General features: G+C 66.8%; 52 protein-coding genes and 2 tRNA genes (1 of these 54 cut by a window edge). 24 read left to right on the top strand and 30 right to left on the bottom strand.

Going from position 1 to position 54,150, the window contains the following annotated elements; genetic code table 11:
• Positions 1 to 21: 21 nt before the first annotated feature.
• Genes GL279_RS00625 through hisA form a run of 3 tightly spaced genes read right to left on the bottom strand, consistent with a single transcriptional unit; the run spans position 22 to position 1,821 of the window.
• Positions 22 to 336: a phosphoribosyl-ATP diphosphatase gene (locus GL279_RS00625; protein WP_155062667.1), complete on the bottom strand. Its 315-nt coding sequence runs from the start codon at positions 334 to 336 to the stop codon at positions 22 to 24.
• Complete coding sequence (gene hisF, locus GL279_RS00630) at positions 333 to 1,094, bottom strand: imidazole glycerol phosphate synthase subunit HisF (RefSeq protein WP_155062668.1); 762 nt, start codon at positions 1,092 to 1,094, stop codon at positions 333 to 335. Before hisF ends, GL279_RS00625 begins: the two co-directional genes overlap by 4 nt.
• Before the next feature lie 10 nt (positions 1,095 to 1,104).
• Complete coding sequence (gene hisA, locus GL279_RS00635; protein ID WP_155062669.1) at positions 1,105 to 1,821, bottom strand: 1-(5-phosphoribosyl)-5-[(5-phosphoribosylamino)methylideneamino]imidazole-4-carboxamide isomerase; 717 nt, start codon at positions 1,819 to 1,821, stop codon at positions 1,105 to 1,107.
• A 123-nt stretch (positions 1,822 to 1,944) separates the two neighbouring features.
• Between hisA and GL279_RS00640 the strand changes: the two genes are divergently transcribed.
• Positions 1,945 to 2,331 carry a DUF2147 domain-containing protein gene (locus GL279_RS00640; RefSeq protein WP_155062670.1) on the top strand — a complete coding sequence of 129 codons (387 nt, stop codon included), beginning with the start codon at positions 1,945 to 1,947 and terminating at the stop codon, positions 2,329 to 2,331.
• A gap of 57 nt (positions 2,332 to 2,388) precedes the next feature.
• Here GL279_RS00640 and hisH read toward each other — a convergent pair whose 3' ends face one another.
• Positions 2,389 to 3,018, bottom strand: coding sequence for an imidazole glycerol phosphate synthase subunit HisH (gene hisH / locus GL279_RS00645; RefSeq protein WP_155062671.1), 630 nt, complete (start codon positions 3,016 to 3,018; stop codon positions 2,389 to 2,391).
• Positions 3,018 to 3,605, bottom strand: coding sequence for an imidazoleglycerol-phosphate dehydratase HisB (gene hisB / locus GL279_RS00650; protein WP_155062672.1), 588 nt, complete (start codon positions 3,603 to 3,605; stop codon positions 3,018 to 3,020). The genes hisH and hisB overlap by 1 nt, the downstream gene beginning before the upstream one ends.
• Before the next feature lie 179 nt (positions 3,606 to 3,784).
• Between hisB and GL279_RS00655 the strand changes: the two genes are divergently transcribed.
• Both GL279_RS00655 and GL279_RS00660 read left to right on the top strand, forming a co-directional pair.
• Positions 3,785 to 4,387 carry a hypothetical protein gene (locus GL279_RS00655; protein WP_155062673.1) on the top strand — a complete coding sequence of 201 codons (603 nt, stop codon included), beginning with the start codon at positions 3,785 to 3,787 and terminating at the stop codon, positions 4,385 to 4,387.
• A 2-nt stretch (positions 4,388 to 4,389) separates the two neighbouring features.
• Complete coding sequence (locus GL279_RS00660; RefSeq protein WP_155062674.1) at positions 4,390 to 4,752, top strand: cell division protein ZapA; 363 nt, start codon at positions 4,390 to 4,392, stop codon at positions 4,750 to 4,752.
• Between the two features lie 9 nt (positions 4,753 to 4,761).
• On the opposite strand, the gene GL279_RS00665 is transcribed toward GL279_RS00660, so the two are convergent.
• Entirely contained in the window at positions 4,762 to 5,595 is an 834-nt protein-coding gene (locus GL279_RS00665; RefSeq protein ID WP_155062675.1) for an EamA family transporter, read from the bottom strand.
• A gap of 324 nt (positions 5,596 to 5,919) precedes the next feature.
• Here GL279_RS00665 and GL279_RS00670 point away from each other — a divergent pair, with 324 nt between their 5' ends.
• The 5 genes from GL279_RS00670 to GL279_RS00690 all read left to right on the top strand — a co-directional run bounded on the left by GL279_RS00670 (position 5,920) and on the right by GL279_RS00690 (position 10,653).
• Positions 5,920 to 7,065, top strand: coding sequence for a sulfate ABC transporter substrate-binding protein (locus GL279_RS00670; protein ID WP_281348935.1), 1,146 nt, complete (start codon positions 5,920 to 5,922; stop codon positions 7,063 to 7,065).
• A 3-nt stretch (positions 7,066 to 7,068) separates the two neighbouring features.
• Complete coding sequence (gene cysT, locus GL279_RS00675; protein WP_155062676.1) at positions 7,069 to 7,908, top strand: sulfate ABC transporter permease subunit CysT; 840 nt, start codon at positions 7,069 to 7,071, stop codon at positions 7,906 to 7,908.
• Positions 7,901 to 8,800, top strand: coding sequence for a sulfate ABC transporter permease subunit CysW (cysW, locus tag GL279_RS00680; RefSeq protein WP_155062677.1), 900 nt, complete (start codon positions 7,901 to 7,903; stop codon positions 8,798 to 8,800). Before cysT ends, cysW begins: the two co-directional genes overlap by 8 nt.
• Positions 8,801 to 8,816: 16 nt before the next feature.
• Positions 8,817 to 9,536: a sulfate/molybdate ABC transporter ATP-binding protein gene (locus GL279_RS00685; RefSeq protein WP_155062678.1), complete on the top strand. Its 720-nt coding sequence runs from the start codon at positions 8,817 to 8,819 to the stop codon at positions 9,534 to 9,536.
• Between the two features lie 202 nt (positions 9,537 to 9,738).
• Complete coding sequence (locus GL279_RS00690) at positions 9,739 to 10,653, top strand: calcium-binding protein (RefSeq protein ID WP_155062679.1); 915 nt, start codon at positions 9,739 to 9,741, stop codon at positions 10,651 to 10,653.
• A 42-nt stretch (positions 10,654 to 10,695) separates the two neighbouring features.
• Here the strand turns inward: GL279_RS00690 and GL279_RS00695 are convergent, their stop codons facing one another.
• The gene (locus GL279_RS00695) at positions 10,696 to 11,040 is read right to left on the bottom strand and encodes a carboxymuconolactone decarboxylase family protein (RefSeq protein ID WP_155062680.1); all 345 of its coding nucleotides are present in this window, start codon (positions 11,038 to 11,040) and stop codon (positions 10,696 to 10,698) included.
• Positions 11,041 to 11,343: 303 nt separating this feature from the next.
• Between GL279_RS00695 and carB the strand changes: the two genes are divergently transcribed.
• The gene (carB, locus tag GL279_RS00700; RefSeq protein ID WP_155062681.1) at positions 11,344 to 14,676 is read left to right on the top strand and encodes a carbamoyl-phosphate synthase large subunit; all 3,333 of its coding nucleotides are present in this window, start codon (positions 11,344 to 11,346) and stop codon (positions 14,674 to 14,676) included.
• A 76-nt stretch (positions 14,677 to 14,752) separates the two neighbouring features.
• Here the strand turns inward: carB and GL279_RS00705 are convergent, their stop codons facing one another.
• Positions 14,753 to 15,826, bottom strand: a complete 1,074-nt coding sequence (locus tag GL279_RS00705) for a hypothetical protein (protein WP_155062682.1) — start codon at positions 15,824 to 15,826, stop codon at positions 14,753 to 14,755.
• A 182-nt stretch (positions 15,827 to 16,008) separates the two neighbouring features.
• Between GL279_RS00705 and GL279_RS00710 the strand changes: the two genes are divergently transcribed.
• A complete protein-coding gene (locus GL279_RS00710) occupies positions 16,009 to 16,983 on the top strand; it encodes a hypothetical protein (RefSeq protein WP_155062683.1) in 975 nt (324 codons plus the stop codon).
• Positions 16,984 to 17,125: 142 nt separating this feature from the next.
• Here GL279_RS00710 and GL279_RS00715 read toward each other — a convergent pair whose 3' ends face one another.
• From GL279_RS00715 to GL279_RS00740, 6 genes are all read right to left on the bottom strand, one after another.
• On the bottom strand, positions 17,126 to 17,617 hold the full coding sequence (locus GL279_RS00715; protein ID WP_155062684.1) for a BrnA antitoxin family protein: 492 nt from the start codon (positions 17,615 to 17,617) through the stop codon (positions 17,126 to 17,128).
• A 144-nt stretch (positions 17,618 to 17,761) separates the two neighbouring features.
• The gene (locus GL279_RS00720) at positions 17,762 to 18,535 is read right to left on the bottom strand and encodes a pyrroline-5-carboxylate reductase family protein (RefSeq protein ID WP_155062685.1); all 774 of its coding nucleotides are present in this window, start codon (positions 18,533 to 18,535) and stop codon (positions 17,762 to 17,764) included.
• Positions 18,535 to 19,569 (bottom strand): quaternary amine ABC transporter ATP-binding protein, encoded by a 1,035-nt coding sequence (locus GL279_RS00725; RefSeq protein WP_155062686.1) that lies wholly within the window; start codon positions 19,567 to 19,569, stop codon positions 18,535 to 18,537. The genes GL279_RS00720 and GL279_RS00725 overlap by 1 nt, the downstream gene beginning before the upstream one ends.
• Positions 19,562 to 20,449 (bottom strand): ABC transporter permease, encoded by an 888-nt coding sequence (locus GL279_RS00730; RefSeq protein ID WP_155062687.1) that lies wholly within the window; start codon positions 20,447 to 20,449, stop codon positions 19,562 to 19,564. The genes GL279_RS00725 and GL279_RS00730 overlap by 8 nt, the downstream gene beginning before the upstream one ends.
• Before the next feature lie 81 nt (positions 20,450 to 20,530).
• Positions 20,531 to 21,526, bottom strand: coding sequence for an ABC transporter substrate-binding protein (locus GL279_RS00735; RefSeq protein ID WP_155062688.1), 996 nt, complete (start codon positions 21,524 to 21,526; stop codon positions 20,531 to 20,533).
• A 120-nt stretch (positions 21,527 to 21,646) separates the two neighbouring features.
• Entirely contained in the window at positions 21,647 to 22,270 is a 624-nt protein-coding gene (locus tag GL279_RS00740; RefSeq protein WP_155062689.1) for a TetR/AcrR family transcriptional regulator, read from the bottom strand.
• A 143-nt stretch (positions 22,271 to 22,413) separates the two neighbouring features.
• Between GL279_RS00740 and hpbA the strand changes: the two genes are divergently transcribed.
• Together hpbA and GL279_RS00750 are read left to right on the top strand one after the other, a co-directional pair.
• Positions 22,414 to 24,450, top strand: coding sequence for an N-methyl-L-proline N-demethylase HpbA (gene hpbA / locus GL279_RS00745; protein WP_155062690.1), 2,037 nt, complete (start codon positions 22,414 to 22,416; stop codon positions 24,448 to 24,450).
• Between the two features lie 2 nt (positions 24,451 to 24,452).
• Positions 24,453 to 25,058, top strand: a complete 606-nt coding sequence (locus GL279_RS00750; protein WP_211371231.1) for a dimethylsulfonioproprionate lyase family protein — start codon at positions 24,453 to 24,455, stop codon at positions 25,056 to 25,058.
• Between the two features lie 106 nt (positions 25,059 to 25,164).
• Here the strand turns inward: GL279_RS00750 and GL279_RS00755 are convergent.
• Positions 25,165 to 25,239: transfer RNA gene (locus GL279_RS00755), tRNA-Gly, on the bottom strand.
• 43 nt (positions 25,240 to 25,282) lie between these two features.
• A tRNA-Gly gene (locus GL279_RS00760) sits at positions 25,283 to 25,357 on the bottom strand.
• Between the two features lie 188 nt (positions 25,358 to 25,545).
• Between GL279_RS00760 and GL279_RS00765 the strand changes: the two genes are divergently transcribed.
• Both GL279_RS00765 and GL279_RS00770 read left to right on the top strand, forming a co-directional pair.
• Positions 25,546 to 26,160: a DUF5671 domain-containing protein gene (locus tag GL279_RS00765; RefSeq protein WP_155062691.1), complete on the top strand. Its 615-nt coding sequence runs from the start codon at positions 25,546 to 25,548 to the stop codon at positions 26,158 to 26,160.
• Entirely contained in the window at positions 26,153 to 26,551 is a 399-nt protein-coding gene (locus GL279_RS00770; RefSeq protein ID WP_155062692.1) for a hypothetical protein, read from the top strand. The genes GL279_RS00765 and GL279_RS00770 overlap by 8 nt, the downstream gene beginning before the upstream one ends.
• On the opposite strand, the gene GL279_RS00775 is transcribed toward GL279_RS00770, so the two are convergent.
• On the bottom strand, positions 26,548 to 27,930 hold the full coding sequence (locus GL279_RS00775; protein WP_246175060.1) for a condensation domain-containing protein: 1,383 nt from the start codon (positions 27,928 to 27,930) through the stop codon (positions 26,548 to 26,550). The genes GL279_RS00770 and GL279_RS00775 overlap by 4 nt on opposite strands.
• 170 nt (positions 27,931 to 28,100) lie before the next feature.
• Here GL279_RS00775 and GL279_RS00780 point away from each other — a divergent pair, with 170 nt between their 5' ends.
• Both GL279_RS00780 and GL279_RS00785 read left to right on the top strand, forming a co-directional pair.
• A complete protein-coding gene (locus GL279_RS00780) occupies positions 28,101 to 29,720 on the top strand; it encodes a (2,3-dihydroxybenzoyl)adenylate synthase (RefSeq protein WP_155062693.1) in 1,620 nt (539 codons plus the stop codon).
• Between the two features lie 10 nt (positions 29,721 to 29,730).
• Positions 29,731 to 29,967 carry a phosphopantetheine-binding protein gene (locus GL279_RS00785; RefSeq protein ID WP_155062694.1) on the top strand — a complete coding sequence of 79 codons (237 nt, stop codon included), beginning with the start codon at positions 29,731 to 29,733 and terminating at the stop codon, positions 29,965 to 29,967.
• A 33-nt stretch (positions 29,968 to 30,000) separates the two neighbouring features.
• Here GL279_RS00785 and GL279_RS00790 read toward each other — a convergent pair whose 3' ends face one another.
• From GL279_RS00790 to GL279_RS00800, 3 genes are read right to left on the bottom strand one after another with little or no spacing between them, the layout of a single operon-like run.
• Positions 30,001 to 30,771 carry an SDR family oxidoreductase gene (locus GL279_RS00790; RefSeq protein WP_155062695.1) on the bottom strand — a complete coding sequence of 257 codons (771 nt, stop codon included), beginning with the start codon at positions 30,769 to 30,771 and terminating at the stop codon, positions 30,001 to 30,003.
• Positions 30,762 to 31,412, bottom strand: coding sequence for an isochorismatase family protein (locus tag GL279_RS00795; RefSeq protein WP_246175062.1), 651 nt, complete (start codon positions 31,410 to 31,412; stop codon positions 30,762 to 30,764). The genes GL279_RS00790 and GL279_RS00795 overlap by 10 nt, the downstream gene beginning before the upstream one ends.
• Positions 31,409 to 32,608: an isochorismate synthase gene (locus tag GL279_RS00800; RefSeq protein WP_246175064.1), complete on the bottom strand. Its 1,200-nt coding sequence runs from the start codon at positions 32,606 to 32,608 to the stop codon at positions 31,409 to 31,411. Before GL279_RS00800 ends, GL279_RS00795 begins: the two co-directional genes overlap by 4 nt.
• Positions 32,609 to 32,921: 313 nt before the next feature.
• Between GL279_RS00800 and GL279_RS00805 the strand changes: the two genes are divergently transcribed.
• Together GL279_RS00805 and GL279_RS00810 are read left to right on the top strand one after the other, a co-directional pair.
• Positions 32,922 to 33,893, top strand: a complete 972-nt coding sequence (locus GL279_RS00805) for a diacylglycerol/lipid kinase family protein (RefSeq protein WP_155062697.1) — start codon at positions 32,922 to 32,924, stop codon at positions 33,891 to 33,893.
• A complete protein-coding gene (locus GL279_RS00810; protein WP_155062698.1) occupies positions 33,890 to 34,678 on the top strand; it encodes a metallophosphoesterase family protein in 789 nt (262 codons plus the stop codon). Before GL279_RS00805 ends, GL279_RS00810 begins: the two co-directional genes overlap by 4 nt.
• Before the next feature lie 94 nt (positions 34,679 to 34,772).
• Here the strand turns inward: GL279_RS00810 and GL279_RS00815 are convergent, their stop codons facing one another.
• Positions 34,773 to 35,564: a VOC family protein gene (locus tag GL279_RS00815; RefSeq protein ID WP_155062699.1), complete on the bottom strand. Its 792-nt coding sequence runs from the start codon at positions 35,562 to 35,564 to the stop codon at positions 34,773 to 34,775.
• A 196-nt stretch (positions 35,565 to 35,760) separates the two neighbouring features.
• Here GL279_RS00815 and GL279_RS00820 point away from each other — a divergent pair, with 196 nt between their 5' ends.
• On the top strand, positions 35,761 to 36,996 hold the full coding sequence (locus GL279_RS00820; RefSeq protein ID WP_211371232.1) for a THUMP domain-containing class I SAM-dependent RNA methyltransferase: 1,236 nt from the start codon (positions 35,761 to 35,763) through the stop codon (positions 36,994 to 36,996).
• 29 nt (positions 36,997 to 37,025) lie between these two features.
• On the opposite strand, the gene GL279_RS00825 is transcribed toward GL279_RS00820, so the two are convergent.
• Positions 37,026 to 37,562, bottom strand: coding sequence for a L,D-transpeptidase family protein (locus GL279_RS00825; protein ID WP_155062700.1), 537 nt, complete (start codon positions 37,560 to 37,562; stop codon positions 37,026 to 37,028).
• Positions 37,562 to 38,623, bottom strand: a complete 1,062-nt coding sequence (gene ribA, locus GL279_RS00830) for a GTP cyclohydrolase II (protein ID WP_155062701.1) — start codon at positions 38,621 to 38,623, stop codon at positions 37,562 to 37,564. Before ribA ends, GL279_RS00825 begins: the two co-directional genes overlap by 1 nt.
• A gap of 133 nt (positions 38,624 to 38,756) precedes the next feature.
• Here ribA and GL279_RS00835 point away from each other — a divergent pair, with 133 nt between their 5' ends.
• From GL279_RS00835 to GL279_RS00855, 5 genes are all read left to right on the top strand, one after another.
• A complete protein-coding gene (locus GL279_RS00835; RefSeq protein ID WP_155062702.1) occupies positions 38,757 to 39,443 on the top strand; it encodes a response regulator transcription factor in 687 nt (228 codons plus the stop codon).
• Between the two features lie 238 nt (positions 39,444 to 39,681).
• On the top strand, positions 39,682 to 40,467 hold the full coding sequence (locus GL279_RS00840; protein ID WP_155062703.1) for an exodeoxyribonuclease III: 786 nt from the start codon (positions 39,682 to 39,684) through the stop codon (positions 40,465 to 40,467).
• Between the two features lie 66 nt (positions 40,468 to 40,533).
• Complete coding sequence (gene trxA, locus GL279_RS00845; RefSeq protein ID WP_155062704.1) at positions 40,534 to 41,442, top strand: thioredoxin; 909 nt, start codon at positions 40,534 to 40,536, stop codon at positions 41,440 to 41,442.
• 2 nt (positions 41,443 to 41,444) lie between these two features.
• A complete protein-coding gene (locus GL279_RS00850) occupies positions 41,445 to 42,086 on the top strand; it encodes an LON peptidase substrate-binding domain-containing protein (protein WP_155062880.1) in 642 nt (213 codons plus the stop codon).
• Positions 42,083 to 42,283, top strand: a complete 201-nt coding sequence (locus tag GL279_RS00855; protein ID WP_155062705.1) for a Trm112 family protein — start codon at positions 42,083 to 42,085, stop codon at positions 42,281 to 42,283. Before GL279_RS00850 ends, GL279_RS00855 begins: the two co-directional genes overlap by 4 nt.
• Before the next feature lie 18 nt (positions 42,284 to 42,301).
• On the opposite strand, the gene argC is transcribed toward GL279_RS00855, so the two are convergent.
• From argC to GL279_RS00890, 7 genes are all read right to left on the bottom strand, one after another.
• Complete coding sequence (gene argC / locus GL279_RS00860) at positions 42,302 to 43,207, bottom strand: N-acetyl-gamma-glutamyl-phosphate reductase (protein WP_155062706.1); 906 nt, start codon at positions 43,205 to 43,207, stop codon at positions 42,302 to 42,304.
• Between the two features lie 147 nt (positions 43,208 to 43,354).
• The gene (locus tag GL279_RS00865; protein WP_155062707.1) at positions 43,355 to 43,699 is read right to left on the bottom strand and encodes a DUF779 domain-containing protein; all 345 of its coding nucleotides are present in this window, start codon (positions 43,697 to 43,699) and stop codon (positions 43,355 to 43,357) included.
• The gene (adhP, locus tag GL279_RS00870; RefSeq protein ID WP_155062708.1) at positions 43,699 to 44,730 is read right to left on the bottom strand and encodes an alcohol dehydrogenase AdhP; all 1,032 of its coding nucleotides are present in this window, start codon (positions 44,728 to 44,730) and stop codon (positions 43,699 to 43,701) included. Before adhP ends, GL279_RS00865 begins: the two co-directional genes overlap by 1 nt.
• A gap of 84 nt (positions 44,731 to 44,814) precedes the next feature.
• Positions 44,815 to 46,341: an aldehyde dehydrogenase gene (adh, locus tag GL279_RS00875; RefSeq protein WP_155062709.1), complete on the bottom strand. Its 1,527-nt coding sequence runs from the start codon at positions 46,339 to 46,341 to the stop codon at positions 44,815 to 44,817.
• Positions 46,342 to 46,447: 106 nt separating this feature from the next.
• Positions 46,448 to 47,419 carry a helix-turn-helix domain-containing protein gene (locus GL279_RS00880; protein ID WP_155062710.1) on the bottom strand — a complete coding sequence of 324 codons (972 nt, stop codon included), beginning with the start codon at positions 47,417 to 47,419 and terminating at the stop codon, positions 46,448 to 46,450.
• Positions 47,420 to 47,544: 125 nt separating this feature from the next.
• A complete protein-coding gene (locus GL279_RS19535; RefSeq protein WP_155062711.1) occupies positions 47,545 to 53,064 on the bottom strand; it encodes an alpha-2-macroglobulin family protein in 5,520 nt (1,839 codons plus the stop codon).
• Positions 53,065 to 53,125: 61 nt separating this feature from the next.
• A protein-coding gene (locus tag GL279_RS00890; RefSeq protein ID WP_155062712.1) for a quinoprotein relay system zinc metallohydrolase 2 crosses the window boundary here: on the bottom strand, positions 53,126 to 54,150 show its 3' portion. It continues 34 nt past the right edge of the window; 1,025 of the gene's 1,059 nt are visible here — the last part of the coding sequence; its start codon lies beyond the right edge, outside the window; the stop codon is at positions 53,126 to 53,128.

Here is a 54,150-nt window from a genome sequence, read left to right on the forward strand (position 1 = left end):
CCCGGCGCCGCGCCCGCTGCCCTATTTCCGCGCGGCCTTCTCGGCGATGCCCGACACACCTTCGCGGCGGTCGAGTTCCGCCTCGACGTCGGCCAGTGTTACCCCACGCGCGGCCAGCATGACCAGCAGATGGTAAAGCGCATCCGCCGCCTCGCTGATCAGCTTGGCGCGGTCGCCCTTGACCGCCTCGATGATCGCCTCGACGGCCTCTTCCCCGAATTTCTCGGCGCATTTCTCGGGGCCCTTGGCCAGCAGCTTGGCGGTCCAGCTGCTGTCGGGATCGGCAAATTTGCGGTCCTCGATGGTCGCGGCCAGTCGGTGCAGTCCAGTGCTCATATCAGCCTCACGGGGATGCCGGCGGCCGCCATATGTTCCTTGGCCTCGCGCACCGAAAAGGTTCCAAAGTGAAAGATCGAGGCCGCCAGCACCGCGCTCGCATGGCCTTCCAGCACACCCTCGGCCAGATGCTCCAGCGCACCGACCCCGCCCGAGGCGATGACCGGCACATTGACCGCATCGGCCACGGCCCGGGTCAGCGGGATATTGAAGCCGGATTTGGTGCCGTCGCGGTCCATGCTGGTCAGCAGGATCTCGCCCGCCCCCTTGGCGGCGACGGTGCGGGCGAATTCCACCGCGTCGATGCCGGTGGGCTTGCGCCCGCCATGGGTAAAGATCTCCCACTTGCCCGGCGCCACGGTCTTGGCGTCGATGGCGCAGACGATGCACTGGCTGCCAAAGCGGTCGGCGGCCTCGGCGATCACATCGGGATTGGCCAAGGCGGCGGAATTGAAGCTGACCTTGTCGGCCCCGGCCAGCAGCAGCGCGCGCACATCGTGATGGCTGCGCACGCCGCCGCCCACGGTCAGCGGCACGAAACAGGCCTCGGCGGTGCGGGTGACCAGATCGAACATGGTGCCGCGGTTTTCATGCGTGGCATGGATGTCCAGAAAACAGATCTCGTCGGCCCCCGCCGCATCATAGGCGCGCGCGGCCTGAACCGGATCACCGGCATCGACCAGATCGACAAAATTCACGCCCTTGACCACGCGGCCGTCGGCCACGTCAAGGCAGGGGATCACGCGGGTCTTCAGCATCCTCGGCCTCTCATGCCAGCGCGCGCAGCGCCTCGCCCAGATTGATCGCGCCATCATAAAGCGCCCGGCCCGAAATCGCCCCCGCGATCACATGCGTGTCGCGCAGTGCCAGCAGGTCCTGCATCGCGCTGACCCCGCCCGAGGCGATGACCGGAATCGTCACCGCCCGCGCCAAGGCCTCGGTCGCGGGGATGTTCGGCCCCTGCATGGCGCCGTCGCGGTCGATGTCGGTATAGATGATCGCGGCCACGCCCACATCCTCGAACTGCCGCGCCAGATCGGTCGCCATCACGTCGGTTTCCTCGGCCCAGCCGCGCGTGGCGACCCGGCCGGCGCGGGCGTCGATGCCGACGGCGATCTTGCCGGGGAAGGCCAGCGCCGCCTCGCGCACCAGCGCGGGGTTCTCGACCGCGACCGTGCCCAGGATGACGCGGGCCAGCCCCCGCTCCAGCCATGTCTCGATGGTGGCCATGTCGCGGATGCCGCCGCCCAGCTGCGCCGGAACCGAGACCGAGGCCAGGATCGCCTCGACCGCCGCGCCATTGACCGGCTTGCCGGCAAAGGCGCCGTTCAGATCGACCAGATGCAACCATTGCGCACCCGCCTCCTGAAAAGCCAGCGCCTGCGCCGCCGGGTCAGAGCCGAACACCGTCGCCGCCTCCATGTCGCCACGCAGCAGCCGCACGCAATTGCCGTCCTTGAGGTCGATGGCGGGATAAAGGATCATCGTCTCACTCCTGATCGTTGGCGCCCCTTTGCCACAGTCGCGGCCGATCCGCAAACGCCACGTCGGGCTTGATCAGCGGGCACGCGCCCGGCCATTCTCTGCCGTGACAAGCGGAGGAATCACATGAAATCACCGGCACTGGCGGCGGCATTCGCGCTGATCGCAGGCGCGGCCATGGCGGATGGCATCTCGGGCACCTTCCGCACCCAGCCCAATGATCAGGGTCAGGCGGGGCTGGTCGAATTCTATGACTGCGGCGGCAAATATTGCGGCAAGCTGATCAAAAGCTTCGACAAGGCCGGCGCCGAGCTGAAGACCAAAAACACCGGCAAGAACATCGTCGCGAATATGACCGACAATGGCGGCGGCAGCTTCTCGGGTGGCACGATCTGGGATCCCGGTGCCGACCGGACCTATCGCTCCAAGATGGTGCTCAGCGGCAATACGCTCAAGGTCTCGGGCTGCATCGCGGTCTTTTGCCGAACCCAGACTTGGACCCGCGCCAGGTAGCTTCTTTCGTGCGCAAATATCCCGGGGTCCGGGGCAGAGCCCCGGTCCCAAGGCCGCTCAGGGACGCCAGCGCAGGAAATTGCCGATGATGCGCAGCCCGACTGCCTGCGATTTCTCGGGATGGAACTGGGTGCCGATGATATTGTCGCGCCCGACCACCGCCGTCACCGGCCCGCCGTAATCGGCGACCGCCAGCAAATGCGCGGGGTCGGTGACCCGGAACTGCCAGCTGTGCACGAAATAGGCGTGATCGCCGGTCGCGATGCCCTCCAGCACCGGATGCGGCGCCAGCACGGCCAGATCGTTCCAGCCCATATGCGGCACCTTCAGCCCCGGCGCGGTGATGGCGTCGATCTCGCCACCGATCCAGCCAAGGCCGGCCGTGTCGCGATATTCATGGCCCAGATCGGCCAGCATCTGCATGCCGACGCAGATCCCCATGAAAGGCACACCGCGCGCCAGCACCGCCTCGCGCAGCGCCTCGACCATGCCCGGCACCGCATCCAGCGCCGCCTTGCAGGCCGGAAATGCCCCGTCACCCGGCAGCACGATGCGTTCGGCCCGCGCCACCACCTCGGGATCCGAGGTCACCACCACCTCGGCCCCGGTCTCGCGCCCCATCAGGGCAAAGGCCTTTTCCGCCGAATGCAGGTTGCCGCTGTCGTAATCGACCAGCGCGACGCGCATCACAGCGCCCCCTTGGTCGAGGGCAGCACGCCCGCCATGCGCGGATCGGGCTCGACCGCCTCGCGCAGCGCACGGGCCACGGCCTTGAAGGCCGCCTCGGCGATGTGATGGCTGTTGAAGCCGTGGATGCGGTCCACATGCAGCGTCACCCCGCCATGGGTGCTGATCGCCTGAAAGAACTCGCGCACCAGTTGGGTGTCGAATGTGCCGATCTTTTCGGTCGGGAAATCGACGTTCCAGACCAGATAGGCACGCCCCGACAGATCCAGCGCCGCCGCGACCTGCGCATCATCCATCGCCAGATGAAAGCGGCCATAGCGGCGGATGCCCTTCTTGTCGCCCAAAGCCTGCACCAGCGCCTGACCGATGGCGATGCCGGTGTCCTCGACGGTGTGGTGATCGTCCACATGCAGATCGCCTGTGGCGCGGATGGTCAGGTCGATCAGCGAATGCCGCGACAGCTGGTCCAGCATATGGTCGAAAAACCCGACCCCGGTCTGGTTGTCGTAACGACCGCTGCCGTCCAGATCCAGGGTGACCTCGATCTGCGTCTCGGCGGTCTTGCGGCTGATGGTGGCGCGGCGCATCTCGTCTCCTCATGCAGGCTCGGCCCGCTTATAGGCGGGCGCGGCGCGGCTGAAAAGCCGGGCGTGATCCCGGCCGTCGCTGCCCTATCGCTGCGGAAAGCCGCCGCCGTTCTTGTCATATGGCCGCCGCGATGCCAGAAAGTCAGGAAACCCCGAGCGCCCGAAAGGAACTCCGGCTGATGAAAGACGACCTCAACGCCAGCGAAAAGCGGCTGATCGCCGCGCTCGACCGGATCGACCAGATCATAGATCGCGCCGCCCGGCCAGAAGCCGCGCCCGTCGCCGCACCCGATGCGGATGCCCTGCGGGACGCTCTGGAGGAAACCCGTCGCCTGTCGGACGCCCTGACCGGGCAAGAGGCCGCGCGGCTCGACGCCGAGGTGCGTCTGGCCGAGGCCAACAGCCGTCTGGACGAGGCCGGGGCCGAGGCTTCCCGGCTGGCCGCCGCCAATGCCGCTCTGGCCGAGGCCAATGCCGCCCTGCTGGCCGGCACCCCCGGTGCTGCCGAGATCCGGCAGGCCTTCGAGGCCGAACTGGACGCCCTGCGCGCCGCCCGTGCCGCCGAAATGGGGCAGGTGGGCGATATCCTTGGCACGCTCGACCGCCTGCTGGCGACCGATATCGCGCCCGAAGCCCCCGCCGCGCCCCGCCGCGAACCGGCGCAACCGGCCATGGTGGAAACCCCCATGCCGATCGAAACCGCGTCGATCGAAACCGCATCCGGCGAGCCGGCCCCGACCACGGGCGCGCCGGCCGACCGCACATCCGCCAGCGAGGACTGATCATGGCACAGGTGGATTTCTTCATCGGCAACAAGAACTACAGCCTGACCTGCCAAGAGGGCGAGGAACGCCTGCTGAAACGCGCCGCATCGCTTTTCGATGCCGAGGCGCAGGCGATTCTGGAACAGGCCGGCCGCATGCCCGAACCGCGGCTGCTGCTGCTGGCCGGGCTGATGCTGGGCGAACGCGCCGCCGCGCTCGAAGACCGGCTGTCCTCGCTGGAACGCGAGCTGAACCGCATCAAGACCAACCCGCCGCGGGTCGAGGTGCCGGTGGTGCCGCCCAGCCTCTCCGAGGCCATGGCGGAACTGGCCGCCCGCGCCGAGGCCCTGGCGCAAAAGGCCGAAGACCAGCTTTCCGCCTGAGACCCCCGCTCAGCCCAGCCGCAGCACCATCGCGCCCATGGCGATGATCGCGGCTGCGGCGATCCGCTGCGCGCCGACGCGTTCATGCAGCACCAGCCCCGAAATCAGCGTGCCGAACAGGATCGAGGTCTCGCGCAGCGCCGAAACCGTGGCCACCGGCGCCAGCGTCATCGCCCAAAGCGCCAGCCCATATGAGGCCGAGGTGCCGATGCCGCCGATCAGCCCGGTCGCGGCATGGCGGCGCAGATCGGCGCGAAAGGCCGCGCGGCGAAACAGCAGCGCCCAGCCCAGAAAGGGCAGGCCGGTCAGCAGAAAGATCCAGAACGCATAGCCCGCCGGCGCCCCCGACAGCCGCACGCCGATGCCATCGACCAGCGTATAGCCGGCGATCACCCCGGCATTGGCCAAGGCCAGCCCGATGCCGCGCCGCCCCGTGCCCCGCCCGGCCAGCGCCATGCCCAGCACCCCCGCGCAGATGATGGCCACGCCCAGCGCGGCATGCAGGCCCAGCCGCTCGTGCAGCAGCACCAGACTGGCCAGCGCCACCAACAGCGGCGCTGCCCCGCGCATGACCGGATAGGCCAGGCTCATCTCGGCGACATGATAGATGCGGGCCACCATCAGGAAATAGACGCCCTGCAGCAGCACCGAGATCAGGATATAGGGCCAGCTTGCCTGCGCCGGCTGGGCGACAAAGGGCAGCACCACCGCCGCGATGGCCGAGGCGAAACAGGCGATCAGCGTCGTCGACATCAGCTTGTCGCGCCCGCTCTTGACCAGCGCGTTCCAGCCTGCGTGCAGGGCGGCGGCAAAGAGCACCGTGGCAAAGGCAGGCAGGCTCATCGGGGCAGGTGCATCGCGGGCGGGCGCATGGGGGACGGGTCTTTCGGCAGGGGCAACCGGCCGGCAAGCTGCGGCAAAGCCCGTCCGGCGGCAAGACCGATCCGCAGCGGCAAAACCCCGCGATTCTGCCCGTCACGCGGCTGTATGCGCCCCATCATGCCCGCCGGCTTCGCGCAGGAACCCGGTCTAGCGCCTTGAATTGTAATGACAATAAAAACGACAGACAAACACGCGTTTTTTCTTGAAATAAACGATAAAGGCTGTCGTAATTAGGGAATATGGACCGGCACCTGCCTGCCGGTCTGGTTACAAGGAAAGATTGTCATGATTCGCACGATTCGCGTGAACGATACCCAGCTTGCGCATGGTCGCGTCACCCATCGCCATCTTGATGGGCGCCTGACCGTGCAGGACGGCACCAAGTCGATGACCGGCTATCCGCTGCGTCCGGGCCTGTTGCAACGTTGCCTGGGTTTCGCGGTCCGGCGCAATCTGGCGGTGGCGCTGATGCTGGGCGGTCTGGCGCTCGGGGGCACGCAGGCCCGCGCCGACAACAGCCTGCTGAACGTCAGCTATGACCCGACGCGCGAGCTCTATCGTGACGTGAACGCGGCCTTTGCCAAGGAATGGGAGGCGGCGGGCCACAAGGCACCCAGCATCGAAAGCTCGCATGGTGGCTCGGGCGCGCAGGCGCGGGCGGTGATCGACGGGCTCAAGGCGCAGGTGGTGACACTGGCGCTGGCCTCGGACATCGACAAGATCGCCGAAAAGGGCCTTCTGCCCGAGGATTGGCAGTCGCGCCTGCCGCATAACTCCTCGCCCTATACCTCGACCATCGTGTTCCTCGTGCGCGAGGGCAATCCCAAGGGCATCAAGGACTGGGACGATCTGGTCAAGGACGGCGTCGAAGTCGTCACCCCGAACCCCAAGACCTCGGGCGGGGCGCGCTGGAACTATCTGGCCGCCTGGGCCTGGGCGCAAAAGAACGGCAAGGACCCCAAGGAATTCGTGCACGAGCTGTATCAGCACGTTCCGGTGCTTGACAGCGGCGCGCGCGGCTCGACCACGACCTTCACCCAGCGCGAGATCGGCGACGTGCTGCTGGCCTGGGAAAACGAGGCCTATCTGGCGCTGAACGAACTTGGCGATGACCAGTTCGACATCGTGGTGCCCTCGGTCTCGGTCCTGGCCGAGCCGCCGGTGGCGCTGGTCGACAAGAACATCGCCGATGACGAACAAAAACAGCTCGCCACCGCCTATCTGGACTATCTCTACTCGCCCGCAGGGCAGGCGCTGGCCTTCAAGCATTACTACCGCGCATGGGATGCCAGCGCCGCCGACCCGGCCGATGTGGCGCGCTTTCCCAAGCTGGATCTGGTGACCATCGCCGATTTCGGCGGCTGGAAAAAAGCACAGCCCGAGCATTTCGGCGATGGCGGCATCTTCGACCAGATCTATTCGGGGAAATAGGCGATGGCCCTATCGCTGAGGATCCAGAAATCCCCCATGCCCGGCTTTCGCCTGGGCATGGGCATTACGCTGGCCATGCTGTCGCTGATCGTCATCCTGCCGGTCGGCGCGCTTTTGGCCAAGGGCGCCAGCTACGGTCTTTCGGGCATCTGGGGCACGGTGAACACGCCCCGCGTCTGGGCCGCGCTTTACCTGTCGTTCCGGCTGTCCTTCTTTGCCGCGCTCTTCAACCTCGTGTTCGGGACGCTGCTGGCCTGGGTGCTGGCGCGCTATGAATTTCCCGGCCGCCGGCTGATCGACGCGCTGGTTGACCTGCCCTTTGCCCTGCCGACGGCCGTGGCGGGCATCGCGCTGACCACGCTTTACGCCCCGAACGGCGTCTTTGGCAGCGTCTTCAAATCACTGGGCATCAAGATCGCCTATACCGAATGGGGCATCCTGATCGCGCTGATCTTCGTGGGCCTGCCCTTTGTCACCCGCACCGTGCAGCCCGTCATTGACGAGATCGAGCGCGAGGTCGAGGAAGCCTCGGCCACGCTGGGCGCCGGGCGGCTTTATACCATGCGCCGCGTCATCCTGCCGGCGCTGGCGCCGGCGGCGCTCACCGGCTTTGCGCTGTCTTTGGCGCGCGCGGTCGGCGAATACGGCTCGGTCATCTTCATCGCCGGCAACCTGCCGCTGAAGACCGAAATCGCGCCCCTCTTGATCGTCATCAAGCTGGAAGAATTCGACTATAACGGCGCGGCGGCCATCGGCCTTGCGATGCTGCTGATCTCGTTCACGATGCTTCTGGTCATCAACCTCATCCAGATCTGGTCTCGGCGGAGGATCGGCCATGTTTGACAGCAGCTTTCAGGAGCCCCTGCTGACCCCGACCGAGGGCAACCGCCACCCATGGCGCCCGGCGACCGAGGAAAGCCCGCTGGTCCGTCGCATCCTGATCGCCGTGGCCGTGCTGGGTCTGGCGGTTCTGGTGGTGGCCCCCCTGGGCGTCGTCTTTGCCGAGGCGCTGGCCAAGGGCGCCGGCGCCGCCATCGCCTCGCTCGCCAGCCCCGACGCGCTGTCGGCGATCAAGCTGACGCTCTTGGTCGCGGGCATCTCGGTGCCGGTCAACGCCGTCTTTGGCGTCGCCGCCGCCTGGACCATCACCAAGTTCGATTTTCGCGGCAAGGCCTTCCTGATCACGCTGATCGACCTGCCGTTCTCGATCTCGCCGGTGGTGGCGGGTCTGGCGCTGGTGCTGCTCTTCGGCGCCAACAGCCTGATCGGCGGCTGGCTGGTGGCGCAGGGCTTTCCGATCATCTTTGCGCTGCCGGGCATCGTGCTGGCCTCGGTCTTTGTCACCTTCCCCTTTGTGGCGCGCGAGCTGATCCCGGTGATGATCGAACAGGGCCGCACCGAGGAAGAGGCGGCGCTGACGCTGGGCGCCTCGGGCTGGCGGGTGTTTCGCACCGTGACGCTGCCCAATATCAAATGGGCGCTGCTTTACGGCGTGCTTCTGTGCAATGCCCGCGCCATGGGCGAATTCGGCGCCGTCGCCGTCGTCTCGGGCAAGATCCGCGGCCAGACCGCCACCATGCCGATCACCATCGAGATGATGTATAACGAATATCTCTCGGTCGCGGCCTTTACCCTGGCTGCGGTGCTGGCGCTGCTTGGGCTGCTGACCCTCGCCCTCAAGACCCTTCTGGAGTGGCGTCATGCCGACCAGCTTTCCGCCATCCGTCGCCACTAAGTATCCGAGGTTTCCCATGCATATCGAAATCGACGAGATCGCCAAGGAATTCGGCGCCACCACCGCGCTGAAACCCGTCAGCCTGGCCATCCCCTCGGGGGCGCTGGTGGCGCTGCTGGGCCCCTCGGGCTCGGGCAAGACGACGCTGCTGCGCATCCTTGGCGGGCTGGAATTCCCGACCTCGGGCCGGGTGCTCTTTGACGGGCAGGACGCCACCGGCATGACCGTGCAGGAACGCCGCGCCGGCTTCGTCTTCCAAAGCTATGCGCTCTTCAAGCACATGACGGTGTTTGAAAACATCGCTTACGGGCTGCGCGCCCGCCCGCGCGCCACCCGCCCGCCCGAGGCCGAGATCCAGCGCCGCGTGTCCAAGCTGCTGGACCTGATCCAGCTGCCCCAGATCGCCACCCGCTTTCCCAGCCAGCTCTCGGGCGGCCAGCGCCAGCGCGTGGCTTTGGCCCGCGCGCTCGCGATTGAGCCGCGCATGCTTCTGCTTGACGAACCTTTCGGCGCGCTCGACGCCCAAGTGCGCAAGGAATTGCGTCAGGGTCTGCGCGAGATCCACGACACCACCGGCCTGACCACCGTTTTCGTCACCCACGATCAGGACGAGGCGATGGAGCTGGCCGATCTGGTCGTCGTCATGTCCATGGGCCGCATCGAACAGGTCGGCCGCCCGCAGGACATCCGCGCCCGCCCGGCCACCGCCTTCGTGCGCCAGTTCATCGAGGCCTAAGCCGGCCCCCCGACCGGGCCCAGCCCCCATCCAAGGCCCCGCCCGGCAACCGGCGGGGCCTAGCCATATCGCGCGCCCCGCCGCCCCGGACCTGCCTTTTCGACAGGTTGCACTTGCATCCATTCGCGCCAAGTCTGGCCAATGCGTCTGCCGTTGCGGCGGCGCAGGGAATGGTAACGGTTTTTCAGACAGGATTTGCAACATGGCCCGGGTTCAGAGTTTTCTTCCCTTTGACCAGACGACGATCAACTTCAACGCGCTCTATTTCGGCAACGCCGATTTCTACAACAACAGCTACCTGACGCTGGGCGGCAACACCTATGAGGATGCCGGCATCGTCAGCTACACCGGCAGCGACGGGCTGGCCTATCTGAACGTGATCGGCGGGCAGGGGCTTGGCGCCAATATCTATGACGAGGTGGTGACGGGCCGCATCACCGGACTGTTTCAGGCGGTCGGCACCAGCACGGCGCAATATTATGACCATGTCTTCCTGACCGGCATCTCGATCACCGGCGCCGAATTCTACCGCGCCTCCAGCACGCGCGGCACGCAGGACGATCAGGCGCTGCTGGGCAAGGCGCTGGCCGGCAATGACCGTTTCGATCTCAGCAATTACGACGACCGCGCGCAGGGGCGCGGCGGCCATGACACGATGTTCGGCAATGGCGGCCATGACACGCTCGAGGGCGGGCTTGGCAATGACTCGCTTTACGGCGGCGGGGGCAACGACCGGCTGCTGGGCGGCATGGGCAATGACCGGCTGACCGGCGGCACCGGCGCGGATGTGTTCATCTTCAACAGCACGGCCGAGCTGGGGCTGATGGCCTCGGCCACCGATGTCATCACCGATTTCCGCCCCGGTGTGGACCGCATCAACCTGTCGGGCATCGACGCCATGACCGGCGTGGCCGGCAATCAGGCCTTTGTCTTTGTCGGGCGCAACGCCATCGGCACCTCGCCGCAGGGTGAGGTCTCGTTCCAGCTTTACGACCGGCCCGGCACCGCCGACGATGTGACGCTGGTGCGCATCGACACCGACGGCGACCGCGACGCCGAGGCGGTGATCCGCCTGACCGGGCTGCATCTGCTCAGCGCCTCGGATTTCATCCTGTAGTCCTGCGGTCGCGGGGCAGGGGGCCTGCCCCGCAATCCAAGGCTATTTCCCGCTCGCGCCGAATTGCTCGGCCGCCTCGAAGGCGCGCGAGGAATAGACCAGCGCCGCGCCCATGTTCATCGACATGGCGACGCCAAGGGCCTCGGCGATTTCCTCCTTGGTGGCGCCGGCGCTGACCGCCTCGCGGGCATGGACCGAAATGCAGCCGTCGCAACGCGTGGTGACCGCCACCGCCAGCGAGATCAGCTGCCGGGTCTTTTCGTCCAGATGCCCGCTTTTGCGGCCCGCGCCGCTGGCCTGCATATAGGCGCCGACCGAATCCGGTGCATAGCCGTTCAAGGTGCCGATCCGGCCCAACAGATCCTCGCGGAAGTCCTTCCAGTCCATCTTGCCTTCTCCCCATGCTGCATGGCCCGGCCCGGATGGGCGGGCAGGGGTGATTCCGACGCCGATCCCGGCCCCTGTCGAGTCATCCCTTGGTCCCGTGCGGACACCCCACGACCCGCGCAGGCGCTTTGCCCCGGGGGCGCGCCAAGGCGGCAAACCGGGGGCAGGACCGGCCCCCGCCCCATGGCATCGGCAGGGGCGCACGCATTTTGTCCGGGGCCGGCAACGCGCGGACCCTTGCGCCTTGGCCTGCCACGGCTATAACCCCGGACGATTTATCTGCCGCAAGCCCGAGGGACCGTCATGCCGAAAAGAACCGATATCAAATCCATCCTGATCATCGGCGCCGGTCCCATCGTGATCGGGCAGGCCTGCGAGTTCGACTATTCGGGCGCTCAGGCCTGCAAGGCGCTGCGCGAAGAGGGCTACCGGGTCATTCTGGTGAACTCGAACCCGGCGACGATCATGACCGACCCGGAAATGGCCGATGCCACCTATATCGAGCCGATTACCCCCGAGATGGTCGAAAAGATCATCGCCAAGGAACGCCCCGACGCGCTGTTGCCGACCATGGGCGGGCAGACCGGGCTGAACACCGCGCTGGCCTTGGCAGATGCCGGCGTGCTGAACCGCTACGGGGTCGAGCTGATCGGCGCGCAGCGCGCCGCCATCGAGATGGCCGAGGACCGCAAGCTGTTCCGCGAGGCGATGGACCGCATCGGGCTGGAAAACCCGCGCGCGACCATCGTGGCCGCACCGAAGCTGCCGAACGGCAAATATGACATCGCCTCGGGCATCGCCCAGGCCATGACCGATCTGGAAGAGATCGGCCTGCCCGCGATCATCCGTCCCGCTTTCACGCTGGGCGGCACCGGCGGCGGCGTGGCCTATAACCGCGACGATTACGAACGCATCGTGCGCTCGGGGCTGGAGGCCTCGCCGGTGGCGCAGGTGCTGGTCGATGAATCGCTGCTGGGTTGGAAGGAATACGAATTCGAGGTGGTGCGCGACCGCGCCGACAACGCGATCATCGTCTGCTCCATCGAGAACGTCGATCCGATGGGCGTGCATACCGGCGATTCGATCACCGTCGCCCCGGCGCTGACCCTGACCGACCGCGAATATCAGCGCATGAGGAACGGCTCGATTGCCGTCCTGCGCGAGATCGGCGTCGAAACCGGCGGCTCGAACGTGCAATGGGCGGTGAACCCGAAAGACGGCCGCATGGTCGTGATCGAGATGAACCCGCGCGTCTCGCGGTCCTCGGCGCTGGCGTCGAAGGCCACCGGCTTCCCCATTGCCAAGGTCGCGGCCAAGCTTGCCGTGGGTTACACGCTGGACGAACTCGACAACGACATCACCAAGGTGACGCCGGCCTCGTTCGAGCCCTCGATCGACTATGTCGTGACCAAGATCCCGCGCTTTGCGTTTGAGAAATTCCCGGGCTCCAAACCCGAGCTGACCACGGCGATGAAATCCGTGGGCGAAGTGATGGCGATTGGCCGCAGCTTCCACGAATCGCTGCAAAAGGCGCTTTCCTCGATGGAAAACGGCCTGACCGGGCTGGACGAGATCGAGATCCCCGGCGCGCCCGAGAAATCGGCCGTGGTCAAGGCGATCAGCGCCCAAACCCCCGACCGGCTGCGCCTGATCGCGCAGGCCATGCGCCACGGCCTGAGCGATGACGAAATCCGGCACGCCACCGCCTTCGACCCGTGGTTCCTGTCGCGCCTGCGCGAGATCGTGGACGCCGAGAATGCCGTGCGCGACAGCGGCCTGCCCAAGGATCTGGACGGTCTGCGCAAGCTGAAGATGATGGGCTTTACCGATGCGCGTCTGGCGACCCTGACCCGCCTGACCGAAAAGGCCGTGCGCGACGCCCGCCGCGCCCATGACCTGCACCCGGTCTTCAAGCGCATCGACACCTGCGCCGCAGAATTCGAGGCGCAGACCCCCTATATGTATTCGACCTACGAAGCCCCGGCGATGGGCGACGTGGAAAACGAAGCCCGCCCCAGCGACCGCAAGAAGGTCGTCATCCTGGGCGGCGGCCCGAACCGGATCGGCCAGGGCATCGAGTTCGACTATTGCTGCTGCCACGCCTGCTTCGCGCTGACCAAGGCCGGCTATGAAACGATCATGGTCAACTGCAACCCGGAAACCGTCTCGACCGATTACGACACCTCGGACCGGCTGTATTTTGAACCGCTGACGCTGGAGCATGTGCTTGAAATCCTGCGCATCGAGCAGGAAAACGGCACGCTGCACGGGGTGATCGTGCAATTCGGCGGCCAGACGCCGCTGAAACTGGCCAATGCGCTGGAATCCGAAGGCATCCCGATCCTGGGCACCACGCCGGACGCCATCGACCTGGCCGAGGACCGCGAGCGCTTCCAGAAGCTGCTGAACGATCTGAACCTCAAGCAGCCGATCAACGGCATCGCCTCGACCGACGCGCAGGCCATCGCCATCGCCGAGCGCATCGGCTTCCCGCTGGTCATCCGCCCCTCTTACGTGCTGGGCGGCCGCGCGATGGAGATCGTGCGCGACATGGACCAGCTCAACCGCTACATCCGCGAGGCGGTGAACGTCTCGGGCGACAGCCCGGTCCTGCTCGACAGCTACCTCTCCGGCGCGATCGAGGTTGACGTGGACGCCCTCAGCGACGGCGGCAACGTCCATGTCGCAGGCATCATGGAGCATATCGAGGAAGCCGGCGTCCACTCGGGCGACAGCGCCTGCTCGCTCCCCCCGCACACGCTCGACGCCGCCACCATCGCCGAGCTGAAAGTCCAGACCACTGCCATGGCCCGCGCCCTGAACGTCGTCGGCCTGATGAACGTGCAATTCGCGCTCAAAGACGGCGAGATCTACGTGCTCGAGGTCAACCCGCGCGCCTCGCGCACCGTGCCCTTCGTCGCCAAGGCCACCGACAGCGCCATCGCCTCGATCGCCGCACGCCTGATGGCGGGCGAGCCGCTGGCGAACTTCCCGACCCGCGCCGCCTATCCCGAAGGCGTCGGCCCCGAGGACAGCTTCCCCTTCGCCGATCCCCTGACGCTCGCTGACCCGAACACGCCCTGGTTCTCGGTCAAAGAGGCCGTGCTGCCCTTCGCCCGCTTCCCCGGCGTCGACACGCTGCTCGGCCCGGAAATGCGCTCGACCGGCGAGGTCATGGGCTGGGACCGCAGCTTCGCCCGCGCCTTCCTGAAATCGCAGATGGGCGCCGGCACCAACCTGCCGTCCGAGGGGCTGGTCTTCGTCTCCGTCCGCGACGCCGACAAGACCGAGGCTTTGGCTCAGGCCGCCCGCGACCTGACAGAGATGGGTTTCAAGCTGGTCGCCACCGGCGGCACCGCCCGCTTCCTGCGCGAGCAGGGCGTTGAAACCGAGCTGGTCAACAAGGTCTACGAAGGCCGCCCGAACATCGTCGACCGCCTGAAAAACGGCGAGATCGTCATGGTCCTGAACACCACCGAAGGCGCCCAGGCCATCGCTGACTCCCGCGACATCCGCGCCGTCGCCCTGAACGACAAGATCCCGTATTATACGACGGCAGCGGGAAGCATCGCTGCCGTGGCCGCGATTAAGTCGCGCGGGGAAGGCGAGGTCGGGGTCAGGGCGTTGCAGGCTTGATCGCACCAAGATGCACTAGGCGGTCGCTCGTAAGAGCGGCCAAATAAGGCTTGCGATTGGTCAACGTATGAGCTGGCTAAAGCGGATGTTCCGTGAACTTGGCTAGTGCAAGACCAAGAGCGCCCTTTGGTGTGTCGTGATCTAGGCCGCGCTGGAAGCAGGCTTTCCAGTCTTCTTTTGCGCGTTCGTATCTATTTCCGGTTAAGCCGCCGATGAAACCCGCCATCACCAACAGCTGTTCTATTTGAGCATCGCTGAAGTCTATGGATTTTCCAACGAGATATTTTATGTCTGCATCGTTTCCGCTGTTGGCGCAGGATATAAGGATATCATAGAGAAATGGGTTTTCTGGCATTCTGTGTGTAGTCTTAAGGGCATCCGCATAGATCTGATACACTTCAAATTTGCTAAGCCATTCTTGTCTCTCGGTGGAGTCGGATAGGTTTCCAATGATTCCTGCTGGAACGGCTGCGAGATCCCTGCCAAGCACGTCCACCATCATGATGGATGTATCGACATTTGATGTCATTGCCTCTCTGAGCTTCTCTTCGAATTCAAGTACGAGGTCCAGCCTGTCAGCGGAAGTGTAGGAGTTTACGACCTTCGTCAAGGCGTTGGAGAAAAACTCGTGATTGCGGAAGCGATTTTTTTCCGCAAATCTGAGAAGGAGTCTATTTATTTCTTTGGCGTCGCTGTTGGAAAAGGATTCTGCGTCATCTAGCATCAATGTTCTAATCTGGATGGTCATCACATCCATTGATTCTTGGCCTGTGTCATCAACCTTTTTCAGTCCGGCTTGGATATGTGATTCGATGAGGGTGTTTACTTCTTCACGAAGTTGGTTTTCAACTTCCGCCAGACGTTTCGGAACCTCCTCCGTCGCGGCCGACCTGGCGGTCATTTCGGTCGACTCGTCAATTAGCTTCCATAGGGTGCTCACGCCTGAAGAAAGGCCTAGGAAGAGGAGGCCGGTTACGGAGCTGGCAATGATTGCAAATCTATTTCTAGATCTGGTGTTTTGCTTGTCGACTTTCTCGTATACGTTATCTGCGATATGGTTAACTAGCAGATTGAAATACTGATCGCTGTCCTGGGATCTCGCCGATATTTTTTCCCTTAGCTCTTTTGGTATCTCCGCATCTTCTGTCATTTTTCACCTATAAAAATGATACATAGATATAAGGTCATGGTGCTGGAAAGTTAAAATTTATCAACGATTCGCTGTAGGCGCAGTGATGGGTCGCCGCTTGGTTCTCGTGCAATCAACCATTTCTTCTTAACCTTTGAAGAATTTTATATATTTTAGTTTTTACTACGCCCTGATAGTGGCTAATGTTTTCGAAGGAATTTCTTGGGGTATTTGTGATGCAGCTTTCATCCTCTGCGGTTGCACTGACGCTTCTGCGCGGAACGTCGACGGACGATGCCGCCGTTGCCGCCAAGACTGCGACGGCCAAGACATCGGCCGATACGAGATCCGCAACCAGTGCAGTGACAGATGATGTCAGCGATTCGTCGGGCGTTACCTATGCCCTTAGCGCAGACGAGAAAGAGCAGCTCCGGGCCAACGACGATCTGTTCAAGATGGTGCAAGCGTTGGCTGCGCCCTTTAACGAAGCACGGCAGAAACTTTTGGCCGGATCAGTTAGCCCCTTCGATACCGAAGTCGTCAGGGCCTCGATGGCTGAAACCACCTTCCGAGTCATGCAGCAAGATTCCCGCATGGAGTTCGAGGGCGCCTTTGCCGCCAAATTTGTCGACACCGGCATGGGCGCGACGCAGCCGCAACGGGATGCGGATTTCACCTCGCGCAGCGATGCCATGGCCTACGCCTATCACTTCGCCACCGCGCTCGCCCAGGACGCGCAGCAGGCGGTCACCGACATGGCATGGATCAACGCCAACAGTGACACCACCCGCGACGCCTCGGGCCGCATCTACGGCACCAATGCCGATGGCACCTTCAAGGGCGTCTCCGACGAAGCCTTCACGCACGGCACCTTCGATGCCCTCTGGACCTTCCAGAGCATGGAGCGCAACGCCGCCTCGCTCGCCAATCTGTTCAGCCTCGATGCGGCCAGCGTCACCACCTCCGCCTATGACGGCAGCTTTGGCGGCTTCAGCCTGTCGCACGGCACCCTCGGCAAGATCATGGACGTGACGGCTGATGGCGCCGTCACCCTCTACGATGCCGAGGGCAAGGGCTACAGCGCCGCCGAATACAGCGCCGCCAATATCGACGGCGGCATCCCCCAGCTTCGCAACGACCTGATCCGGCAGGCCGACCGCCAAAGCGCCGCAGCCTGATTACCCCGCCTGATCCCGCCGCGCTGCCCCGCCGCCTTGTCCCGCAACCGGGGCAGGGCGGCTTTCTGGCCCGGCGGCACACAGAGGGCGCAGCCTCGCCCCCCGACAGGCTGGCGCTCAGCCGCCCCGACCCGCCAAGCCCTCACTTTCCCCGCCGCCCCTCCAACTCCACCCGCAACACCGCGCTCGGCACCCGTTCCTCCCCCATCGGCACCCCGACCTCATCGAACCGGGTCGCCTCATCCCCGAACGCGTCATCCTCCATCCGCTGCACATCCCCCCAGCGCGGGCGCGGCCCGTCATGGCCTTCCTCGACCCGGCGCTTCATGTAATCCATCGTCTCCGCGCCCCGGATCATCCCCGACAGCCGCGCATGCATCCACACCGACAGCACCCGGTTCAGCCGAGGCTGCCAGTCCACCCCGGTCGAGCGAAAGAATTTCACGATCTCCTCGTCCAGCCGGATCGTCACCCGGACCTTTTTCGACTGGCCCTTTTCCCGCGCGATCTCGTGCCACTCGGCCGGGATCCGCATCTCCTCCATCAGCCGCTGATGCAGGTCCCATTCCAGCATCCGCATCGCATCGGCCATGTAGTGGTAATTCACCCGCCGCTGCTCATCCGCCCTGCTCATGCCGAAACCCCCGCATCCATGCCGGGGATCAGCCTCGTCAAAGCTGGTTAACAGGGGGTAAATCGGGCGCGCGTTGTCGGTGTACGCGCGGTGTACGCCCGGTGCACAGGCGCTGCACGCCCGGTGCGGCCCCGGTGCAGCCCGTCACAGGCGCCGCGCCGCCTCGGCCGCCGCCTTCAGCGCCGCCGCGATCGATGCAGAAAATCCCGCCGCCTCGGCCGCCTCAAGCCCCGCCGCCGTGGTCCCGCGATAGTCGCGATAGGCCGCCAGCAGCGTCTCGGCCGCCCGGATGTCAGGCATCAGCATCCGCGCCCCGCCACAGACCGCAGCCTCGCTCGCGCGCCAAGCCACATCCTCGCTAACCCCTTGGGAACGCATGAAGTCCACCATCGCCAGCGCCATCAGCGCCGGATAGGCCGCACCCGAACCGGGCAGGGCGGTCATCAGGTCGATCTGGCGCTCATCGGGCAGCTCATCCGTGGTGCCAATGGCCGAAAGAACCTGCCGCACCAAGGACTTGTCGCCCCCGGTGACGCCCGGCCCGGCCCAGAACGGCGAATATGAGGCACCGATCTCCGCCGCCGCATTCGGCATGGCGCGCACAACCCGCCCGCCGCTTTCCGCAAGGCGCGAGAAATCCACCCCCGCCATGAAGGAAATCAACAGCTTACCCTCGGCCCGCAGCCTCAGCCCCGGCCAGTCCCCCGGCCGGACCGAGATCACGATCACCTCGCACTGCGCCACCAGCCCGGCCACATCGCCGGCCCAGTTGACGCCTGAATATCCATGATAATCCGCGCGCGGCCCGCTGCGGTTCAGCAGCGTCAGATCGCCGGGCGCGACGATGCCGCGCGCCAGCAGATGCTTGCCCAGCGCCGAGCCCAACCAGCCAGTAGCGCCGATGAGCCCGACCCGCATCAGGCTGCGGCTTTGTCGCTGGGCCCGGTATAGGCGTCGATCGCGGTCTGGAAGGGCAGGTGCCCCACCTCGCGCCCGGCCTCTTCGACCCGCAGCCCCTGCACCTGATGTGTGGCCATCAGATGCAGCGCATCAGCCAGCGTGGCATCGGCGGCGATGGCCACCGTGGCCGCGCCATTCGGCGGCAGCATGACCGCGCCCACCTTCAGCACCCGGCCGCGGTCGACGTGCTGAACGAAATTCGCCACATAGTCATCCGCCGGCCGCAAGACGATATCCTGGGCCGAGCCCTGCTGGATCACCGAGCCGTCGCGCAATAGCGCGATGCGGTCGCCGATGCGCAGCGCCTCGTCCAGATCGTGGGTGATGAAGACGATGGTCTTGCGGACCTCTTTTTGCAGGTCCAGCAGCACCGTCTGCATGTCATAGCGGATCAGCGGGTCCAGCGCCGAATAGGCCTCGTCCATCAGCAGGATCGGCGCATCGTTGGCCAGCGCCCGGGCCAGACCCACGCGCTGCTGCATCCCGCCGGAAAGCTGGCTGGGATAGTTCTTTTCAAAGCCCTTCAGGCCCACGCGCTCGATCCAGCGCATGGCGGTGCGGTAACGCTCGGCCTCGGCGACGCCCTGCACCTCAAGGCCATAGGCTGCGTTGTCCAGCACGGTGCGATGCGGCAGCAGCGCGAATTTCTGGAACACCATCGCCGTCTTGTGGCGACGGAATTCGCGCAGTGCCTGCGGCGACATCTCGACCACGTTCTGGCCTTCGATGACGATCTCGCCGGCGGTCGGCTCGATCAGCCGGTTGATGTGGCGGATCAGCGTCGACTTGCCCGAGCCGGACAGGCCCATGATGACCTGAATGCTGCCCGGCGGGATCGAGATGTTGATGTCGCGCAGGCCAAGGACGTGGTGGTGCTTAGACTGCAACTCGCCCTTGGTCATGCCGCGGCGGACCGCATCGACATATTGCGCGGGGTTCGGGCCAAAGATCTTGTAGAGATCGCGGATTTCGATGCCGATCGGATCAGCCATGGCTCGCCTCGCGGTGTTTTTGCAGCCGTTTGCCCCAGGACTGGCTGATGCGGTCGAACAGGATGGCGATGCCGACGATGGCAAAGCCGTTGAACAGGCCCAGCGTGAAATACTGGTTCGAGATGGCCTTCAGCACCGGTTGGCCCAGACCCTGCACGCCGATCATCGACGCGATAACAACCATGGCCAGCGCCATCATGATGGTCTGGTTGATGCCGGCCATGATGGTCGGCAGCGCCAGCGGCAGCTCGGCCTTGATCAGCTTTTGCCAGCGCGAACTGCCAAAGGCGTCGGCGGCTTCCAGCACCTCGTTATCGACCTGACGGATGCCAAGGTTGGTCAGACGGATCATCGGCGGCAGGGCATAGATCACCACGGCGATCAGCCCCGGCACCCGGCCGATGCCCAGCAGCATGACCACCGGGATCAGATAGACAAAGCTCGGCATGGTCTGCATCACGTCCAGCACCGGGTTCAGTGCCGATTGCATGCGCTGCGAACGCGACATCAGGATGCCCAGCGGCAGGCCGATCAGGATCGACAGCAGGGTCGAGGCAAGGATCATCGACACGGTCTTCATCGTATCGGTCCACATCCCGAACATGCCGATCAGCACCAGCGTGACGACGCTGCCGATGACGATGCGGATATTGCGGCTTGCGCCCCAGGCCAGCGCGGCCACGACCAGCAGGATGATGGGCCAGGGCGTGCTGGTCAGCAGCTTTTCGGACCAGCTCAGCAGGTGCTGCAACGGGCTGAAAAAGCCCTCGATCAGGTCGCCGTAGCTGCGGGTGAAATTGCGGAAACCCTCGTCGATGACCTTCTTGAGGTCGCGCAGGGTGCCGTCATTGATCTGGGGAAAGGAGGTCAGCCAACTCATCGGGATGCCTTTGCCTGGAGATTGGGAAAAGAGTCAGGGCGAGGCCCGAAGGCGGGCGCGATGCCCGCGCCCCCGCCGGGATCAGAGCGATGCCTTGATCTTTTCGGCGGCCTCGGGAGAGACCCATTTCGTCCACATGTCTTCATGCGTGCGCAGGAATTCCTTGGCGCCCTCTTCACCGGTCGCCTGATTGTCGGTCATCCAGGCCATCATCTTGTTGACGGTCTCGTTGCCCCAGCTGCGCTTGTTCAGATAGTCGATGACAGCCGGATCGGCCTTGTCGGCAAAGCCCTTGGCGACAAGGGTAAAGACGTTGTCGACGGGCCAGGAGTTCGGCTTGGGATCGGCGCAATCGGCGACCGAGGTGCAGCGTTTCCATTCCGCGCTGTCGAAGGGCACTTCGAAATCGACCGGGACCATGTCGTATTTGCCCAGCATCGAGGTCGGCGCCCAGTAGAAGCCCAGCCAAGGCTGCTTTTGCTCATAGGCTTTCGCCATCGAGCCATCGAGGCCGGCGGCCGAGCCGGTATCGACCAGCGTAAAGCCCTTGCCTTCGATGTCGAAGGCCTTGGCCATCTGCGTCGTCACCGTGGTGCCGCCCCAGCCCTGCGGGCCGTTGTAGACCGCGCCCTTGCTGCTGTCCTCGGGGGCCGGGAACAGTTCGGGATGGGCAAGGATTTCGCTGATCTTGTTCAGGCCGGGATGTTCCTCGACCATGTATTTCGGGATGAACCAGCCCTGCTGGCCGCCATCCGACAGCGAGCGCGCCAGTTCGACGATCTTGCCGTCCTTGAGCCCGCCGGCGACGATTTCGGGCAAGAGATCGACCCAGGCCTCGGGCACCACCTCGGGTTTGCCCTTTTCGACCAGCGAGGTGATCGAGGGCACGGTATCGCCGACGATGATCTCGGCCTTGCAGCCATAGCCTTCGTTCAGGATGATCTGGTCCAGATTGGCCATCAGTTCGGCGCTTTGCCAGTTCATGCTGGCGATGGTCAGATCACCGCAATCCGCCCATGCGGCGCCCGCTGCCAGCAGCGGAACGGCGATTGCGGTGCCGAGAAACAGTTTCTTCATCCTTGGTCTCCCCTGGTGCGACGAATGTTGCTGCGGCCCGGTGCGTCGCAAGAAGCCGGGCGCGGGACTGGAGGTGGCCCTCCGGGGTCGTCGGATTCCGCTCTTGAGATGGCGGATTGGTCAAGACCCGGTCAGCCGAGCGGTGAACCGCGCCAATTCGCGCGGCTCTGCCTGCAGGCCGGTGTAGATTTCGACATAGTTCGGGATGCGTTCCAGACGCGTGGACATATTCTCTTGCGCGCGCATGGAAATATACCCGATTTGCGTCAGATAGATGGTACGGGCGCGCACGTCTGCCCGGTCTGGCGCGATTCCCCAGCGCGTCAACATGTCGCGAAGTGCCGCCAGCCGGTCGGCATCGGCGGCCTCGACGCTGCGGGCGACCTTGTCATCCTGCAAGGCCCAGCTGCGCAGCGCGAATTCCAGACGCGAGTCGAAGGCATCCGACAGGAAACAGGCCAGCACGTTCAGCATCGCCTCGGTCAGGGTCTCGGCATATTCGCGGGTGGCGGCCAGCAGCGGCACGGTCGTGCGCTGGCCCCAGCCCTGGCACAGCGCATCCAGCAATGCCTCGCGGTCCTGAAAGAACCAGTAAAAGCTGGTCCGCGACAGGTTCAGCCGCTTGGCCAGAGGCTGGATCTTGACCGCATCGACGCCGCTTTCGATCAGCGCCTGATAGCCGGCCTCCAGCCAGCCCTCGCGCGATCCGCGCCATCCTGTTTCGCTCAGAGTTTCGGTTCTCATGATGCGAGGCTAGCGGCGCGATGCCCGATTCACAAGCGAACTGTGCGGGGATGATCCGATAATGTTCATGTATGAATTTGAAATTGACACAGGTGAACAATTCCCGGATCCTGCCCGCGACCCGTCAACCGATCAGGCAGATCATGTCAAACGACCCTCTCTTGCAGCCCTTCCAGCTGAAGCATCTGACGCTTCGCAACCGCATCATGATCACCAGCCATGAGCCGGCCTACCCCGAGGACGGCATGCCCAAGGACCGCTACCGTGCCTATCACGTCGAGCGCGCCAAGGCGGGGGTGGCGCTGACCATGACCGCAGGCTCGGCCTCGGTCGCAAGGGACAGCCCGCCGGTATTCAACAACATTCTCGCCTGGAAGGACGAGGTGGTCGGCTGGATGAAACGGCTGGTCGATGAATGTCACGATCATGGCGCGGCGGTGATGATCCAGCTGACGCATCTGGGCCGGCGCACCCGCTGGGACAAGGCCGACTGGCTGCCCGTCGTCGCCCCCAGCCATGAACGCGAGGCCGCGCATCGCGCCTTTCCCAAGCGGATCGAGGATTGGGACATTGCCCGCATCATCGGCGATTTCGCCGATGCCGCCGAACGCATGAAAGCCGCCGGCGTCGACGGGATCGAGCTTGAGGCCTATGGCCATCTGCTGGAACAGTTCTGGTCGCCGCTGACCAATGATCTGGAAGCACCCTACGGCGGCAGCCTCGACAACCGGCTGCGCTTCACGCTGGATGTGCTGCGCGCCATCCGCGCCCGCTGCGGCGACGATTTCATCGTCGGCCTGCGCTATACCGGCGATCAGGTCCAGCCCGGCGGCATGACCGCGGATGAGGGCATGGCGGTCTCGCACAGGCTGAAAGACAGCGGGCTGGTCGATTTCCTGAACGTGGTGCGCGGCCATATCGACACCGATCCGGGCCTGACCGACCTGATCCCGGTGCAGGGCATGCGCAACGCGCCGCATCTGGAATTTGCCGGCGCCATCCGCAAGGCCACGAATTTCCCGACCTTCCATGCCGCGAAAATCCCCGACGTGCCGACCGCGCGCCATGCCATCGCCTCTGGGCTGCTGGACATGGTCGGCATGACGCGCGCGCACATGGCCGACCCGCATCTGGTGCGCAAGGTGATCGAGGGACGCGAGGATGACATCCGCCCCTGCGTCGGCGCGAATTACTGTCTGGACCGCATCTATCAGGGCGGCATGGCCTTTTGCCTGCACAACCCCGCCACCGGGCGCGAAGAAACCATGCCGCAGACCATCCCGGCGGCGGTTACGAAGAAGCGCGTCACCATCGTCGGCGCCGGTCCCGCCGGGATCGAGGCCGCCCGCGTCGCCGCCGAGCGCGGCCACGCCGTCACCGTGTTCGAGGCTGCCGACCAGCCCGGCGGCCAGATCCGCCTGACCGCGCAGGATCCCCGCCGGCGCGAGATGATCTCGATCATCGCCTGGCGCCAGGCCATGTGCGAGAAAAAGGCCGTGGATTTCCGCTTCAACACCTATGCCGAAGCGGCCGACGTGCTGGCCACCAACCCCGATGAGGTCATCATCGCCACCGGCGGTCTGCCCCATACCGAGGTGCTGGCGGCGGGCAATGATCTGGTCTGCTCGGCCTGGGACATTCTCTCGGGCGACGTGAAGCCCGGCCAGAACGTGCTGATCTTTGACGATGCCGGCGATCACGCGGCCTTGCAGGCGGCGGATCTGATCTCGGCCACCGGCGCGCGGGTGGAAATCGTGACGCCCGACCGCAGCGTCTCGCCCGAGGTGATGGCGATGAACCTCGTGCCCTATATGCGCAACCTGCAAAAGCGCGACACGACCTTTACCGTGACATGGCGGCTGCAGTCGGTGGCGCGTGACGGCAACCAGCTGCGCGCGACCCTGGGCAGCGATTACGGCGGCGTCACCCGCGACCGGCTGGTCGATCAGGTGGTGGTCAACCACGGCACCCGACCTTTGGATGATCTCTATTTCGAGCTGAAACCGCTATCTTCGAACCTGGGCGAGGTTGATTACAAGGCGCTGACCACGGGCGGCCTGCAGGAACTTCGCAAGAATCCCGAGGGCAGTTTCCGCCTGTTCCGCATCGGCGATGCCGTTGCGGCGCGCAACACCCATGCAGCGATCTATGACGCGCTGCGCATCGTGAAGGATCTGTAGCCATGCGGGCCATATGGGATGACGGGCAGCGGCCGGCGCCGTTGCAGGATCTGCTTGATGTGGCCCTGCCGGCCATGGCGGCGCGGGCCCCTTGCCCCGAATCGGCCGACTCGCTGGTGCGGATCGCCACGGCGGCGCGGCTGACCGGGCGGCCGGGGGCGGCCCCGCAGCGGCTGCCGGTCTGCACATGGTTCGACCGGGCGCTGGACCAGCCCACCACCGCGCCCGATCTGGCGGCGCTGTTTGCGGCCCTGCGGGCGCTGTCGCCACTGATGGTCTGGCGCCAGCGTCCGGGCGATGCCACCGCCAGCGCCAATTTCCCGCAGGCCCATGCCAATGCCATGCTGCTGGGGCCGGGCGGGATCGAGGACCGGCAGGATCTTTGGCTGGGGCTCAGCATCCTTGCGCCGCAGACCAGCTATCCCGATCACAACCACAAGCCCGAGGAAACCTATCTGGTGCTGTCCCTGGGCGAGTTCAAACAAGGCACGTCGGACTGGTTCGAGCCGGGGCTGGGCGGCAGCTTCTACAATCCGCCCGACATCTGGCACGCGATGCGTTCGGGGGCAGGGCCGTTGTTTGCGCTTTGGGCGCTTTGGGCGGGCTAACTCCGGGATGGCGCGCCGGAAACGGCGCGCACCAAACCAAACGGGGCCGGCGGTGGATGATCCACCCGGCGGCCCGTCGAAGCTTTGCTGATTGTCACCGATTTTCTGGAGCGGGCGATGAGATTCGAACTCACGACCCTAACCTTGGCAAGGTTATGCTCTACCCCTGAGCTACGCCCGCACTCCACACCATCGGCTTTCGCCTTTGGTCAGCGGTGATTTTCTGGAGCGGGCGATGAGATTCGAACTCACGACCCTAACCTTGGCAAGGTTATGCTCTACCCCTGAGCTACGCCCGCACTCCATACCGTCGGCTCACCGCTTTCGGTGAGCGGTGACTTATGGGACTGCGCCGGGGCGTGCAAGAGGAAAAATCCGCGCGACGGAAAAAATCGCTGCCGCAGCGCAAAGCCGCGCCGCAAAGCCGCCGGCGGGCTTGACCCGGTCGCGCGCAGGACCGAACCTGCACCGGCAAGGGCAAGGCGGCATGAAACCTTCCGACCAGATTTCCGAATTCGTGCGCGGCGCACTGGCGCAGGGCAGCACCCCCGAGGCGATCCGCGCCGCCCTGACCCGCGCGGGCTGGTCTGCGCCCGAGATCGCCGAGGCGCTGGCCGGCTGGAGCGCCGAGCCCGGCCTGCCGCCGGTGCCGCATCCGCGCCCCTATGCCTCGGCGCAAGAGGCGCTGCTTTACGGGCTGCTGTTCCTGTCTCTGGGCGTGATCGCCTGGCATCTGTGCCAGCTGGGCATGGCGCTGATCGACATGCTGATCCCCGATCTGACGGATCGCTATCGCGGCGGCAGTTCCGAGCGCTGGTCCATCGCCTCGCTGATCGTGTTCACCCCGCTTTTCCTGCTGCTGAACCGCCGCATCGGCCGGCTAGCGCGGCGCGACGCCGGGCGCAGGCGGTCGCTGGTGCGTAAGTGGTTCGCCTCGCTGACGCTGATGGTGGCGACGGTGGTGTTCATGGCCGACGCGATCTATCTGGTCTACACCTTCCTGAACGGCGATCTGACGCTGCGCTTCATGCTGAAGGCCGGGCTGGTCGCCGGGGTGGCGGCGCTGGTGCTGGTCTATTACCGGGCCGAGATGGATGGTTAGGAACCTTGCCTCGGGGCTGATCGCGGGTCTGGCCGTGGTGGCTGTCGTGCTGGGCCTGATGCTGACGGGCGGACCGGGCTATGCCCGCAAGCAGGCCCGCGACGTGCAGCGCGAACAGGATCTGATGCAGATCGCCAACTGGGTCACCTGCCTTGCGAACGAAACCGGCAAGCTGCCGCAGGCTCTCGCCGCCACCCCGGAGTGCAACTGGCGCCTGCGCGACGGCGACGCGCAAGGGGGCACCGCTTATCGCTATGAGGTGACGGGGCCGAACGCGTTCCAGCTGTGCGCCAGCTTCGAGCTGCCGCCCGTGCGGCCCGGGGATCGCTGGGGTCGCGACGCGCAGGGCTGCATCCGCCGCGAATGGTGGCCCGAAGGCGGCCGGCGCTAGGCCGGCAGCAGCGCGGCCCCCAGCGCACCGACCGGGCGGCTGGCGGCATCGGGGGCCAGCGCCTCGGCCAGAAAGGCCGGCAGGCTCGCGGCATGGCGGGCGAAATCCGCGGCCGGGGTCAGGCTGGGGTCAGCCTCGATGCACAGATCCAGCCCCTGCGCCTGACTGTCGGCGCGGATGGTGATGTTGAAGCCGTCCCCCGGGCCGTTTGACAGCACATGGCGCTGCATCCGAAGCCCGTCGAAGGCTGCGGCGTCAAAAGGCAGCACATTGATCAGCGGCGAGAAGAAGAACCGCTCGCGGCTGGTCAGCCCGTGGTCGGCGCCGATCTGCTCGATCCGATAGCGGCCGTGCCGGCGCAGCTTGCGCAACCGCCCCGCCAGCCGGGTCAGCACCGGACCCAAAGCCTCGCTGGCCGACAGGCTGGCATCGAAGGGCAGGATATTGACCACCAGCGCAGGCACGCGGATCGCGACGCTGCCCATGCGGCTCATGTAGGGCAGCCAGATCGGCATCGAGATCCGGCCCTGACTGTCATGGACCCGCACCGCCGAGCGGTCGCGCAGGTTCAGCACCGCCCAGGCCGAGCAGAGCAGCGTCAGCATGTCGGGCCAGCCGATGCCCGTCTCGGCCGCGCGGGCCAGCAGGGCCGGGCGCAGCGCGTCCAGCGGGCAGGCGTGGCGCAGGGCGCTGATCGGATAGTCCTCCGAACCCTTTGCCAGCACGCCGGGGGCGAGTGGTGCAGACAGCACCTCGGCCCAGTGCAGCGCGTCGGCGGCGTGGCGCGGGCCGGCGCGATAGGCGGCTTCCTCTTGCAGATAGGCGTTGAAGCGGCCCAGCGGCGGGCTTGGTGGTTGCTCCACGCGCGCCTCGGCATAGGCTTCAGCACAGCGGCGCTCGATCAGCCCCATGGCATAACCGTCCAGCACAATGTGATGACCGCGATGATGCCAGATCACATGTTCCGGCCCCAGCCTGACCAGCCATTGCGCGGCCAGCGGCTGATGCAGCAGGTCCAGCGGCGCCGCGACATCGGCCTGCATCAGCGCCATGGCCCGGTCGCGCGCGTGGGCGTGCTGCGACAGGTCGAGAAGTCGCAGTTCCGGGCGCCGCGACGGGTCGGCCAGCTGATGCGGCACACCGTCGGGGCCAAGCGCAAAGCGCAGGCTCAGCACATCTGTTTCCGCGATGGTCTGGCGGATCGCTTGGGCCAGCGCGACCTCGTCCAGCGGGCCGCGCAATTCCAGCGCATGGGCGACAGTCGAAACCGCCTCGCCCGGGTGGGCGGTGAACTCTTCCCAGAAATCCAGCTGGGCCAGGGTCAGCGGCTGTCCATAGCCGAAATCATGATGATGCGTCATCGAATCCGCTTCGGCCATTGGCCGGTTCTTGAATGTCTTTTGCAGGAGGGCTGGCGGGTCGCGGCGAAGACCGCGACCGGCTTGCTTCGAGAGAGAAAGCTGGATAAAAATACTCGACTATTCGCCCCCGTCAAGCGGGGCAATGCGGCGCTGGCGTCAAATCGCCTTGCGCCGGAAGGGAAGAAACGATGATCGAATTCACCGCCTGGCCGCCCGAGCAGGCACGGCTTTACCGCGACCGCGGCTATTGGCTGGACCAGCCGCTGACCCATATCCTTGACGCGCAACTGGCCGCCCAGCCCGAAGCCGAGGCCATCGTTTGCGGCACCCGCCGCTTCAGCTATGCCGATCTGGACCGGCTGTCGCGCAACCTCGCTGGCCGGCTGGCGGCGCGGGGTCTGGGCGCCGGCGATACCGCGCTGGTGCAATTGCCCAATATCGCGGAATTCTACATCACCTTCTTTGCGCTGCTGCGCATCGGGATCGCGCCGGTGAATGCGCTCTACAGCCATCGCCGGCTTGAGATGACGGATTATGCCCGCCAGATCCGGCCCTCGCTGCTGATCGCCGCGCGCGGGCATGAGCTGTTTCGCGACGATGCCTTCATCGAGGAACTCGCCCCGGCCGGTCTGCGGCAGGTGCTGCTGGTGGATGAGAATGACCCGGACCGCAGCCTTGCGGCATGGCTTGAGCCGGGCGAGGCCCTGCCCAAGACCGCCGGCCCGACACCCGCCGATCAGGTGGCGTTTTTCCAGCTGTCCGGCGGCTCGACCGGCACGCCCAAGCTGATCCCGCGCACGCATAACGATTACGACTACAGCGTCCGTGCCAGCGCCGAGATCTGCGGCTGCTCGGCCTCGACACGGCTGCTTTGCGCCATTCCTGCGGGGCATAACTATGCGCTCAGCTCGCCCGGGGCGCTGGGCGTGTTCCATGCCGGCGGCACGGTCGTGCTGGCCGGCAGTCCCGATCCGCTGACCTGCCTGCCCATCGTCGCGGCCGAGCGGGTGACGATGGTGCCCCTGGTGCCGCCTGCCGTCGCGCTGTGGCTGCGTGCGGTCGAAGAAGACCCGTCCCGCCGTGCCCAGCTTGACAGCCTTGAGCTGATGCTGGTCGGCGGCGCCAGCTTTGCCGAGGCCACCGCGCGCCGCGTGCCCGAAGTGCTGGGCTGCAAGCTGATGCAGGTCTTTGGCATGGCCGAGGGGCTGGTGAACTATACCCGTCTGGACGATCCGGCCGAGCTGGTCTTTGCCACTCAGGGCCGCCCGATCAGCCCCGATGACGAAATCCGCGTGCTGGACGAGGACGGCGCGCCGGCGCCCGATGGCACGCCCGGCGCGCTGGCAACGCGGGGGCCCTATACGTTTCGTGGCTATTACCGGGCGCCGGAACAGAACGCCAAGGCCTTCGACGCCGATGGCTTTTATCATTCGGGCGATGTGGTGGTGCGCGAAAACGGCTATCTGCGCGTGGTCGGCCGCATCAAGGACCAGATCAACCGGGGCGGTGAAAAGATCGCCGCCGAAGAGATCGAGAACCTGCTGCTGCGCCACCCCGACATCACCCATGCCGCGCTGGTCGCCGCCCCCGACGCACATCTGGGCGAGAAAAGCTGCGCCTTCCTTGTGCTGCGCGAGGGGCAGGGCAAGCTGGCCCCGCCGGCGCTGCGCCGCTACCTGCTGGATCTGGGCGTGGCCGAATACAAGCTGCCCGACCGCTTTCGCCAGCTCGACGCCCTGCCGCTGACCCCGGTGGGCAAGATCGACAAGCGCCGGCTGCGTGACAGCCTGACGCAACAGAATGCCTGAAAGGACCACCATGACCACGACCACCGACCTCAGCCGCGACTGGCTGGCCACCCGCGTCCAGCAGATGATCGAGGACGATTGCGACATCGACCCGGCCGAGAACCTCGTGCTTTACGGGCTCGACTCCATCGCGGTGATGACGTTTTCCAGCGAGCTGAAACAGCAGGGCGTCGAGATCAGCTTTGAGGAACTGGCGCGCGAGCCGACGCTGGATGCGTGGTGGGCGCTGATTTCGGCCCGTGCCTGAACGGCGGCGGCCGGGACGCCCGGCCGCCTGCGACTACGCGCGTAGCGTGGCGCCGCCATCCACGTAAAGATCGGCCATGGTGACATGGCCGGCCTGATCCGACAGCAGGAACATGACGGCGCTGGCGATATCCTCGGGCGTGGCCAGCTTGCGCAGCGGAATGCCGGTGCGATAGGCCGAGAGGCTCCCCTCGATCACCGCGCGTTCGCCCGCGCCGCCATCCTCGGTCCACATGCCGGTCTGCATCGGCGTCAGCGTCGAGCCCGGTGCCACGATATTGCAGCGCACGCCCTGCGCCGCCAGTTCCAGACCCAGACAGCGGATCAGCATGGTCGCGGCGGCCTTGGATGCGGCATAGGCGCCCATGTTCAGCCGCGGGATGCCGGCGGCATTCGAGCTGACGGCGACGATGGCGCCCTTGCCCTGCCGCGCCATGGCCCGGCCAAAGGCGCGGGTGACGTTGAAACTGCCGGTGGTGTTGATGCCGATCACCCGGTCCCATTCCGCCGCCGGCAGATCCAGAAGCGGGCCGATGGCCAGCACGCCAGCGGCATGAACCCCCAGCGCCAGCGGGCCGTGCCGGGCCTCGACCTCGGCCACCAGCGCCTCGGCGGCGGCACCATCGCGCACGTCCAGCACGCGGTTCGGCACATCCGGCACCGAGTCTGCCTCCAGCGCGGCCATGGTGTCGGTGGCGATGACGGTGGCGCCGGCCTCGTGCAGATGCCGCACGATCTCGCGCCCGATGCCGCCGGCCGCGCCGGTGACGATGGCGGTGCGCCCCTCGAAACCCGTCAGGCGCATTGCGCGACCTCGCCCGACAAAGCGGCGACGGCGTCGCGGGTCAGCAGGGGCACGCCGCAGGTGGCGGCGATCCACGCCATGGCCATGTCGTGTTTCTCGGCCGAAAAATCGGCCTGCGCATCGGCCACGGCAAAGGCCTCGATGTCGCGCTGGAACGCCTCGGCTGCGGTGGCAAGGCAACCGATATGGGCGTAAATGCCGCAGATCATCAGCTGGTCGCGCCCGCGCGCGCGCATCAGATGTTCCAGATTGCTGCGCTGAAAGGCACTGTAACGGTGCTTGTGCAGCACGAAATCACCCTCGGTCGGGGCGAGTTCGGGCAGGATTTCCTCGTGCTCGCGGATGGCGCTCATCCCCGGCCCCCACAGATCGGCCTGAAGCCCGCGATCCGGGCGGAACTGGTCGCCCTTTTGCGCGGTGTAGAACACCGGAACGCCCGCCGCGCGGGCGGCAGAGATCAGCCGCGCGATATTGGCGACGGCGGGCGCCAAGGGGGCGCCTTCGGGAAAGGGACGGCAGAAATAGCGCTGCATGTCATGGACCAGCAACGCCAGCCGGTCGTGCCGGGGCCGCCAGGGGCCGCGCGCGGTCGGGGCCACTTGCGGCAGGTCATAGCTGGGGATCCCCGGCAGGGCCATCATCTCACCTCGTCTCGGGTGACGCCGGCCAGCCCCGCATCGGCGGGCAGGCCAAGCGCCGTCAGGAAGGCGCCGAACTTGGCGCCGGTTTCGGCCGCCTCGGCCATCGGGTCCGAGCCGGGCACGATGCCCGCCCCGGCATAAAGCCGGGCCTCGGCGCCGCAGATCTCGGCGCAGCGGATGGCGACATGCCATGCGCCGTCGCCGCGCGCATCGCACCAGCCGACCGCCCCGGCATAGAAGTCGCGGGCAAAGGGTTCAAGCTCGGCGATCAGCGCATTGGCGCGCGCCATCGGCACGCCGCAGACGGCCGGGGTGGGGTGCAGATGCGCCGCCAGCACCGCCGACGAGGTCTCGGGGTCCTTCAGCTCGCCCTCGATCCGCGTGCCCAGATGCCACATGCTGCGGGTGCTGGTCAGACGGGTGCCTTCGGGCGCGCCCAGTTGCCGGCACCAGGGCGACAGCACGTCGAGGATGCTTTCGACCACCAGCGCATGTTCGCGGTGATCCTTGTCCGAGGCCATCAGCGCCGCCGCCGATTGCTGGTCGGCCAGCGCATCGGCCCGCCGCCGCGCCGATCCGGCCAGCGGATGCGAGGTGATGCGCGCGCCGGTCTTGGCCAGCAGCAGTTCAGGCGTGGCGCCGCACAGCCAGCGCTGCTGCGTGCCGCGCGCCGGCAGCGCGACGCGAAATGCGGTGACGGCCGGGTCGTCGCCCAGCCGCGCCAGCAGATCCTCGACCCGGATCGGCGCCTCGGCCCGCACCAGCAGGCTGCGCGCCAGCACGATCTTTTCCAGGGCTCCCGGCTGGCCGGCTTCGTCGCGCATGATCTGCAGGGCGCGGGCGACGGCCCTGGCATAGGTGGCGGGCTCGGGCTGGGCGCTGACGCTCAGGCCCTGCGGGGCGTGCGCGGGCTGGGGGGCAAGCGTGGCGGCGCCGACCGGGGTGGGCGTGGCCGGACAGTGCCACAGGCAATCGGGCTGGCTGCGGTCAAAGGCAAGCGCCCCGCCGACCAGCCCCTGCGGCCCGGTGCCGGCAAAGGCGCGCTCCAGCCGGACGGCCAGCGTGGCGGCCGTGCCCGCCGGCAGCGCCGACGCCGGACGCACACCGCGCCCCACGACGCGGCCCTGCTGTCCCGAAAAGGCGAAAAGCACGTTGTTTCCGGTCTGGGGGGCAAGCCTGTCGGGGGCGTCTGACATGCGGATATTCATCGGTTGTCTCTAATGGAACGATGCCGGGCCGCCCAGGATGACAGCGGCGGCACACAGGAAATGATAGCGGTATGCGGCAGCATGCGACCGTGGCCAAAGGGGCGCGGCGGATCGCGGCTGCGGGGTGGCTGGCCCCTGCACCACACAGGTCGAAAGCCGCTTTGGCTGCCCAGAGGCAATCTGTCAGAGCCCTCCCAGGAAGGCAAGTGAAAAACTCGGGATTAGGCCGGCGCCCGATTGCGGAACCTGCGCCCGGTCCGGGGGTTGGCCATGGCACGGGGCCAGAACGGATGGGCAGGCAATGAACGACAGCGACAGGGGCGGCGCCGGGGACCGCGCCTATGATCTTGCCTCGGCGCGCTGCTGCGTGATCGTCAACACCGGCTCGGGCCGCAAGGCGGGGGCGGCGATTGCCGAGCGGCTGGCCGACCGGTTGCAGGGGCGGGTGGCCGAACTGGCGGTGCGGCGCATCGACTCGGGCGGCGATCTGGCGCAGGCGGCGCGGGCGGCGGTGCAACAAGGCTACGGTCTGATCGTGGCGGCGGGCGGTGATGGCACGCAGGCGGCGGTGGCCAGTGCCGTGGCCGGCAGCCCGGCCGCGATGGCGGTGATCCCCGGCGGCACCTTCAACTATTTCGCCCGCGACCTCGGCTCGGGCGAGACGGTTGACGAGGCGCTGCGCATCTTCGACGCCCCCCAGCTGCGCCGCGTTCATGTCGGCGAGATGAACGGCATGCTGTTTCTCAACAATGTCAGCTTCGGTGCCTACCCCGAGATCCTGCGGCGCCGCGAAAGCATCTACCGGCGCTGGGGCCGTTCGCGGATCGCGGCCTATTGGTCGGCGGTGGCGGCGATCTGGGCCCTGCGCCATCCCCTGCAACTGACCGTGCGCGTGGCGGGCGAGGAGCGCCGGTTTGTGACCGCGCTCGCCTTCGTGGCGAAAAGCGCCTACCAGCTTGAAGCCTTTGGCCTCGAAGGGGCAGATGCAGTGCGGGCCGGCCAGCTGGCGCTGTTGGTGGCGCGGGCGCGGCGGCCGGGGCCGCTGATACGCTCGGCCTTGCGGTTGGCGATGGGCAAATCGGCGCGCTATCAGGATTTCGACCTGATCGCGGCCACAGAGATGACGCTCGAGACCTTGCCCCGACGCGAATATGTCGCCCATGACGGCGAAAAGACCTGGATGGCCTCGCCCTTTCATGTGCGGGTGCGGGCGCATGATCTGGCGGTGCTGGTGCCGGGCCCGCGCCCGGAGGACGGGGCGCCGGCGGTATGACGCGGCTTTTGCATCTTTCGGACCTGCATTTCGGCTTTGAACGCGTGGCGCTGGTCGAACCCCTGCTCGACAGGATCAACGGCGCTAATCCCGATCTGGTGGTGGTGACGGGCGATCTGACCCATCGCGCGCGCCGGGCGCAATTCGCCCAGGCGGCCGAGTTCCTGCGCCGCATTGAGGCGCCGCTGATCGCCGTGCCCGGCAATCACGACATCCCGCTTTATCGGTTGGCCGACCGGATGATGAAACCCTTTCGCCGCTACCGCCGCCATATCGCCGAAAACCTCGAACCCATCGGCCATGTCGGCGCGCTGCGGGTGCAGGGGCTGAACAGCGTCGATCCGATGTCATGGCAGCGTGGCATGCTCAGTGCCGCGCAGATGCGGCGTGTGACCGAGGCGCTTGCCCCCGATTGCATCAATATCGTCGCCCTGCATCACCCGATGCAGCAGCGCCCGGAGGTGGACAAGCAGCTGATGCGCGGCGCGCGCGAAGGTCTGGCGCTTTTCGAGATGCAGGGCGTGCAGCTGGTGCTCAGCGGCCATCTGCACCGCTGGTCGGCCGGCGCCTTCCTTGGCCCGGATGGCCGCCAGATCCTGCAGGTTCAGGCCGGCACCGCACTTTGTGCCCGCCGTGACGACCGCCAGAACGAATTCGCCGAACTGGAATTCGATCAGGACGCACTGCTGATCCGCCGCCATGTCGCGCCCATGGACGAGACCGGCTTTCGCCCGCCGCAGGAATTGCGCTTCCAGCGCCGCGACCGGCTCTGGCACCCGGCCTGAACCCTTTCGCCATTTCCCAAATACCCCGGGGGAACGCGGGCCTGATCCCATTGAGGGATCGGGCTCGCGTGGGGGCAGAGCCCCCGGCCGGCCCCTAGCGTTTGGCCCGCAGGCTGATCCGTGTGCCCCAGGGGTCCAGCAGCCCTTGCCCGCTGTGTTGCGCGATCAGCGCGGGCTCGGCCTCCAGCACCAGCTCGGCCAGACCGGTGCTGTCGGGCTTGCGCCGCCCGGCCCCGCGCGAGTTCCAGATATTGCCCGCCAGATGGTGGTGATAGCCGCCCGAGCCATAAAAGCTTGCGCCATAGCGGTGTGCGGTGCGCGTCAGCCCCAGCGTGCCCGCATAAAATTCGTCCGCGGGCGCCAGATCGCCGACCTGCAGATGCACATGGCCGATGACCGTGCCTTCGGGTGCGGCCTGCCAGCCGTCGTGGCCTTCGGCCAGCACGCCGGGAATGTCCATCGCCTCGGTGTCCATCGCCACCTCGCCATCCTGCCAGACCCACCCGGCGCGCGGTCGGTCGGCATAGACCTCGATTCCGTTGCCTTCGGGGTCGTGCAGATAGACCGCCTCGCTGACCAGATGGTCCGAGGCGCCGTCCAGCCGCAGCTCGCGCGCCGCGATCATGCGCAGCCAATCCCCCAGCGCCGCCCGGTCGGGCAGCAGAAAGGCAGTGTGAAACAGCCCGGCCTCGCGCGGGCGGTGGCGGGCGGCCTTGTCGCCGCGCAGCTCGACCAGCGGGCGGTCCACGCCCAGCACCCGGCTTTCGCCATCGCCCGACAAAAGCGACAGCCCGATCACGCGCTGATAGAAATCGCCGACCTTGTCGAGGTCGTTCACGGTCAGCACCACCTGACCGACCTGCAGGGGGGCATCACTCGTCGCCATTGCGTCATCTCCTGTCGTTGCAGTCCCCGCGCGCCGCGTCGGGCCGGGGGTCTGCCATCCCAGATAGGTGCCGGACTACCTGTGTAAAACGGCGATGATCGGGAATGATTGTCTCTGATACGGCGATAGTCGCGGCGCATTGCCTTCGCCCGGCCTCTGGCCCAAGATGCGGGCCCGAATTTCTTGCTGGATCGCCATGTCTCCCAAAGCCCAAGCTCCGCGACCCGTCCCCGCAGGCGAGGCCCGGCGCAAGCCCGCCCGCAGCCGGCAACCCGCGCCCGCCCAGCCCGCTCCGGCCGTCGAGCCCGCGCAGCTGGCCGCGGACCCGGCGCGGATGGAGATATTCCTTGTCGCCACGCCGGGGCTGGAACAGCTGCTTCTAGATGAGGCGCGGGCCCTGGGTTTTGACGCGCGCACCGAACCGGGCGGCGTGGTCTTTACTGGTGGCTGGCCCGATGTCTGGCGCGCCAATCTGATGATCCGGGGCGCGACCCGGGTGCTGGTCCGCATCGGCGCCTTTCGCGCCATGCATCCGGCGCAGCTGGACAAGCGGGCGCACCGTTTCCCATGGGCCGACTGGCTGCGCCCCGATGTGCCGCTGCGTATCGAGGCGACCAGCCGCAAATCGCGCATCTATCACGCCGGCGCCATCATCCAGCGCATCGAAAAGGCCATCACCGATACGCTGGGCGCGCCCATCGCCGATGATGCGCAACTGGTCCTGAAGGTCCGGATCGAGGATGACCTCTGCACCCTCAGCCTCGACAGCTCGGGCGAAAGCCTGCACAAGCGCGGCCACAAGCGGGCCGTGGGCAAGGCGCCGATGCGCGAAACCATGGCGGCGATGCTCCTGCACCAATGCGGCTTTGACGGCAGTGCCCCGGTGCTGGACCCGATGTGCGGCTCGGGCACCTTCGTCATCGAGGCGGCGGAAATCGCGCAGGGCCTTGTCCCCGGCCGGATGCGCAGCTTTGCCTTCGAGCTGCTGCCCAGCTTTGACGCGCAGGCCTGGTCGGCCCTGCGCGAGGCGCAGACGACTAAACCTGTGCCCGCGATCCGCTTCCATGGCAGCGACCGCGATCCCGGCGCCATCCGCATGAGCGGCGAAAACGCCCTGCGCGCCGGCGTGGCCGAACTGACCGAGTTTCAGGTCCTGCCGATCAGCGACATCACCCCGCCGCCCGGCCCCCCCGGTCTGGTCATAATCAACCCGCCCTATGGCGCCCGCATCGGCAACAAGGGCCCGCTGTTTGGCCTGCACGCCGCCATGGGCGAGGTGCTGCGCAGCCGTTTTTCCGGCTGGCGGGTCGGGCTGGTCACGTCCGAGGCGCAGCTGGCGCGCGCCACCGGCCTGCCCTTTGCCGAGCCGGGGCCACATGTCGCCCATGGTGGGCTGAAGATCCGGCTGTGGCTGACCGGCCCCCTGCCATAAGACAGGAGGAACGCCTTGCGCCGGCGGCGTCAGGCCCGATCATGCGCCGGGGCGGGGCGCGCGCGCCGGCCCGGCCAGCGTGGCAGATCGGGCACCACCAGTCCGGCACCGGGCCGAACGGTCGAGGCCAGCCAGATCAGATCGCGCCGCGCCATGGCGATGCAGCCGGCGGTCGGAAAACCGGGCCGGCGCCATTGGTGCAGAAAGATCGCCGAGCCGGCGCCGGGGCGGGCCTCGGGATAGTTCCAGTCGGTGACCAGGACGATGTCGTAAAGCGGATCGGCGCGGCGCATCGCCTCGTGGCTGGGGGCAAAGGGCGCGCGCACAGGATGGTTATAGGCCGGATCGCCCGAGGCGTCGCACCACAGATCGCCCGGCAGGATCGGCCGCGCCCAATCCGAGGGTGGCGCGATGCGGTCGGGTCGGTAAAGCAGCCCGACGATGCGGTGCCGCCCGATCGGGGTTGCGCCGTCGCCCTCGGCCTTGCTGCGCGTCAGCCCGCCGCGTCCGACTGAACAAGGCAGCAGGCGCCGGCCCACGCGCAGCCCCATCGGCGTCAGCACCATCACAGCAGATGCCCCGATTTCGCGGCCTTTACGTCCAGATAGCCGGTGTTATGGCGGTTGCGGGGCGTGATCAGCGGGACGCGCTTGGCCACGGTCAGGCCCTGACTTTCCAGCATGGCGACCTTTTTGGGGTTGTTGGTCATCAGCCGCACCGCATGGAAGCCCATCTCGCGCAGGATGCCGGCGCCGATGCGGAAATCGCGCTCGTCATCCTCGAAGCCCAGACGGTGGTTGGCCTCGACCGTATCAAATCCCTGACCTTGCAGGGCATAGGCGCGCATCTTGTTGGCCAGACCGATGCCGCGCCCCTCCTGGTTCAGATACAGCAGCACGCCTTCGCCTGCGCTGCCCATGGCGTTCAACGCCGCATGCAGTTGCGGGCCGCAATCGCATTTCAGGCTGCCCAGCACGTCGCCGGTGAAACAGGCCGAATGCAGCCGCGCCAGCACCGGCTTGTCGCGGGCCGGGGTGCCGATCTCGACCGCGTAATGCTCGGCCGCGCCATCGTCGGGACGAAAGATGTGCAGCCGGCTGTTTTCGGCGGCCAGCAGTGGCAGGCGCGCGGCGGCGACGGGGGCCAGCTGCGCCTCGGTCGCAAGCTGCGTCATCAGGGCCTCGGCTGGCAACTGCGTCAGCGCGGGGCTGGGCTGGTCGAGGGACACCATCAGCACGGCAGGCAGCAGCTCGGCCGATTTCGCCAGCGCGATGGCGGCGCGATGCGGCAGGGTGTCGCCGCCGCGCGCCAGCCGAAACGGGCCTTTCAACGGTGTCATCAGATCGCCTACCGGATCGGCCATGGCGCGCAGCCACGCCCGGTCGGCCTCCGGCGGCACAACGATCCGCGCCAGATCGCCGTCATAGACCATGGCCTTCAGCGTCTCGGCCCTCCAGCGCGTCAGAACCACCAGCGCCGGTCCCAGCGCCTGCATCTGCGACAGCCGGTCCTGCGATACGGTCTCGGCTGCGGCCACCAGCCAGCCGTCAATCACCACCGGCAGGCCCATGCGCAGGTCGGTGCGGGCGCGCGAGACGCTTTCGGTCAGGGTCGGGATCAGGGTCATGGCTCGGCCGGAATTGAAACAAATTGAAATATAGGGCGGATTTCCGACAACTCCATGTGAGAATTGCTGCAATGCGCTGGACGCCTGCCCGATGCACCCTCACCTTTCCGTCATAAAGCCAAAGGAGGCAAGAATGGCCGGACTGAAAAAGATCCTGTTGGTCGATGACGAGGAAGACCTGCGCGAGGCGCTGGCCGAACAACTGGTCGCCACCGAGGATTTCGAGGTGACCGAGGCCGGTAATGGCCATGATGCCATTGAACGGACGCGGGGTGCGATCTTTGATCTGGTGGTGCTGGACGTGGGCCTGCCCGATACCGACGGGCGCGAACTCTGCAAGAAGATGCGCAAACAGGGCGTGAAATGCCCGATCGTGATGCTGACGGGCCATGACACCGATGCTGACACCATCCTCGGCCTCGATTCCGGCGCCAACGACTATATCACCAAGCCGTTCAAGTTCCCGGTGCTGCTGGCCCGCCTGCGCGCCCAGCTGCGCACGCATGAACAGTCCGAGGACGCGATCTTCCAGCTTGGCCCCTATACGTTCAAGCCGGCGATGAAGATGCTGGTCGATCAGAAGGACCGCAAGATCCGCCTGACCGAAAAGGAAACCAACATCCTGAAGTTCCTCTATCGCGCGCAGGACGGCGTGGTGCCGCGCGACATTCTGCTGCACGAGGTCTGGGGCTATAACGCCGGCGTCACCACGCATACGCTGGAAACCCACATCTACCGCCTGCGCCAGAAGATCGAGCCCGATCCCTCGAACGTCCGCCTGCTGGTGACGGAATCGGGCGGCTATCGATTGGTCGCCTGAGCCGGGCGGCCCGGACGGCGGCGCGGAAAAAGGGGGACTTCGCGTCCCCCGCCCGCCTGCGGCGGACTCCCCCTGCGGGATATTTCTGCACGAAAGAAGGCGCGGCTATCTCCCGGTCCGCGCCTTTTCTTTCGTGGAGAAATATCCTCGGGGGTCCGGGGGCAGACAGCCCCCGGTCGGCGGTGGTGGACAAAGCCGGCCTTGCCTCCTAGGTTCCGGCCTGACCAAAGGAGCGCCCATGTTCACCCTCGCCACCTGGAACATCAACTCGGTTCGTCTGCGCGAAGCCCTTGTCGGCCGGCTGCTGACCGAGGAAATGCCCGATATCCTTTGCCTGCAGGAAACCAAGAGCCCGGTCGAGAAGATCCCGCTGGAGCTGTTTCGCAGCCTTGGTTACCAGCATATCGTGGCGCGCGGGCAAAAGGGCTACAATGGCGTGGCCATCCTCTCCAAGCTGCCGCTGGTCGATGCGGGCGATCGCGACTACGCGGGGCTGGGTCATGCCCGCCATGTCGCGGCGCGGCTGGAAAACGGGGTGACCATTCATAATTTCTACGTTCCGGCCGGCGGCGACATTCCCGATCGCGAGCAGAATGTGAAGTTCGGCCAGAAGCTGGATTTCCTGACCGAGATGCGCGACGCCTTTCATGCCGACAAGCCCGCCCGCTCGATCATGGTGGGCGATCTGAACATTGCCCCGCGCGAGGATGACGTCTGGAACCACAAGGCGCTGCTGAAGATCGTGAGCCACACTCCGATCGAGGTCGAGCATCTGGGCGCGGCGCAGGATGCAGGCGGCTGGGTCGACATCACCCGCCAGAACATCCCGGAAGGCCGGCTTTACAGCTGGTGGAGCTATCGTGCCAAGGACTGGGATGCGGCCGACAAAGGCCGTCGGCTGGACCATATCTGGGCCACACCCGACATCGCCAATGCCGGCCACGACAGTCGCATCCTGCGCCCGGTGCGCGGCTGGGAGCAACCCAGCGACCATGTGCCGGTTCTGGCAGCCTTCGACCTTTAGGCGAAACCTTGCAAGCGGGGCGGGGCTGCTCCATCTAGGGTGCAACACACCCGCATGAGGAAGACGATGCTGGAACTTGGCGCAACAACCGCAGATGCCTCTGCCGATCTGATCAAGGATGTGACCGAGGCGAATTTCATGGCCGAGGTGGTCGATGCCTCGATGACCGTCCCCGTGATCGTGGATTTCTGGGCGCCTTGGTGCGGCCCGTGCAAGACGCTGGGCCCGCAGCTGGAGGCCGAGGTCAAGCGCCACAAGGGTCGCGTCCGCATGGTCAAGGTCAATGTGGACGAGAACCAGATGATCGCCGGGCAGATGCGCGTGCAGTCGATCCCCACGGTCTATGCCTTTTTCCAGGGCCAGCCGGTCGACGGCTTTCAGGGTGCGGTGCCGCAAAGCCAGATCAAGCAGTTCGTCGAAAAGCTCGCAGCGATGTCGGGTGAGGACGGCGGGCTGGCTGAGGCGCTGGATGCCGCCGAAGCCATGTTGACCGAGGGTGCGGCCGAGGATGCCGCCGAGACCTTCGCCGCCATTATCGAGGAAGAGCCCGAGAACGCCGTGGCCTGGGGCGGGCTGGTGCGTGCGCTGCTGGCGCTGCCGGATCTGGACCGGGCCGAGGCCGAGCTGGGCCGCGTGCCCGCAGCCATCGCCAATGCCGCCCCGGTCGAGGCCGCGCGCGCGCAGTTGCATCTGGCGCGGCAGGCGGCCTCTGCCGGTCCGCTGGACGATCTGCGCGCCCGGGTCGAGGCCGATCCGGCCGATCAGCAGGCGCGCTTTGACTATGCGACCGCGCTGCATGCCGGCGGAGAGGTCGAGGCGGCCATTGACCAGCTGCTTGAGGCGTTTCGCCGCGACCGCGAATGGAACGATGGCGCGGCCAAGGCGCAGCTCATCACCATCTTTGATGCGCTGAAGCCGACCGACCTGATCGCGCAAAAGGGTCGCCGCAAGCTGTCGTCGCTGATCTTTTCCTGATGATGGCCCGCACGGTCGATCTGCCGGACTCGCTGCCGCTGTTTCCGCTGGCCGGCGCGGTGCTGATGCCGCGCATGCGCTTGCCGTTGCAGATCTTCGAGCCGCGCTATCTGCAGATGGTCGAGGATGCACTGCGCACTCCCGAGCGTTTGATCGCGATGATCCAGCCCGCCGAGAACAGCCACAACGGTCTGGCGCAGATCGGCTGCGCCGGGCGCATCGTGTCCTTCACCGAGCTGGAAGACCACCGCATGATGATCGCGCTGCGGGCGGTGTCGCGTTTTCGTCTGGTTGAGGCCGAGGAATCCTTTGCCCCCTATCTGCGTGGCCGGGCCGACTGGCAGGGCTATGCCAGCGATCTGGGCCCGCGCCCCGAAACGGTGGGCGAGGGCTATGACCGGCGCGAGATGATCTCGCGGCTGGCGCGCTATGCCGAGCGGCGCGGCCTGACCACCGACTGGAACGCGGCCGAGACCTCGGATGACGAGATGCTGGTCAACTCGCTGTCGATGCTGTTGCCCTTTGCCCCCGAGGAAAAGCAGGCGCTGCTGGAATGTCCCACGCTTGACGCGCGCCGGCAGTTGCTGGATGGGCTGCTGGAATACGCCCTGCGCGGCGGCAATGATGAGGAGACAATCCAATGAGCGACACCCCGGCTGCCGAACGCGGCTTTGATCGCCACATGCTCGAGGCGCTGGTCTGCCCGGTGACGCATGGCACGCTGCGCTATGACGCGGCGCGTCAGGAGCTGGTGTCCGAGGCCGCCGGGCTGGCCTTTCCGATCCATGACGGTATTCCGATCATGCTGATCGACGAGGCGCGCCAGATCAAGGCGGACTGATCCCCGAGGGGAGGGGCCTTACAGCCCCGTCCCCTCATCGCTGCCCAGCATGATGTTGAGGTTTTGCACCGCCGCGCCCGACGCCCCCTTGCCGAGGTTGTCGAGTACCGCGACCAGAACTGCACAGCCGTTCTCGGCATCGCCATGCACCGAAAGTTCCAGCCGGTTCGAGTTGTTGAGCTTGGTCGGCACCACGCGGGCCTCGGGGTCGATCACGGTGACGAAGTCCTGCCCGGCGTAGTGCTGCACCAGTGCGTCATGCAGCGCGCCGAGGCTGCGGCTGGCGTTCAGATGCAGGGGCACCTGCACCGCCATGCCTTGCGCGAAATTCCCGACCGAGGGCGCAAAGACCGGACGCGCGGCAAGGCCCGCATATTTCACGATCTCGGGCAGGTGCTTGTGCTTTTGCGCCAGCGCATAGACGAAGGCCGCGGGCGCCTCGCCGCGTTCGTATTCGCCGATCAGCTCTTTGCCGCCGCCGCTATAGCCCGAGATGGCGTTGATCGACAAAGCCTCGTCAGCGGCGATCAGCCCGGCCTTGACCAGCGGCGCGAGGATGGCGATGGCGCCGGTCGCATAGCAGCCGGGGTTCGAGACATATTGCGCCGTCGCAATCGCCTGCCGCGCGTCCGGGGTCAGCTCGGCAAAGCCGTAGACCCAATCGGGCGCCACGCGATGCGCGGTCGAGGCGTCGATGAAGCGCGTGTCCAGCCCTTGCGCCAGCGCCACGGATTCCTTGGCTGCGGCATCGGGCAGGCACAGGATGGCCACATCGGCGCTGGCATAGGCCTCGCGCCGGGCATCGGCATCCTTGCGGCGGGCCGCATCGATCTGGATCAGCTCGATGTCGGTGCGTCCCAGCAGACGGTCGCGGATCTGCAATCCGGTGGTGCCTGCTTCGCCGTCGATGAATACCTTTGCCATGATGGACCTCTTGTCTTTGCCGGTCCTAGGTAGCGTGCAAGGCCCCGGCAAACAACGCCCCGTGTGTCCGGTCACGAAAACTTCGTAAAACAGGGGGGCGCGGGCGCGCATGGGGTGGGAGGACGGCGCGCCCGCGCCGAAATCAGATCAGATCTGGCAGAGATCCGACCTGACGAGGAAACGCTTCTCGCGGCCATTGTCGAGGCTGAACATGCCGCCGCGTCCCGCGACCACGTCGATGGTCAGCCGGGTGTGTTTCCAGGTCTCGTATTGGCTGGCCGAGATATAGAACGGCATGCCGCCGATCTCGCCCAGCTTGATGTCGCGTTCGCTGATGCGGAAATCGCCCTGCGCATAGCACATCGGCGAAGAGCCGTCACAGCAGCCGCCCGACTGATGAAACAGGACCGGGCCATGATCGATGACGATCTCGGCCAGCAGCGCAAGCGCGGCGGGCGTGGCTTCGACCTGATCCAGCGGGCGGCTTTCCATCAGGCCATGTCCAGAACCATGCGGCCTTCGATCTGGCCCTTGTGCATTTTGGCGAAGATGTCGTTGATATCTTCGATCTTGCCGGTCTGGATGGTGGCCTTGACCTTGCCTTGGGCGGCGAAATCGATGGATTCCTGCAGGTCCAGCCGGGTGCCGACGATCGAGCCGCGCACGGTGATGCCGTTGAGCACCATGCCGAAGATGTCCAGCGGGAAGTCCCCCGGCGGCAGCCCGTTCAGCGCCACGGTGCCGCCACGCGCCACCATGCCGATCGCCTGCTCAAAGGCCTTGCGGCCAACAGCGGTGACCAGCGCGCCCTGCGCGCCGCCATCGGTTTCGCGCTTGATCGTGCCGGCCGGATCGGGGTCGGTCATCGCGTTCACGGTCAGCGTCGCGCCCAGCTTGCGGGCCAGCGCCAGCTTTTCATCGTCGATGTCGACGGCGGCCACATTCATGCCCATGGCCTTGGCATATTGCACGGCCATATGGCCCAGACCGCCGATGCCCGAGATCACCACCCAGTCGCCGGGCTTGGTGTCGGTGACCTTGAGGCCCTTGTAGACCGTCACGCCTGCACACAGCACCGGGGCGATTTCCAGAAAGTCGATGTTCTTGGGCAGATGGCCCACGTAATTCGGATCGGCGACCACGTAATCGGCAAAGCCGCCGTTCACGGAATAGCCGGTGTTCTGCTGGCTTTCGCACAGGGTTTCCCAACCGCCAAGACAATGGCGGCAGTAACCGCAGGCGGTGTAAAGCCACGGCACGCCAACGCGGTCGCCCTCTTTGACATGTTTGACGCCGGCGCCCACCGCCGAGACAAAGCCCACGCCCTCATGGCCGGGGATAAAGGGGGGATTGGGTTTCACCGGCCAGTCGCCTTCGGCGGCGTGCAGGTCGGTGTGGCAGACGCCCGAGGCCTTGATGGCCACCTGGATCATGCCGGGGCCGGGTTCGGGGATCGGAACCTCGTCGATGCTGAGCGGCTTGCCGAATTCCCGCACCACGGCGGCTTTCATCGTCTTGGCCATAGGGGCCTCCTTTGTTGTTCCTGAGGGGGGCTCAAGAACACCCGGGCGCGGCGGTGCCGCACCCGAGGTTCAGTCGTCATGCGATCAGAAGAAGCCCAGTTTCTTGGGCGAGTAGCTGACCAGCATGTTCTTGGTCTGCTGGTAGTGGTCCAGCATCATCTTGTGGGTTTCGCGGCCGATGCCCGACTGCTTGTACCCGCCGAAGGCCGCATGGGCCGGATAGGCGTGGTAGCAGTTGGTCCAGACGCGGCCGGCCTTGATGTTGCGGCCCATGCGGTAGCAGGTATTGGCATCGCGCGACCACACGCCCGAGCCGAGGCCGTAAAGCGTGTCATTGGCGATGGCCAGCGCGTCGGCCTCGTCCTTGAAGGTAGTCACCGAGACGACCGGGCCAAAGATTTCCTCTTGGAAAATCCGCATCTTGTTATGGCCGCGGAAGATGGTCGGCTGGATGTAGAACCCGTTCGACAGCTCGCCGCCCAGATCGGCCGCACCGCCGCCGGTCAGCACCTCCGCGCCCTCCTTGCGGCCGATGTCGAGGTAGGACAGGATCTTTTCCTTTTGCTCGCTGGACGCCTGCGCGCCGATCATGGTGGCGGCATCGCGCGGGTCGCCCTGCTTGATCGCCTGCACGCGTTTCACCGCACGCTCCATGAAGCGGTCATAGATCGATTCCTGGATCAGCACGCGCGACGGGCAGGTGCAGACCTCGCCCTGGTTCAGCGCGAACATCGCGAAACCTTCCAGCGCCTTGTCGAAGAAATCGTCATCCTCGCGCGCCACATCGGCAAAGAAGATGTTGGGCGACTTGCCGCCCAGTTCCAGCGTGACCGGGATCAGGTTCTCGGCGGCATATTGCATGATCAGCCGGCCGGTCGAGGTCTCGCCGGTAAAGGCGATCTTGGCGATGCGCGGGTTCGAGGCCAGCGGCTTGCCGGCTTCAAGGCCAAAGCCGTTGACGATGTTCAGCACGCCCGGCGGCAGCAGGTCGCCGATCAGGCTGATCCAGACCATGATGCTGGCCGGGGTCTGTTCGGCGGGCTTGATGACGATGCAGTTGCCGGCGGCCAGTGCGGGCGCCAGTTTCCAGCAGGCCATCAGCAGCGGAAAGTTCCACGGGATGATCTGGCCGACGACGCCCAGCGGCTCGTGGAAGTGATAGGCGATGGTTTCCGAATCGATTTCCGACAGCGTGCCTTCCTGGCTGCGCAGGACGCCGGCGAAATAGCGGAAATGGTCGATGGCCAGCGGCACGTCGGCGGCCATGGTCTCGCGGATCGGCTTGCCGTTGTCCCAGGTCTCGGCGGTGGCGAGCAGTTCAAGGTTCGCCTCCATGCGGTCGGCGATCTTGAGCAGGATGTTGCTGCGTTCGGCCGGCGCGGTATGGCCCCATTTGTCCTTGGCGGCGTGGGCGGCGTCCAGCGCCAGTTCGACATCTTCGGCGCTGGAGCGCGCGATCTCGCCGATTTCGGCGCCGGTGATCGGGGTGGTGTTGGTGAAATACCTGCCGGCTTTCGGTGCCACCCAATCGCCGCCGATATAGTTGTCATAGCGCTTGGCGAAAGGCATGACGGTCACGCCCTTGAAGTCATGCGTCTGGTCGTTCGGCATGGTCAATCCTCCTGTCAGACCGGCTCCTCCTGCCGGTTCGTCCTCAAGGTGGCGTCCCCTGCTTCGCAAATCAACGCGCTGCTTTCGCCGCAGCGCGGAATGTGTTTCACCCCCGAGACAGTCGCCCGGGGTTTTCAGAAATACCCAAACGTTGCATCCGGCGATATAAAGTTGCGCGGCCCACCCCAAGAGCGCGGGCGGCCGCCGAGACATTGCCCTCGGCCCGGGCTAGGGCGCGAATCACCGCCGCGCGCTCGGCCTTTTCAAAACCGGTGGCGTCGTCGTCGCGGCCCAGCAGGTCCGAGGCCGGGCGCGGGCGCAGCTGGCCTTCCTTTTCCAGACCAAAGGCGCGGCGGGCGGCGCGGTTGGCGCCGATGGCCAGATCGTCCTTGTCCACGGCCAGCAGCAGGGCGCTGTCCTCGGCGCCCTCGACGGTGGCGGTGACGATGCGGGCGCCGGGAAAGCTGGCGCGGAAATAGGCCGCCTCGATCTGGCGGGCGCTTTGCGCGACCTGCGCCGCGATCAGCCCGTTCCAGCGTTCGGTGTGATCGGCCCGCGCCGAGCTGACATCCAGCGCCGCGATCAGCCGCCCGTCCGGGCCCCAGATCGGCGCGTCCATGCACGACAGCCCGGTGTTGCGCGAATAGAAATGCTCGTCGCGGTGGATGGTGACCTGCCGCCCCTCGGCAAGGCAGGTGCCGATGCCATTGGTGCCCTCGGCCTGTTCGGACCAGTCGGTGCCGGCCCAGAGGCCCCAGTTGCGAAAGGTCTCGGCATCGGCGGCATTGACGCGCTGTTCCAGCACGATGCCGGCGGCATCGGTCATCAGCACATTGCAGCCGGTCGGACAGACCAGCTGGAACAGCTGGTCCAGCTGTGGCCGGGCGATGGCGACGAACTGGCCCAGACGCTCGCGCCGGTCGATCAGCTCGCGCTCCATCAGCCGGCGCAGCTTGGGCGGGCGGGCCGGGTCAAGGCCATGCTTGACCATCGACCGGCGCCAGCTGGCGGCCAGCCGGGTCACTGCCGCCGGCGATTGCGACGCCTGCGCGACCCTGTCTTCGTGACGTTCGGGCAAGGTCTCCTCCCTCCCTGGTCGTTGCCGGGATTATTGCGCGGGCGTCCCCTTGGGACAAGCCTTGCTTTCCGCTGACAGAAACCCCGGCCGTTTCCGGCCGGGGCGGGGGGATTGGCCGGCGGGCGTCAGGGCGTGACCGAGACGGCGGCGCCGGCAGTCCAGGCCCGGTAATTCGGGCGATACATGTCCTCGACGCTGGCCGAGGGCTGGCGGAATTGCCCCGGCGTCACCGCCCGCGCGATATAGGCCAGACTGAACGGCTCGGCCGAGGTCCAAGTCAGCGCGGCGGCAAAGCGGTTGGCACGGAACTCGGTCATCTCGGCCTGGGTCTGGCCGTCCAGCCAGTCCAGCGCCGCGATATCGCCGGCCCGCAGCAGGTTGGGGTTGTCGATTTCCCACCCGGCCGGCAGCGGATCCGAGACCAGCAGCCGCCCGCCGCCTTCGGCTTGCGGCGTGATCTTGATCTGCACGACGATGCGGGTGCCCTGCGGCAGGCTGGCCGGGTCGAGCGGCTTGCCGTCGATGCCGAAATAGGACCGGCTGATGGTATAGCCGCGCCCGCCGGCCCGCGCCTCGGGCTGCGCCGGCTTGCCGGTGGCGGTCAGCGTGACCTCCAGCGGCTTGTTGCCGGTATTGGCAAGGCTTGCCTCTGCCGGCAGTTCGGCGACCGGCCGGGTCAGCGCCACGCCGTTCAGGGTGACGGGCGGAACATCATGCGACAGCGCCTGCGCCGCCAGCACCGTCCAGACCGATTCCTGGGTCGAGGGCGTGCCGCCGGTCTCTTGCATCTTGGCGATGCGATCGGCCAGCTGCGAGGTCAGCGTGGTCTGGTCCACGACCTCGCTGCGCGCCTCGGCGGTCAGCGCCAGAAGTGCCAGCCCGTCGCGCAGGCGGGTGCCGTAATCGGCGCGGAACGCCTGCGGCTCGGGCGCGCCAAGGTTGAGCAGGTTGCGCGCCTGCGTGAACATGCTGTCGGCGCGCTGCTGATCGCCATAAGAGGCCAGCGCCGCGCCCAGATCGGCCGCCGCCATCGGCGTCGAGAAGGCCGCCGCCGCCGTATCGGCGTAATAGCGCAGATCGCCCACGGTCGCGGCCCGTTCGCGCGCCAGCACCGCCAGCGCATAGGCCAGCGCGGCATTGTCGTCGGGCGTGGCCGCCTGCGGCTCGGTCGCGTAATTGGCGCGGTTGCGCAGGTTGTCGATGGCCTGACGGAAGGCGGTGTCGGGCACCTGATAGCCGGCCACGCGGGCGCGCGACAGGAAATCGGTGACATAGGCCTCCAGCCACAGATCGCCTGAATCAGCCGACCACAGGCCAAAGCCGCCATTGCTGCCCTGCCGGGTCAGGATCTGGGTGATGGCCTTTTGCACCTGTTCGCGGCTGTCGCCGGCATCGGCCCCCGCCAGCGCCGCCAGTTCGGGCAGATACAGCAGCGGCATCGCCCCCGAGGTCAGCTGCTCGGTGCAGCCATAGGGATAGCGCGCCAGCCGGGCCAGTGTCCCGGCCACGTCCAGCCGCGCATAGGCCCCCAGCGAGGCGGTCAGCGCCGCCCCCGGCACCAGCCCCGCCGTCAGTTCCGGCGGCAGGGTCATGCTTTGGCCCGGCGCGATCTCCAGCCGGTCCTGACGCTGGACATCGGCTTCATTCAGCGCGACCGGGATGGTGATGTCCTTGGTCAGATCGCTGCCATCGGGCGTGCTCAGCGTCAGGCGCAGCCGGGCCAGCCCTTCGGTGGCGCCGGCGCTGACCGGCATCTGCAGCCGCGCCTCGCCATGTTCGGCCAGGGTGACGCTGTCCTGCGGCAGTCGGGTCGTCAGCGGCGCATCGCCGCCGGTCTGGGCCACGGCCAGCCGCATCTCGCCCGCCGGACCCGAGGCATGGGTCAGGCGCAGCCCGACCTCGGCCTGATCACCCGGCGCAAGGAAGGCCGGCGCGGTCACGGTCAGTACCACCGGATCGCGCACCAGCACGCTGGCATCGGCCTGACCGACCGCCTTGGCCGACCAGACCACGGCCATCAGCCGCAGCTCGCCGTTGAAATCGCCGACCGGCACCTCGACGGTCGCGGTGCCATCCGCGCCAAGGGTCACCGCGCCCGAGAACCAGCTCATCAGCTTTTCGGTGGGGGGCGGCGCTTCGGTGTTCGATTGCATGGCATCGCCGCCCTCGCGCAGCGCGCCATCGGGGGCGCCGGTGGACAGGATCAGCCGGCCATAAAGATCGCGCAGCCCGACGCCCAGACGGCGCTGGCCGAAGTAATGATCCGACGGGTTCGGCGGCTGGAAGCCGGTCAGGTTCAGGATGCCCTGATCGACGGCGGCGATGGTGGCCTGCACCGTCTCGCCCGCAGCGGCCCCTTCGACCTTCAGCTTGACCGGCACCATGCCGCGCGGGCGCACCTCGGCCGGGGCCTCGATGCTGGCCGCGAGCTTGCGGTCGCCGGGATCAACGGCGGCATGGGCCAGACCCAGCGCGCGCACCGGCGTCCGGGCATCCGCCTTGGCCTCGCCCAAGGGGCGGATGGCCGAGACCGTGACATAGACGCCCGCGCCCCAGTCATCGGTGACGGGCAGGTCGATGCGGTTCTCGCCGGCTTTCAGCGCCACGGCCTGCATGGAAACGACGCGGTTCGACAGAACCGAGACCAGACCCACGCCGTCGCTTGCGGCCTCGACCCGGACATGGGCGGTGTCGCCGCTGCGATAGGCGGGCTTGTCCAGCGTCACCTGCAGCCGGTCCGGCGTCGGCGAGGCGGCGTCCGCCACCGCGCCCCAGCCGGCGTAGAACTGGACCGAAGCCGTGCCCCCCTGACCCGAGGTCGGTTCGACGACCAGCTCATACTGGCCCCAATCGACGTTGGCCGCGATCTCGGCCGGGGTCTGCCCCGGCTCAGCGACGCCCTCGGCCACGCGCGAGCGCGAGGTCACCGCCTCCCAGTTCCATTGCCCGCCCAGCGAATACCATTGGTAATCGGTGTCGATGCGGTTCAGCACCCAGCGCAGCGGCGCGGCCACCGGCTTCAGATCCGGGCCGATGGCGACCAGCGCAAAACGCGCCTCCGCGTTCTCGGCCACGATCCCGTCCTGAAACAGCGGCTTGATGCCGGGCACCGGGGCTGCGGGCATCACGAGGCGGCTTTCGCTGCGCTCGACCGGGCGGCCGGCACCCTCGCGGATGTCCAGAACCACCTCGGCGTTGAACGGGCGCGGGCCCAGCTCATTGGCGGGGGGCAGGGTGATGCGGGCGCTGTAATTGCCCGCGGCATCGGTGGTGCCGGCGGGCAGGCTGTTAACGACCGGCGCGGTCGGGTCGTCCTCGGCGCCAAAGACAAAGCCGTCATAGCCCGCAAGGCTGCGCGTCGGCGCCAGCCGCAGCATCCCCTCGACCGGCAGGTTCGCCGCCGGCGCCCCAAAAAGCCAATGCGCGGCCAGCGTCAGATCCAGCCCGGCGCCGGCCTTGGCCGGGCCCTCGGGCAGCTTCGGGGTAAAGTCGATGCGCTCGGGCAGGAAATCCTCGACCAGCAGGCGCTGGGTGGCCAGCGCCGGGCCATCGGCCTCGGCCCGCAGTTCCAGCTTCCATGTGCCGCGGGGCGCATTGCCGGGGATCGCCCAGGACAGGGTCGCCCCACCGGCATTGGCCGGGGTCGGCGCCAGCCGCGCCGCCTCGACGCCATCGGGGCGCAGGATCACGGCGGTCAGCGGCAGGTTTTCCAGCGCCCGGGTTTCGGGATTGCGGGCCAGCAGGGTGGCGTTCACCGTCTCGCCGACGCGATAGGCGCCGCGATCGGTGGTCAGGAAGATGTCGATCGGCGGGGCAGGGGGCTGGCCCTCGACGCCGCGATCGGACAGGTCGAATTCGGGATCGGTCAGCGACAGGAAGGCCATGTCGCGCGGCGCGCGGTCGGCGCCCTCGCCCTGCCAGTCGGTCACCGTCACCATGGCCGGCGCGGCGCCGTCCTTGCCAAGCGCGAGACCCGGCGCGAAATGCGCCACGCCCTGCGCATCGGTTGCGGCGCGGGCCAGCACTTCGTTCGAGCGGCTGACCAGCGCCACCTCGGCGCCCACCTTGGCCGAGGCATCGCGCAGGCTGCGCACTGCCACCGTCAGCCCGTCGCTGCCCGAATAGGTCGAGATGCCGAAATCCGAGATGACGAACCATTGCGCCGCCAGCCCGTCATCCGAGGCGTTCTGCCCGCTGACGCCGGCCTCGACGATATAGATGCCGGGCTCCAGCGGGCCGGCCTTGGCCGGGATGGCAAGGCTGGTGGTCAGCTCCTGATTCTGGCTGTCGCGGCCCACGGGCTTGGCGACCTCGGCCGAGCCCTTCCAGATTTCGCGCGCCATGCTGTCGCTGAAATAGCTGGCGCGCCAGCTGTCCAGGGGCGTCGCGAACATGTCCTCGGACATGGCGCGGATCAGGTTGCGGTCCGAGATCTTCAGCAGCGTCAGGTCCACCCGGTCGGTGTTGACCGTGACCATCGACAGCCGCTGATCGCCCGAGGCGGGCAGCACATAGGCCCGGCCCGGAAAGCGCACCGAGGGCGCGCGGTCGCGGACATAGCCCCTGAGCGTCACATCGCGGGCCAGCAGCTCGCCATCGCCGGCGGGCAGGCCAGCGCGCAGGGTGATCTGCACGTTCTGGCCATGGCTGAGGCCGGCGACGCAGAGCCGGTTGCCCTCGGCCTCGACGGTCAGGTCGCCCTGCGGCAGGCGCAGGAAGGGGGCATAGTCGCGACCCTTGGCCAGATCGCGCGACATCACGGCGCAAAAGCGCGGCAGGCGGCCATCCGATTCGACCTGGTTTTCGGTGACGCGCAGCCCGTTGCGGGCCTGCGATTCCTCAAGCGCGGTGGCGATCTCGGCATCATTCGGCGCAAGTTTCGCGGCCAGCCGCAGCGCCGCCAGCGCGTCATTGCCACGGTTCAGCCGTTCATCGGCCATGGCCAGCCAAGACAGCGCCTTGGCTGCCACGGCGTCATTGGCGGCGCGCAGATAGCCATTGGCCGCCATCGAGGCGATGGCCGAAGCGCTGTCGCTGTCATTGGCATCATTGGTGTAAAGCGTCAGCCGCGCGAAATTGGTCCAGTCCTCGGCGCGGTCCTCTTGCGCCACGGCCTGCGCCATCAGTCTGGCGGCCTGTGCCAGATCGCCGCGCGATTCGGCGGCACCAGCCTCGGCCAGCGAATCGGGCAGGGTCGGCGGGTTCATCGCCGCGAGGCCACGCGCCTGCGCGGTCGCGGCGCGCAGATCATCGGCCGACAGGAAGGCGGCTGCGGCCGCCGCGCGCCTGCTGGCCAGCGCCTGCGCATCGGCAGCGGTGTCTATCACCTGACCAGCCAGCGCCCCGGCAAAGCCCGAGGCCGCCCCGGCATCGCCGCCCTTGGGGAAACAGGCGCGCGCGTTCTGGTTATAGGTCAGCGCCTGACAGCTGTTGTCGGCCAGACAGGCTTGCACGCAGGCTTGCAGCGTGGTGTCAAAGATCTTGCCGATGTCGCCACCCGGCAGGTCGGTGTCGGCCAGCAGATGCACGCGTCGCTCGGGCAGGGGCGAATCGGGCAGTGCCGATTGGGCATGTGCCGGCGCGATGGCCAGCGCCAGAGCCGTGCCCAGCACGGCCGGCATGATCCGGGACAAAATTGCGGCCATCGTTGCTCTCCCCATGCGTGCGGGGCGACTTTGGCATTCGACGCGGCGGCAGGCAATGTGCCTATTCCCATTCCAGTTGCGAATAGGCGGTCGCGGCGTTGCGCGCGGTGGTGGCGTCGAAATCGGCCCAGCCCTCGGAATAGGGCTGCATCATCGCGGTGATGGCGGGAATGGCGCGCGACAGCGCCATGCCGCCCCGGATCGCGCGCTGCGTGGCATCGCGCAGCCCGGTCAGATAGGTCTGTTCGGGCGTGACGGCATCGGCCCAGATCTCGGTGACCGGACCATGGCCGGGCACGATCAGGCTGGGCACGGGCTGGGGCGGGCCGGCCCGGGTCCAGTCGAGCCAGCCGTCCAGCCTGCCGTCCAGAGATGGTGTCAGCCCGCGAAAGACCAGATCGCCGGCAAAGAACACCCCGCTGCGGCTGTCCTGCACCGTCAGGTCGTTGTCGGTATGCGCCGAGGGCACCGGCACCAGTTGCAGCTGCGTCGGTCCCAGCGCGATGGTCGCCGGCGCCGCAACCAGCCGGTCGGGCGCCACGACGCGGGTGCCGGCAAAGGCGGGGCGCCCGATCTGCGCCGGGATCGACACCATCCAGGCATCGGCGCGCCGGGCCAGCGCCTCGGGCAGGCGGGCATTGGCGGTGATGGTGGCGCCGGCCTCGGAAAACACCTCGGCGCCCAGAATGTGATCGGGGTGCATGTGGGTCAGGATCAGATGGCTGATCGGGCGGTCAGTGACGCGACGGATGGCGGCATAAAGCGCCTCGCCCTCGGCCTGGCTGCCACCGGCGTCGATGACCGCCACCGTATCGCCGATGACAAAGGCCAGATTGGCGATGCGGCCGCGATTGCCGGGCGAGATCTGGTCCATCACGCCCTGATGGAAATAGACGTCATCGGCGATCTCGGTCACGTTCAGCGCCGGCAGGGCGCCGGTCGGCACGCAATGGCCCTCGCGGGCGCGCAGGTCGGGGTGGCGGGCGATCCAGTCGCGGGCGATCGGCTCGGCCCGGGCCTCGCATCCGGCGGCATCGGGGGCGTCGCCCGCAGGCAGCAGACGTGGCGCGCAATCATCGGGCGCGG

It is taken from the genome of Paracoccus limosus, from assembly GCF_009711185.1.
GTDB classification, from domain to species: Bacteria; Pseudomonadota; Alphaproteobacteria; order Rhodobacterales; family Rhodobacteraceae; genus Paracoccus; species Paracoccus limosus.

What these genes read in the sequence shown, in the direction of transcription:
- GL279_RS00855 (WP_155062705.1), top strand. Translation starts at nt 42,083, where the DNA reads ATGAGCGACACCCCGGCTGCCGAACGCGGCTTTGATCGCCACATGCTC.
- ribA (WP_155062701.1), bottom strand. Translation starts at nt 38,623, where the DNA reads ATGACCCTGATCCCGACCCTGACCGAAAGCGTCTCGCGCGCCCGCACC.
- GL279_RS00785 (WP_155062694.1), top strand. Translation starts at nt 29,731, where the DNA reads ATGACCACGACCACCGACCTCAGCCGCGACTGGCTGGCCACCCGCGTC.
- carB (WP_155062681.1), top strand. Translation starts at nt 11,344, where the DNA reads ATGCCGAAAAGAACCGATATCAAATCCATCCTGATCATCGGCGCCGGT.
- hisB (WP_155062672.1), bottom strand. Translation starts at nt 3,605, where the DNA reads ATGCGCCGCGCCACCATCAGCCGCAAGACCGCCGAGACGCAGATCGAG.
- hisH (WP_155062671.1), bottom strand. Translation starts at nt 3,018, where the DNA reads ATGCGCGTCGCGCTGGTCGATTACGACAGCGGCAACCTGCATTCGGCG.
- trxA (WP_155062704.1), top strand. Translation starts at nt 40,534, where the DNA reads ATGCTGGAACTTGGCGCAACAACCGCAGATGCCTCTGCCGATCTGATC.
- cysT (WP_155062676.1), top strand. Translation starts at nt 7,069, where the DNA reads ATGGCCCTATCGCTGAGGATCCAGAAATCCCCCATGCCCGGCTTTCGC.
- GL279_RS00780 (WP_155062693.1), top strand. Translation starts at nt 28,101, where the DNA reads ATGATCGAATTCACCGCCTGGCCGCCCGAGCAGGCACGGCTTTACCGC.
- GL279_RS00725 (WP_155062686.1), bottom strand. Translation starts at nt 19,569, where the DNA reads ATGGCTGATCCGATCGGCATCGAAATCCGCGATCTCTACAAGATCTTT.
- GL279_RS00740 (WP_155062689.1), bottom strand. Translation starts at nt 22,270, where the DNA reads ATGAGAACCGAAACTCTGAGCGAAACAGGATGGCGCGGATCGCGCGAG.
- hisA (WP_155062669.1), bottom strand. Translation starts at nt 1,821, where the DNA reads ATGATCCTTTATCCCGCCATCGACCTCAAGGACGGCAATTGCGTGCGG.
- GL279_RS00805 (WP_155062697.1), top strand. Translation starts at nt 32,922, where the DNA reads ATGAACGACAGCGACAGGGGCGGCGCCGGGGACCGCGCCTATGATCTT.
- GL279_RS00735 (WP_155062688.1), bottom strand. Translation starts at nt 21,526, where the DNA reads ATGAAGAAACTGTTTCTCGGCACCGCAATCGCCGTTCCGCTGCTGGCA.
- GL279_RS19535 (WP_155062711.1), bottom strand. Translation starts at nt 53,064, where the DNA reads ATGGCCGCAATTTTGTCCCGGATCATGCCGGCCGTGCTGGGCACGGCT.
- GL279_RS00770 (WP_155062692.1), top strand. Translation starts at nt 26,153, where the DNA reads ATGGTTAGGAACCTTGCCTCGGGGCTGATCGCGGGTCTGGCCGTGGTG.
- hpbA (WP_155062690.1), top strand. Translation starts at nt 22,414, where the DNA reads ATGTCAAACGACCCTCTCTTGCAGCCCTTCCAGCTGAAGCATCTGACG.
- GL279_RS00705 (WP_155062682.1), bottom strand. Translation starts at nt 15,826, where the DNA reads ATGACAGAAGATGCGGAGATACCAAAAGAGCTAAGGGAAAAAATATCG.
- GL279_RS00690 (WP_155062679.1), top strand. Translation starts at nt 9,739, where the DNA reads ATGGCCCGGGTTCAGAGTTTTCTTCCCTTTGACCAGACGACGATCAAC.
- hisF (WP_155062668.1), bottom strand. Translation starts at nt 1,094, where the DNA reads ATGCTGAAGACCCGCGTGATCCCCTGCCTTGACGTGGCCGACGGCCGC.
- GL279_RS00835 (WP_155062702.1), top strand. Translation starts at nt 38,757, where the DNA reads ATGGCCGGACTGAAAAAGATCCTGTTGGTCGATGACGAGGAAGACCTG.
- GL279_RS00865 (WP_155062707.1), bottom strand. Translation starts at nt 43,699, where the DNA reads ATGGAAAGCCGCCCGCTGGATCAGGTCGAAGCCACGCCCGCCGCGCTT.
- GL279_RS00695 (WP_155062680.1), bottom strand. Translation starts at nt 11,040, where the DNA reads ATGGACTGGAAGGACTTCCGCGAGGATCTGTTGGGCCGGATCGGCACC.
- GL279_RS00840 (WP_155062703.1), top strand. Translation starts at nt 39,682, where the DNA reads ATGTTCACCCTCGCCACCTGGAACATCAACTCGGTTCGTCTGCGCGAA.
- GL279_RS00775 (WP_246175060.1), bottom strand. Translation starts at nt 27,930, where the DNA reads ATGGCCGAAGCGGATTCGATGACGCATCATCATGATTTCGGCTATGGA.
- GL279_RS00655 (WP_155062673.1), top strand. Translation starts at nt 3,785, where the DNA reads ATGAAAGACGACCTCAACGCCAGCGAAAAGCGGCTGATCGCCGCGCTC.
- GL279_RS00625 (WP_155062667.1), bottom strand. Translation starts at nt 336, where the DNA reads ATGAGCACTGGACTGCACCGACTGGCCGCGACCATCGAGGACCGCAAA.
- GL279_RS00640 (WP_155062670.1), top strand. Translation starts at nt 1,945, where the DNA reads ATGAAATCACCGGCACTGGCGGCGGCATTCGCGCTGATCGCAGGCGCG.
- GL279_RS00825 (WP_155062700.1), bottom strand. Translation starts at nt 37,562, where the DNA reads ATGGTGCTGACGCCGATGGGGCTGCGCGTGGGCCGGCGCCTGCTGCCT.
- GL279_RS00710 (WP_155062683.1), top strand. Translation starts at nt 16,009, where the DNA reads ATGTTTTCGAAGGAATTTCTTGGGGTATTTGTGATGCAGCTTTCATCC.
- GL279_RS00750 (WP_211371231.1), top strand. Translation starts at nt 24,453, where the DNA reads ATGCGGGCCATATGGGATGACGGGCAGCGGCCGGCGCCGTTGCAGGAT.
- adhP (WP_155062708.1), bottom strand. Translation starts at nt 44,730, where the DNA reads ATGGCCAAGACGATGAAAGCCGCCGTGGTGCGGGAATTCGGCAAGCCG.
- GL279_RS00765 (WP_155062691.1), top strand. Translation starts at nt 25,546, where the DNA reads ATGAAACCTTCCGACCAGATTTCCGAATTCGTGCGCGGCGCACTGGCG.
- GL279_RS00795 (WP_246175062.1), bottom strand. Translation starts at nt 31,412, where the DNA reads ATGATGGCCCTGCCGGGGATCCCCAGCTATGACCTGCCGCAAGTGGCC.
- GL279_RS00670 (WP_281348935.1), top strand. Translation starts at nt 5,920, where the DNA reads ATGATTCGCACGATTCGCGTGAACGATACCCAGCTTGCGCATGGTCGC.
- GL279_RS00685 (WP_155062678.1), top strand. Translation starts at nt 8,817, where the DNA reads ATGCATATCGAAATCGACGAGATCGCCAAGGAATTCGGCGCCACCACC.
- GL279_RS00810 (WP_155062698.1), top strand. Translation starts at nt 33,890, where the DNA reads ATGACGCGGCTTTTGCATCTTTCGGACCTGCATTTCGGCTTTGAACGC.
- GL279_RS00820 (WP_211371232.1), top strand. Translation starts at nt 35,761, where the DNA reads ATGTCTCCCAAAGCCCAAGCTCCGCGACCCGTCCCCGCAGGCGAGGCC.
- argC (WP_155062706.1), bottom strand. Translation starts at nt 43,207, where the DNA reads ATGGCAAAGGTATTCATCGACGGCGAAGCAGGCACCACCGGATTGCAG.
- GL279_RS00720 (WP_155062685.1), bottom strand. Translation starts at nt 18,535, where the DNA reads ATGCGGGTCGGGCTCATCGGCGCTACTGGCTGGTTGGGCTCGGCGCTG.
- GL279_RS00815 (WP_155062699.1), bottom strand. Translation starts at nt 35,564, where the DNA reads ATGGCGACGAGTGATGCCCCCCTGCAGGTCGGTCAGGTGGTGCTGACC.
- GL279_RS00730 (WP_155062687.1), bottom strand. Translation starts at nt 20,449, where the DNA reads ATGAGTTGGCTGACCTCCTTTCCCCAGATCAATGACGGCACCCTGCGC.
- GL279_RS00850 (WP_155062880.1), top strand. Translation starts at nt 41,445, where the DNA reads ATGGCCCGCACGGTCGATCTGCCGGACTCGCTGCCGCTGTTTCCGCTG.
- adh (WP_155062709.1), bottom strand. Translation starts at nt 46,341, where the DNA reads ATGCCGAACGACCAGACGCATGACTTCAAGGGCGTGACCGTCATGCCT.
- GL279_RS00665 (WP_155062675.1), bottom strand. Translation starts at nt 5,595, where the DNA reads ATGAGCCTGCCTGCCTTTGCCACGGTGCTCTTTGCCGCCGCCCTGCAC.
- GL279_RS00660 (WP_155062674.1), top strand. Translation starts at nt 4,390, where the DNA reads ATGGCACAGGTGGATTTCTTCATCGGCAACAAGAACTACAGCCTGACC.
- cysW (WP_155062677.1), top strand. Translation starts at nt 7,901, where the DNA reads ATGTTTGACAGCAGCTTTCAGGAGCCCCTGCTGACCCCGACCGAGGGC.
- GL279_RS00790 (WP_155062695.1), bottom strand. Translation starts at nt 30,771, where the DNA reads ATGCGCCTGACGGGTTTCGAGGGGCGCACCGCCATCGTCACCGGCGCG.
- GL279_RS00800 (WP_246175064.1), bottom strand. Translation starts at nt 32,608, where the DNA reads ATGTCAGACGCCCCCGACAGGCTTGCCCCCCAGACCGGAAACAACGTG.
- GL279_RS00715 (WP_155062684.1), bottom strand. Translation starts at nt 17,617, where the DNA reads ATGAGCAGGGCGGATGAGCAGCGGCGGGTGAATTACCACTACATGGCC.